The following is a 57,671-nucleotide window of genomic DNA, read 5'->3' as shown; positions in this document are numbered from 1 at the left end:
AAAGCAGGCGGTCTTCGCGATTGGTCGGATCGAGCAACGTGGCGTCTCCGGCCGGAGCGACTTCCGCATCATAGCCGAGCAGCTGCAGGACAGGATACGAGTTGCGAAGCCGCGTGAGCAATCCTTGCGGGTCGCGGCAGCGTCCGGGATTGAACTCGAGAATCATGCGCGGGCGCCAGCGCACGATCGTCTGGCTGAGACCGAGAGTGACGTCCTCTTCGGCGCCCTCTGTATCGATCTTGAGGAAATCCACGCGCGGCGCCTCCGCCAGGATCGCGTCGAGGCTGCGAACGGTTACGAGGTCGCCATCCGTCACGGCACTGTCGACGACGACGGTCGCATTCTTCGGCTCGCCGTCCGGCACCCACAACCGGCCCACGCCCTCTCCAGCGCCGGCGGCGGCCGTGATGACGGTGCTGCGGCTTGCAAACCCATTCAGCTCGAGGGACCGCGTCAGCATCTGCGCTGCCGCCGGGTTGGGCTCCACCGCGACCACGCTGCCCGATGGACCTACGAGATCGGCCATCAGCAGGGAGTAATAGCCAAAATTCGCTCCGACATCGACGACATGCATGCCGGTTTTGAGCGACCGGGCGAAGAACTGGGTGAGCCACATCTCCCAGTAGCCATCGAGCATCAGATGGGCGGCAAAGCCGCGGTCGCGGGGGTCGAGAAAGGCCTTGTATCGTCCCAGGATGCGCGCCAGCACGATGTGATCGCCGAGATAGGCTGTCTGGGTCGCTGCCCGGCAGGCGCGCTCGACATGATAGCGGTCACGATCGCACAGATCTGCAAGCGAGAGGATCGCTCCGGGCAGAATAGGCGTCGAGGCTGGATGCGGGGGCAACGCCATGTTCGTCAGCTTTTCCATAGCTCGAACGCAAATCTCATCGTAAGGCCACTCGGCCTGCAGCTGTTGTTACGGCGAGAACCGACTCTGTGGCGATGCCCCAAGCACGCAACGCTCCAGCACGTGACCGGCGCGTGCATCGGCTTCGGAGGTGGCGTTGTCAAGGACAAGGTCGGGCGTGTCCGCCGTCGGCGTTCTTGAGACCATTTAGGATTCTTGGACAGTGAGCGACGGCCTTGCAGATCAAGCGAGTTCGTCTCCAAGGCGGAGCAAGCCTGAGATTTTTGCTCATGCGTTCAGCACATTCCCTGGTTCGAGGGGTGGCGACCGCTCCGGCGGATGGCTAGTCTTGGTCGCGCAAGAGCAGATTGCCTGAGGCAAATTCAGACCGTGACGCTTCTCATCGAGTTTCTCTCACTCTTTGCCATCGTCGTCGGCGCCATCGTGCTGGTCATGCTGCTGACCGGTCTGTTTTTTGAGATCATGAATGCGCGCCATCCCGAGCGGCGCATTCAGAAGGATCGCGTGAACAATCGCAAATGGCAGGAACTCAAGCAGGCGCCGGTGTCGATATTGACGCTGACAACCTGCTTCGTGTTCGGTCTCTTCGCCCAGCAGCAAGGCTGGACGATTGCGCCGCTCGAGCTCTCCTGGTGGTCGGGTCCGCTGATGCTGCTCGTTTCGGTTGTGCTGTACGATGCCTGGTTCTACTGGGTTCACCGCCTTCTGCACCGCAAGCCCTTCTATCGCTTCCATGCCCTGCACCATAAGAGCGTGGCGCCGACCGTCTGGAGCAATCATCATGAAAGCTTCCTCGAAGCTCTGCTAAACCAGGCCTATTACGCACTCGTCGTCTTCGTTCTGCCGATCCCCTGGCAGATACTGGTCTTGCAAAAGCTCTATGATCAGATCAGCGGCATGCTGGGCCATGCCGGTTACGAACACTTCGCGTCGCCTGCCGGACGCGCGCCCTGGCCGCTCGCGAGCACGGTGTTCCACGACCAGCATCATGGGACGTTCCGGTTCAACTTCGGACATACGTTTTCGTTTTGGGATCGCTGGATGGGCACCTTGCATCCGCGCTACGATGAAACGCTCAAGACCTTCGAGGCGGGGGAGGCGGCTGCGCCCTCGGAGCCTCAGCTGGGGCCGGAACGGCGCTGAGGGCGGCACGCTCGCAAACGTCCAGATGGCGAAATAATCCAAAGGGATCGTCGGCGGCGGTGGAGCTCCGGCTTAGCCTTGCCCTGGTTTAATTTGCCGGCAAATATGATGCTGCCTTCTGATAGCGGCGCGCGACATAGACAACTCCGCCTCCGGCCAGCTCGTTATAGAGGATCGAGCCCTTCGCTCCGGCGAACTCCGCGATGAAGCCCCGCATCAATCGCGCTTTTGCTATGCGCTCGCGCTTGCGCAGATCGGCCGCGTCGAGGGCGGCAACGACGCCGGCCGAAAGGTCCCGGTCTTCCTTCAACGTCAATCCCGATGCCGCGAGCTGGCGATCGAGCTCCGGAAGCGATGCCTTGCCGCGCATATCGGCGAAGGTGAACCAGCCGCCTGGGGAGAGCACCCTCCCGACCTCCTGCGCGAAGGCGGCGACGTTGCCGTAGCAATGCGAGGATTCGATGTTGACGACGATGTCCATCGAGCCGTCGGCGAAGGGCAGCTGCTCGGCGTCGCCCGTCTGGAAGGTGAGCGTCGGCGTGTCCCGGTTAAGCCGTTGCGCAAGGCGCACCGTCGTCGGTGAATAGTCGAGGCCGGTCACCGAGGCGGGCGCGTGATACAGTGCGATATAGCGTGCTCCGCCGCCGCGACCGGAGCCGACCTCGAGGACGCGCGAGCCAGTGACCGGCAGTCCTGAGACGGCCTGGTGATAAAGCCCGATGAAGGGGCGGTCGGGTTCGTCTCCGGGCTCTAGCGGAAACATCGCCTCGGCGGGCAGGAAGCCGTAATTCATGAAGCGCCAGTCGTCGTCCCGCCATGAGCGGGACAGCATGTTGTACAGGCGCCGCCAGAGCCATTTGCGACCCTTGGGGAAGGCGCCCCTGTCCATTGCTTCCAGCATGCCGGAGAATATGCGGCTCGCCATGACGGGCTCTCTCAGACAGCCGGATTTGCAGGCGTAGCCGCGCGCCCCGGCGGCATGTCGTTGGCGAGCCACTCCCGGCCCTTGCGCATGAGTTCGGCGTCGTCGCTGTTGCGCGGATCGAAGCCCGGCAGGTAGTAGCGCAGCACATTCGGCATGCAGCGCCGCCAGTAGCCGGGCGCGACCAGCGTCACCCAGATGAAGCGCAGCCAGAAGCGCAGCCCGGTCTTCACACCATCCGCCTTCGCATAGATCGGGACGTTCCTCAGGAAAAGGACGAGGAAGGGAAACAGAGTGGCGTTCATCCCCAGGACACGCACCAGGTAGCGCTGCCAGCGCGACATGTCGGGCGTAGCGGCTTTGAGGACGTCGAGCGCCACCGCCTTGTGTTCCAGCTCCTCCAGCGCATGCCACATCCACAGCCGCCGATAGGCCGGCGCCGCATTGTCCAGCAATTCCGGATGGCGGAGCGTCAGGCTCGATAGGGTGGCCGTCATGTGTTCGATCGCACAGGTGATCGCCAGCCGATGCAGCGGATTCTTGACCACCTCGAAGCCAAGGCGAATCGGCTTCTCCATCTTTTCCACGTCATAGCCGAGCGCGGTCATGGCCCGGTTGTATTCCTCGTGCTCGCGGGTGTGGAAGGCCTCCTGGATGGCATAGCCGTTGATCTCGGCGGCAAGCTCCCGGTCGGCGATCTTCGGCCCGTAATGTTTCAGCGAGCGGATGAAGAAGCGCTCGCCCTCCGGCAGGAAGATCGACAGGCCGTCGATCAGCACCGTCTTGATGATGTCGCCGTCCAGCCAGTGTCGCTGCGCGTTCTCGAGAATGCCGAAACGGATGTCGCGCGGGATGATGTCATCCGGATTGCCCATATGCGCCGACCCGTGCACGCCCGCCTCCGCCATGACACCTGTCCATCCACTCGAAAAAATGCGTCGTCCCTAACAGCCTCTAGCCCCGCGGGCCAGTCGACTGCGGAGCTTCATTCCGTCGCTCGTCGGGAGACCGCGCCAACATAGCGCCGGCGCAAAGCACGGCAAGCGCAGCATAGATCACGTCGCATTCGGACGGTTTCGTCCGAATGCGACGTGATCGTTTCTAAAAACTTAGAGCATTGCTCTTGCGAAAAACCGGTACCCACTTTTTCGCGCAATGCTCCAGGAACCAACGTTAGGAGGCCCCGAGACGCTGGCCGAGATAGGCCGCGAATTCCGCAACGGTCGGGTAGTCGTGAGTGACGCCCGGATAGAGCTCGATCCCCAGCCTCTGCTCCGTTTCCAGGACGAAATGGACAGCTGCAGCCGAATCCAGGCCCAGGCTGGCGAATGCCGTGGAGGGCAGAATCTCGCTCTCGTCGATGTCGAGCATCTCGGCCAGACATGTTTTGCAGAACTGCTCCGTTTCGGAATCCGATGGCATGAAGATCCTGTCAGCAAATGAATGAGGCCGGGTTCACGATCTCGACTGTGGTGGCCGGCGCGAAACGTCAATGCGAATCCGCCGGCTTATCGGCTGGCTGGTCGGCGCTGCTCCAGGGTTCCAGCTCCTCATCCAGCCAGCGCCGCTTGGTGAGGCTGCGCTGGATCTTGCCGCTGGTCGTCTTTGGCAGCGTTCCTGGTCGGATCAGCACGATCTTGTGCAGGGCGATGTCGTGGTTGTTCACCACGGCCGCCTGCACGGCGGACGTTACCTCGGCCTCCGCCAGCGAGTGCCGCTGCGTGCGCTCGATCTCCTGCACGACGACGATCTGCTCGTTGCCCGCATCATCGAGGATAGCAAAGGCCGCGCCATGGTCCCGCCGTAGCGATGGGTGGCTGGCCGCCACGGTTGCTTCGATGTCCTGCGGATAATGATTGACCCCTCTGATGATCATCACATCCTTCAGGCGCCCGACGACATAGAGTTCGCCATCGGCGTCGAGATGGCCGAGATCTCCGGTGCGCAGCCAGCAACCTGGCTGTGCTGGTGAACGTTCCGAATCCGTCTCGATGCGAGCACGAAAAGTCGCTTCGCTTTCAGCTGGCCGCTCCCAATAGCCGCAGGCGACCGACGAAGCTTGAAGCCAGATCTCGCCGATCTGTCCCGGCGGCAGCCGGCGCCTTGTGTCGGGATCGACGATGGCCAGAGACAAACCGGCCATGGCGGAACCGCAGCTCGCGATCCGGGAGATATCGCCTGGATGTTCGGGCGCTGCGATACAAGCGGCCTTCAAACCGCTGGCGCTGACCTCGCGAATGCGCGCTACGGCTCCGCGGTCCGCTGCGCTGACCAGCAGGGTGGCTTCGGCGAGGCCATAGGCCGGGCGCATGGCGCGAGCGTCGAAACCATAGGGCTCGAAGGTGGCGGCGAAGCGCTCGAGCGTCGCCGCACGCACTGGCTCGGCGCCGTTCAGGGCAATCTTCCAGCCGCTGAGATCGACGCCCTCCATCTGCTCCTGCCGAAAGCGATCGACGCATAAATCATAGGCGAAGTTGGGGGCGGCCGCGACCTCGGCACCATGTTCATGGACGGCCCGCAGCCAGTTCAGCGGCCGGTGCATGAAGCCCGAAGGGGTCATCAGGACGCAAGGCGCGCCGAGATAGATCGGCTGCAGCAGGCTCATGATGAGGCCGAGGTCATGATAGAGCGGAATCCAGCTCACATGCGCCGAATCCGTGTGATTGCCGAGGCGCGCCCGCATCATCTCGAGATTGTCGAGCAGGTTTCGGTGGCTGACCATGACGCCCTTGGGCGTCGCAGTGGAGCCGGAGGTGTATTGCAGGAAGGCGAGCTCCGTGGTGCCGCGCAGCGGTCCTGGAGCAAGGGGCGGGTCCGGCGCCAGAGAGACCGGGAAATGGCGTATGCCGCGCTCGGTCAGGCGCTCCCGTAATGTGCCACGCGGGTCAGGGTCCGCAGCAAGGCTGAGCGCCAGGCGCGGCGTGCAGTCGGCCATGATGGCCGCACTGGCATCGTGATTCGCATTGCGGCGCGGCGGCATCATCGGCACCGCGACCACGCCGGCCATCAGGCAGGCGAAATAGGCGACGACGAATTCCAGGCAGGACGGAAAAATCAGCAAAGCCCGGTCTCCGGGCACGCTCTCGGCGGCCAATTGCTCCGCCAGGCACGCGGCCTGTGCATGGAGCCCGGCGAAGGTCAGGGATGGCCGCTCACCCGGTCGGTCGGAATAGACCGTTACCGCAGCCACATCGGGCCGTTGGACCGCCTGGTGCTGCAGCACCTCGGCAAGGGACGAAAATCCGCGCATCTCACCCAGTCTTGAAAGGAAATATTGTCGGCTGCCGAGGGGGCGGGGTTTTACGATCGGCCTCCGCGGAGCCGTCCAGGATGGCTCGCGGCACGCGATTGGCATGTAAAAGGAGGCTGGTCGAGTGAAGCTTGTCGGGATCGGTGGTCAACATAGACAAGCTTCTGATCGCCCGCTGCATGCGCTTGCAAGTGATGTTAGACGACATGCGGTTGCAGGATCAAATCTGGCGGAACGGGCGATGGGCGTGACGGCGGCAGCCGGAATGACGCAAGAGGCACAGCAGGAATATCGGTCTGCCGATGCACGGCCGCTGCTTCCCTTGATGGAAGTGCGTGAGCCGGCGCGACGCTGGGCCAATGGCACCGTTTCGGTCCTCCTGTTGATACCGGCGCAGGCATTTCTCTATGGCCCGTTCCTGCGGCTTTCGCAGGGGCGGTATCGCATCTCCTTCCGCTGTGGGGTGCGGATGCCGTTGCAGGGTGATCACCCTGCGCTCGGCCTCGAAGTCGTCGCGCAAAACCGGATCTTGCGCGCCTGGCGCGATTTCACCGCAGCGGATCTGCGCAGTGGCGAGCAGAGTGTGACGTTCGACGTGCCGTTGGAGCTGAGCATTGAGGGCGGGGCCGATGCACCCTTCGAATTCCGCTTCACCCATTTCGGAAACGCCTGGTTGACGATGCGCGACGTCACGCTGCACAGCGAGGCGTCGGGCGACCCCGCAGACAGCCTGCCGGCGGCGATCGAGGCTTGGCGGCTGCTGGGGCGGCTGCGCACCTTGCCGCGCTCCGGTGGTGTGAGCCTGTCTCCGGTCTCGATCAGTCGGCTGAAGCTCGGCCGCAGCTCGGGGATATTGCGGCTTCCGGTGGGGACTTATCGCGTCGATCTGGCCTGCGACCTCAAGGGGGCCCGGCGCCAGGCGGACCCGGCTCTCGAAATCGCCGTCAAGACGCGCGACGGCACCTCGCTCGGCCTTGGCAGGTTCAACGCGGACGATCTCGCGAAAGGTCATGTCTCGTTCACGTTCGGCGTGCCGATGGATCTGAGCATGGATGTCGGTGTCCCGCGCACGATCGATTTCCGGATACGGCATTTCCGCAATGCCTCGCTCCTGCTGAGATCGCTCGACCTGCGCAGGCTGTCCCCGCAGGTCGTGGCGCCTTCCATGTCAGAGCGGGATCAGCCGCGGCCCGTGCGCCATCCGACGAGGAAGCGGATCGTCATCTTCGGCAATTGCCAGGGTAACCTGCTGACCGAGGCGCTGCGCAGCCATTCCGGCTTCTCACGCCAGTTCTCGGTGAAACACCACTACATGGAGTTGCCGGCCAATCTGCACGAGCAGGGAAAGCGCGACCTGGAAGAGTGCGACATGCTGCTGATCCAGGACATCAGGGAATGGGAGCAGTATCCGTTGCGCGACCATGTGCCGGAACAGTTGCCGACCTTGCGTTACCCATGCGTTCGCTTTGCCTCGCTCTGGCCCTTCGATGCCTTCAACGGGCCGGACGACAAGCTGGCGCGCAATCGCGATCTCCCGAATTTCGAGTTCACCTATTTCGACGGGTTGCTGGCGCGCCTGCGAAGGGAAATTCCCGATCACGAACGCCGCTTCAAGGCCTATGAGTCGCTGCAGATCGAACGGGTCATCGATTTCAAGCGCCTGCACATGTTCGAGGAGCGCCGCCTGGAGGAAATGGACCGCAAATTCGCCGCCGGCATCGGGGCCTATATCCTCGAGAACTTCAGAAGCAGGCAGGTGTTCTACACGACAGCCCATCCGAATGGCGCGATCATGAAGATGTTGGCGAAGTACGTGACCCGAGAGCTCGGCCTCTCCCTGCATTTCTGGCTGCCGGGGTCGCTCGATTCGCTGCGCCGACTACAGGTTCCGGTCCACCCGAAGGTCGCGGCCGCCCTTGGAGTCAGATGGGCTGATGCCCAGAAGACATACCTTGTCCGCGGCGAGCGGGTTACCTGGGAGGACTATGTCCGGAAGTATATTTCCTATTATGGCTAGCTAGAGCGTTTTCGAGTGAAGTGGACACCGGTTCGCGTGAAGACAACGCGTTAAAACAGAGGCCTAGAGCAATTGAACGATCCGGTTGGATCGGAAACCGCTCTAGCGGCGCGGGCCTTTCGACGTAGTCTCTGCGCCACCGCCTTCCTCCCGAGCAAGCCTGCGAGCGTAGCTCACCAGGAAATAGACAAAGGTAACGAAATAGCCGGCGGTCATCAGGATCACGGTGATGTCACACCACGTCATCGCAATGCCAGCGACCACGAACAGAGGTGCGCCAAAAAAGAAGATCATCGTGTTCATCATGACGATGAGCAGCCGCGTCTCGGTCGGTCCCGTCCCGGCGAGCGAAACGTGGAATTCGCCGGAAACGCAGGCGCGCACGAGCGAGTAGATCGACAAGGCGTGGTAGCCCGCCATCGCGAGCAGCGCTGCGTCCATGCGAACATAGGCCGTCAGCCCCATTCCCACGCAGATCAGGACATTGCCGATCACGTCGACCGTCTGATCGAGAAAATATCCGTATCTCGGCCGCTCGATCTTCCTGAAACGCGCAAGGCTGCCGTCGAGTGAATCGCCGAGCCAGTGAAACACCAGGCCAAGCGAGGCCAACCAGAGAAAGGTGGGGGACCAGGCTGTCAGCGCATAGCCGACGAAGGTCACCAAGGCCCCAAAGATACCAAAGGCCGTCAGGCCGTCAGGGGTGACACGCGCAGGAATGCGCCTGACGAGCCAGGCCAACGCCTGCCGCTCGACACCGCTTACAAGGCTGTTATTGATCCGAATCAATGATGCCTGCTGTGTTGGCGGAAATATCCAAGCCACCTATCCCCGAGCATGGCGGCCGTTTCAAGGGTGTCGTGCTGCGCACGAACCACGACGACTATGCTGCAGCTGACGCCCCCGTTCCTGAGACGCGATCCGCATCGCCCCCGACCCCGCTCTGCCCCCTGTAAGCTAGGACCGCACTGTGCCGATCGCCTATGATGCGACACGATTATTCCTCGGGCCGTTGTCGCTGACCCCCCGCGGGATCGACCGGGTGGAGCTGGCTTATGCACGCCATTTCTTCCAGGATTCGAGCGAAGAGTGCTGCGCTTTGCTTCCGACGGCCTGGGGTGTCCGGGCGTTTCCACGGGAGCGCGTTCTGCGCGGATTGACCCGGCTGGAGGAACTCTGGTCCGAAAACAAGCGGCATGACGAGGACGAAGCCTGGAGGCATCTGAAGCTGCGCCTGCAAGGCCAGGCGGTTCCCTTGCGGCGGCCTCCAGGCAGTTCCCTTGCTCTCGCGCAAAGGATGACGTCGTTGCTGCGGGCGACAGGGTTTGGATGGGGCGACAGCGTCGTCGACGCGCTCAAGCCCGGTACGGTCTATGTCAATGTCGGGCAGATCGGGCTCGCATTTCCGCTCCTGCTGCGCTGGCTGGACCGCCGTCCTGACATTCGGCCGATCTTCATGCTGCATGACGTGATCCCGCTGGAAACGCCGGAATACGTGTCGGCGACCGCGGCGAAGGGGCACTCTGCCATGGTTGACCAAACGGCGCGGCGCGCTGCGGGCGTGATCGTGACGACCCGCACCGCGCAGGTTGCCGTCCAAACGGAGCTGGGCCGCCGGGGAGCGCACGCGCTGCCGACGCTTGCGCTGCCATTGCCTGTGCCGGCGCTGTTCCGCGAGCCGCCTGACCCAGAGCCCGCATTTGCCGGTATTGCTTACTTCGTGGTGTGCGGAGCCATCGAGCCGCGCAAGAACCACGCATTGCTGCTCGAGGTCTGGAAGCGTCTCCATCGCAAGCTTGGACCAGCAACGCCTCATCTGGTCGTTGCAGGGGCCGCTGGCTGGCAGGGACAGCAGATTCGCGACGGAATGCAGCGTTCGGGCGCAGTCAGCGCGCATATTCACATCGTCAGCGGCCTCTCGACGCCAGCGTTAAAGCGCCTGATCAGCGGCGCCCGTGCCTTGCTCATGCCCTCCTTCATCGAGGGATTCGGCCTGCCGGTCGTCGAGGCCGCCTCGCTCGGTACGCCCGTCGTGGCCTCAGACATCCCCGCGCATCGCGAAGTGGCCCATCCCGCGACGGTTTTCGTCGATCCGATCGACGGTCCTGGCTGGGAAAAGGCAGTTCTGCGCTTCCTGGATGACGACGCGGCGCCGATACGCCTCTCCCGGGAGTTTTCTCCTTACACATGGAGCGAGTATTTCGCGTCTCTCTCGTCATTCATTCAAAGGATTGAGAGGGAAGGTCGACCCTAGCTGGCATTGTCGTCCGTGAAGAAAACGACCGGTTGAGAGAGGCCCTTTTTCGCGGATTGTCATTGGCCGATGTTTTGCTTATCGGTCAGTTTAACGGCTGGTCAATGTCGGGACGGGAGCGACCGATCGGTTGCGATTGAGAGAGACGTCAGGACAGCTCGGTAACTTCATGCCTCGTTCAATCCAGTCGCCTGCCGAAGAGGTCGCCATTATCGGCGCCTCCTGTATACTTCCGGGAGCGAAATCTCTCGACCAATTCTGGAAGATATTACTGGCAGAACGTAATGTGATCTCACCGCGTCCCCATGGGCGGTGGAACGTCGAACGCTTCCTGAGACCTGGCAAGCCGACCTCCGGTTTCTCCTATACGTTTGCGGGGGGCTATATCGACGACGCCTTTGCGTTCGATCCCAGCCCTTTTGGTATTTCGCCGCGAGAGGCGCAGCAGATGGATCCGCAGCAGCGCCTGCTGCTCTGCGCGACATGGCGGGCGCTTGAGGATGCCGGTTTGCCGCCCTCGTCCCTGGCTGGCCAGAATGTGGGCGTGTATGTCGGTGCATCGGCCGCCGATTATCAAAGTGTGGGGGCGTTCGATCCGGCGGTGATCGGCAGCCACTTCATGACTGGCAATGCCCTGTCGATCCTCGCAAACAGGGTATCTTATGTCTTCGATCTGAAGGGGCCGAGCTTCACCGTCGATACGGCATGCTCGTCCTCCTTCGTCGCGCTTGCACAGGCGATGGCCGCGCTGCGCGCCGGCGATGTCGAGATGGCGATCGTCGGCGGCGTGAATATGCTGCTTTCGCCGGTGCCGTTCATCGGCTTTTCGCAGGCGCGCATGCTGTCGCCGACCGGGCTCTGCCGGCCGTTTTCCGACGAGGCTGACGGCTATGTTCGCTCAGAGGGTGCGGTTGTTCTGGTTCTGCAGCGCCTGTCCGACGCATCCGTGCCGGGCCGGCGTGTGCGCAGCATCGTCGTGGCGGCCGCGACAAACTCCGATGGTCGTACGAACGGCATTTCGCTGCCCTCGCAGCAATCGCAGCAGCAGCTCATCGAGAATGTCTATGCGGCCGCGCAGATAGACCCTGAAAACCTGGCCTTCGTCGAGGCGCATGGGACCGGAACGAAGATCGGCGACCCCATCGAAGCTGCCGCGATAGGCGAGGCGCTGGGGAAACGGCGTTCTGCCCCCCTGCCGATCGGCTCGGTCAAGTCCAATATCGGCCACCTGGAAGCGGCCTCGGGGCTAGCGGCGCTTTTGAAGGCCAGCATGGCGCTCGAGCACGGCGTGGTGCCACGGTCCTTGTTTGCCGGTAGCCGGCATAGCGCAATCGATTTCGAGGGGCTGAACCTCACGCCGGTCACCGGCGCGCTGCCGGTGTCAGCCCGCGACGGCAGCATTTTCGCTGGCGTCTGCAATTACGGCTTCGGGGGCACCAACGGTCATGCGATCCTTCGTTCGGCCTCTGTGGCGAAGGTCATCGCGGCGCGACCGCTGCCGAAACGCGAGGCCGAAGTGCTACTCGTCTCGGCAAGCACTGCGGAGGGCTTGCAGCTCCGTGCGCACCAGATTGCGGGGGGCCTTGCTTCGGAGCTCAAGGCGCCGCAGGTTGCGACTGCTCTCGCTTATCAGCACGAACTCATGCCGCACCGGCTGGCAATCCCGCTCTCGCCTTTGGGTGACGCGACGCGCGACGCTGCCGACGTCCTTCGCGCCTTCGGCGCGGGGATACTGCAGCAAAGTCGAGCCTCCAGCGCGATCGTCCATGGCATGCCGCGCCGCGCAATCTTCGTCTTCAGCGGCAATGGCGGGCAATACCCGCAGATGGGCAGGCTCGCCTATCAGAGCAACGCGGCCTTCCGGCAGGAGATCGACGAGATCGACCGCCTCTACCAACCCCTTGCAGGCTGGTCGATCGCGGAGCGTCTCCGCGATGGCGTCTCAGTGGAGCAACTCGAGCAGACCTCTGTCGCCCAGCCATTGATTTTCGCCGTCCAGTCGGCCCTGTCGGCCGTTCTCAAGCAGTATGGCGTCGAGTCTCTGGCGGTGATCGGGCACAGCGTCGGAGAGATCGCCGCGGCCGAGTGCTGCGGCTTCGTCTCCAGAGCCGATGCGCTCCGCATCCTGCAGATCAGGAGCGAGCACCAGGAATTCGTGCGCGGCATGGGGCGCATGCTGGTGCTGGCGGCCGATCCGGCTTCGGTTCAGGATCTGATCGACGGGGCAGGCGCATCCGCCGTCGACTTCGCCGCCTATAACAGTGCGGCCTCGGTCACCGTCTCAGGCCCTGCCGATCAGATTGCCGCCATCGCCCGATTGGCGCGACAGCGCCGGGTAGCGAGCGTGCTGCTGAATGTCGACTATCCCTTCCATTCCAGAGCGCTCGACGGCGTGGAGGCGAAAGTCGTCGCGGATCTGTCGGGCTTTGCCGCGTCCGTAGCGAATACACCGCTCTACTCGACCGTGACCGGTCGGTCCCTGGCTCATGACGAGCTCGATGCCCGCTATTGGTGGGACAATATCCGCCGTCCCGTTCGTTTCGTCGAAGCGGTGGAAGCCGCTTTGGCGGCATACCCCGAGGCGGCCGTCATGGAGCTGGCGCCACGCGCAATCCTGCTCGGGCCGATCTCGGATATATTGCGGGCGCGGGACGCGCAGAACCCGCTGTTGCAGACATTGTCGGCGAGCGATCCGGAAGCGCAGGATCCGATCCGGGGGATCGCAGCGCGGATCGCGGCCCATGGGCTGCAGCACGACACGGCGGCCGTCTTCGGCGATGCGCCTCGCGGCATCGAGCCCTTGCTGCCCTATCCTTTCCAGATGGGGGAGTATCGCTTCGAGGCGACTTCGGAGGCCCTGAGCGCCCATGGCCGCCTGATCGCGAGCGAGCCGCTGCATCCGCTCCTCGGCGCTCGCCTGTCGGATGGCTCTCTCGAATGGCGCAACCTGCTTGATCCGATTCTGCTGCCTTACCTCGACGATCACAGGGTCGATGGCGGGGTCGTCCTGCCTGCTGCCGCGCTGATCGAGATGGCGTTGGCTGCCGGCGCCGACATGATGGGATCGGTCCCGCTCGAGCTCGGCGAGTTCGACATCACCAGGGCGATGACCTTTGGCGATGACGAGACCCGCGAGGTTTCGACCCGCTATTTCGGGCATACCGAAACCGTCGAGATCTGGAGCAGGCGGCGCTTCGCAGGCAATGACTGGCTCCTGCACGCCCGCGGAACGCTCCGGCGTGTGCCAGGCTTCGCCGGGACACAGCAGCCTCAGATTCCGAAAGTCGTGGAACCCATCCACAGCGAGGCGGCGGAAATCTATGCGGCGGCCGAGCGCGCTGGCCTGGGTTACGGACCGCGGTTCCGCGTCGTCGCCTCCACGCATCGGGACGAGACCGTCGGCGAAAGCCGCTTGATCGTTCCGGCAGGTGGCGTCGGCGCCTATGACGACCTGCATGTTCTTCATCCGATTTCGCTGGATGGGAGCTTTCACGGCCTGTTCCTGGCGCGTCCTCAGCGGGACGGCGAACGCAAGGCCTATCTGCCGATCCGGTTCCGGCAGATCCGCGTCTGGAAGCCGGGGACGGCGATAACGCATTCGGTGACGAAGCTGCTGCGGGAAACGGAGCGCTTCAAGACCCTCTCGGTGGCTCTGCTCGACACGGACGGCGCCCTCGTCGCCTCCATCGAGGAGGCGGTCTTCCGCTCGGTGCACCTGGTCAAGCCATTCATGGCGGAACGGACCTTTCGGGACGAAAGCATCGCGATCGGCGCGCTTTCGCTGCCTGCGGCCAAGATCGTTGGAGAAGACGAGGGCACGAGCCGGTCGGAAGAAATCCGGCAGGTCGGCCTGCTGCTCAAGGCTTTCTCCGTATCCTTGGCGTGGACGCTCTGCCAGGAGTTGCTGCCGGCCGGCGGGGACAACAGCTTTGAGGGTATAGCGGCCGATCGCACCATAGTGCTGGCGGCTCAGGCTCTCCTTGGAATGGCGCGCGATATTCTGGCGATGGCTGGCGGCCTGGACAGCACGGTCGGCGGAACCCGCCTGTCGCAGGTCTTCGCCATGCCGTCCCCGGAGGTGATCCTCGGCACGCTGCTGCAGCGCTTCCCCCGTGCGAACCGGGAGATACGGCTGGCGGCGCAGGCGCTGAGCGAGGCCGGGGCGTTCCTGCGGACAGGCAAGCCAGGGCCAAGGTCTTCCAGCTTTGCCTACGACCAGTGGAGCCTGTGCACCATCTCGGTCCCGTTGCGTCGCACGGTTGCAGGCGCGCTCGCAGCGTGGACGGCGTCAGCTCCGCGAAAGCTACGGGTTCTCGTGGCTGGCGACTGGAACGGTGGTCTGACCGAAGCCTTGGTCGGGTTGGTGCAGCAGGGCAGGATTTCCGTGACGCTCGCCGTCGCGAACGCAGCAAGGGCCGAAGAGCAACGACACTGGCCCGGAGTTGGCAGTCTCTTCGATATTCTCGTTCTCGACGGTAGCGATAAGAGAGTCTTCGCGGGTTTCGACGCCCTGATCGGCTTCAGCATGCCGCTCTCGCCGTTCCACGCGACGAATGATGCGGCAGTGAGTGGCGCACTCGGCCTTCTGACCGAAGCTGCGCCGATCCTGCTCGCGGAGCCCAGCGACGATGTGTACCTGGCATTCCTGCTTGGTGCCTCGACCCCTGCTGTCTGGCAGGATCGGGAGGGGCCCAGTCGCGCTGCTCCAGATAGGCTTCAGCAGCGTCTCGAGGCGGCCCGGGCCACCGAGATCGTAACGCAGCAGACCGGCGAGGGGGGCCTCAATCTGGCCAGCGCTCGCGCGGGCCGCCGCGAGGCTCCCGAGGCGAAACCAGATCACATCGCGATCGTGGCCGAGCCGGCCAGCGGCGATCTGCGTGCCCGATACGGGTTGGTGACGGCAGAAGTCTTTGACCGGGACCAGCTCGACGCGCTGGGCTCCTGGCTCGTTGCGCTGCCGGCGGGCGAGCCTGCGACGATCGTGGTTGCGCCGGAGGCGCCCGATACGACGCCCTGCGGCAGGCTTGCCGCCCGCATCGAGGCGTTGGCCGCGCTGTTGAAGCTTCTGGGCGGTGTCGAACGCCCCTGCCGAATGATCGTCCTGACCGAGGCCGCACGCGTCGGCACGATGGACCATGCCGGCGAGGATGCCGGCGTCTGGGCGTTCATGCGTGTCGCGATCAATGAGTTTCCGGAGATCGATCTGCGGCTGGTCGATGTCGAAAGCGCCTCAGCGGCCGCGCGCGTTAGCGAGATCCTGTCCTTCGATGACACTGAGCGTGAATTGCGGATTACGACGACCGGTATCGAGGTCAACCGCATCAGGCGCGGCATGGTCAGTGACACGCCCCTTCGCCAGGACGAGCGCGCGGTCCTGCACTTCGCCGACGGCGTGGGGCTGGACGGCTTCGAGTGGCACAGGCGGCCTCGCCTTGCGCCCGCGGACGGTGAGATCGAGGTCGAGGTCGTTGCCGCAGGCCTGAACTACCGCGACGTGATGGTCGGACTGGGCGTTCTGGACGACGATCTGCTCGGCGCCGGATTGACGCGCGCCGCGCTCGGCTTCGAATGCTCGGGGCGGGTCGTGCGGGTCGGGCCCGGAGTGACGCAGCACCGCCCGGGCGATGCGGTGATGGGCTTTGCTGCAGGCGCCTTCGCTTCGCACATCGTCTGCCCGGACTGGCATTTCTTCCCTGTTCCCGACACGCTCGATCTGGAGGCGGCGGCGACGATCCCCGTCGTCTTCGCCACTGCCTGGTACGCCCTTGTGGAGCGGGGCCATATTCGCCCGGGGGACGACGTGCTGGTGCATGGCGCGGCCGGCGGAGTTGGCCTTGCAGCCATCCAGATCGCCAAGCTGCATCAGGCGCGGGTTCTCGGAACGGCAAGCAACGAAGCGCGCCGCGCCATCGCCAAGGCCGCCGGCGCGGATCAGGTTTTTGATTCGCGGCAAGAGCGGTTCGCAGGCGCCATCCGAGAGCATGTCGGCAGCGTCGATGTCGTGCTCAATTCCTTGGCCGGCTCCGCCATGCAGGCCAGCTTCAAGCTGCTGAAGCCGTTCGGCCGCTTTCTCGAACTCGGCAAGCGCGATTTCCTGGACAATACGCAGCTTGCGCTGCGGCCCTTCCTGCGCAACATCGCCTATAGCGGCATCGATCTGGATGAATTGCTCGCCGCCGATCCAGGTCTGGTTCGCGCGATGATGTCGAAGCTTTCCGAGGCGTTCCGAAGCGGCGCCCTGCGGCCGCTCACCTATCGGAGCTTTGAATCCTACGAGGTCGGCGCGGCGTTCCGGAGCATGCAGGCCTCCGAGCATGTCGGCAAGATCGTTATCAGGCCGCCATCCGCGGCGCGCGCCGATATCGCCTCGTTGTCCTATAAGGTCCGCCCGGGCCTCTATGCCGTTGTCGGCGGGACAGCGGGTCTCGGCTTCGCGACGGCGCAATGGCTGGCACGGAAGGGGGCGTCGCATATCGCATTGCTGTCCCGGCGCGGAGTGGTCGAGGAGGCGCTGCTTCCGCTTCTGGCCGAGATGCGCGCGAGCGGCGCACAGGTCGTCGTCGAGGTGCTGGATGTCAGTGATGCCGCAGCGGTGCGAGAGGCCGTCACCCGGTTGACCGAGGCTCACGGCCCGCTCCGCGGCGTCGTTCACGCCGCCGTGCATCTCGATGACGGGCTGATCGCCAATCTCTCGCCCGAGCGCCTCCAGGCTGTGCTGCGCGCCAAGGTGGACGGCATCGTCAATCTCGACGAGGCGACCAGCGATCAGCCGCTCGATGTCTTCGTGGCCTATTCGTCGGCAACGACGCTGGTGGGCAGCCCGGGGCAGGCCGCGTATGTCGCAGCCAACGGTTTCCTCGAAGGCTTCATGCGCCGCCGCCGCGAACTCGGAAAGCCGGCTTTGGCGATAGGCTGGGGCGCGATTTCGGATGTCGGGATCATCGCTCGCGACAAGCAGCTCGGACAGCGCCTGCGCCGGACGACAGGCGTCGTCCCCATGCGCTCCTTCGAGGCGCTCGCGCATCTGGGGCGGCTGCTGAGCCTCGGCAACAGCATCGAGCCGGTGCAATTCCTGGCCGGCATTGCCCAGGGCGGCGGAGCCGAGAAGCTGGCCTTGCTGAGGAGCGCGGCTTTCATCGACCTGGGTTTTCTCGACAGCGAGGCCAGGCGTGGCCAGACGGAGGAGCTGGCTTCCGACCTGCATGGCAAGAGCCGGGAAGAGGCGATCGAGATCGTCACCGGTATCCTGCGGCGAGAGGTGGCGGAGATCCTGCGCATGGCGGAAAGTAAGATCGACCTCGCGCGCCCTCTCGCCGAGCTCGGCCTCGATTCGCTGATGGCGCTGGAACTCCATATGGCGCTCGAGACGGCGATCGGCGTGCAGATTGCGGTGGTCGGGGCCGGCGACCGCAACCTCGGCGACATGGCCGCCGCCATCGTGGGGCAGCTCAATCAGGCCCAGGATGAGGTTGAAGAACCCCAGGGCGAGAGCATGCAGTCGACGATCGTCAGGCTTGCGAGCGTTCATTCGACGATGGAATTGTCGCATGAGGAGGCAAGCCAGCTCGAGCAGATGGTTCGCAAGTCGAGCCGCGGTGTCGCACGATGACCACTGGCGACAGCAATCCATTGTCCGATGATGCGTTGGCGGATCTGCTGGCGCGGATGAGCGAGACCCCGAAGGCTGCCCCAGTGATCCCCGCACGCCCGAGCCGGCCGGAGAAGCAATACAGCGTCGCCTTCGAAGACCACCCGCTCTATCAGCAGATGAAATTCCAGCGCGGCTTCGCAGCCTTCGCCGGATTGCAAAGCCCGTATTATCGACAGCACGATGTTAGGGCCGGCGCGGTCTCCGTCATCGAAGGCAAACCCGTCGTCAACTTCGCCTCCTATGACTATCTGGGCCTCAACGGGCATCCCGAGATCACCCAGGCCATCGCGAAAGCCGCCGACGAGTTCGGCAGTTCGGTGTCCGCTAGCCGGATCAGCGCGGGCGAGCGCAGCGTCCATCGCGAATTGGAGCGGGCGATCGCGCGGAACTACGAGGCGCAGGACAGCATCGCCTTCGTGTCCGGCCATGCCGGGGCGGTCTCGACGATTGCGACCCTGCTCGGGCCGAAGGACCTCCTCGTCCATGATGCCCTCATCCACAATTGCGTCGTGGTCGGCGCGCAGCTCGCCGGCTGCACGCGACGGCTTTTCCCCCACAACGATCTCGACGCGCTCGAAGCGATGCTCGCTGCGGATCGCCGTCGCTTCGAGCGGGTGCTCATCGTCAGCGAGGGGTTGTTTTCGATGGATGGCGACGGGCCTGATCTCGGGCGTCTGATCGCCATCAAGCAGGACTTCTCCGCCTGGCTGATGATCGACGACGCTCATGGGCTCGGTGTCCTCGGGACGCGTGGACGCGGCGTCTTCGAGCATCAGCAGGTGGCGCCGGACGGGGTCGATCTCTGGCTCGGTACGCTCTCAAAGAGCCTCGTCAGCTGCGGCGGCTATGTTGCGGGCTGCGAGGCCGTGGTCGATCTGCTCAAGCATCAGGCGCCCGGCTTCGTTTACAGCGTGGGCATGCCGGCGCCGGCAGCCGTCGCCTCCACTGTGGCGCTTCGGCTGATGGAGCGTGAGCCGGAGCGTGTCGAGCGCCTGCAGCGCCAGTCGCAGCGCTTCCATGCGCGCGCCGTGGCAGCCGGGCTCGACACCGGCGCGAGTTGGGGCTTCGGCGTCATTCCGATCATCATCGGCGAGACGGTTGCGACCCTGGTCCTTGCCGAACGGCTGCTTGCCAAGGGGATCAACGCCTTCCCGATCGTGCCGCCAGGCGTTCCGGAGAAGGCCGCGAGGCTGCGCTTCTTCATCAATGCAACGCATAGCGACCAGCAGATCGACGATGCGGTCGATTATGTGGCGCAGGAAGTCGGCGCTCTCGCTGATGTCTCGCTGAAGGAGATCCTGCGCCGCTAGAGCCGGATGAAACCAGAGGCTTTTGGCTGGCCTCGCGACGGAGGCGAAAGCTCGTCTCTCGGAGTTTGCCGCATTGCCCGATGCAGCAGGCTGCCGTCCTGCGCGCGACGAAGAGTTCTGGACAATTCACCCGACTGCGACGTGATCTAGAGCATTTCCGCGTTTCTCCGAATCGCGAAAATACTCTAACTATTTGTTTTATCGCATTTTCTTCACGCGAACCGGTGTCCACTTCGCTCGAAAATGCTCTAGCGCAAAGAGGCGGCTACCGGTGTCAAAGAACATCCTTCTCGAAGCCCACGCCCTGACCCTGAAGCAGGGCACGGGGATAGCCACCTATGCGCGCAACCTCGCGCATACGGCGAGCGGGCTCGGCCATGATGTCGAGCTGTTGATCGGCATCGACCGCGCTATCAACCGTCGCGACCCTCTGCTGTCGGAAGTCGCTCTGAGCGACGTCGTCGATCCGAAAGCCATCGACCCGCTGCAATGGGCCGGTCGCGCGGTCGACTGGACGATCGGCGTTCCCGGTGGAGCGAAGGCGCAGCGGTTGCCGGCGCCGCGCATCGTCCTGGATCCGAGCTCGGGAACAGCTGCCGAAAGGCGGCATCCGACGCAAGGGGCCGTGCGATTGTGGGAGCGGTCCTATCTGCATTTCAATCGCTTCGGCCGGCGCATGGCGGTGGTGCCCGAGGGGCGCCATGATCTGTTTCACGCGACGCGTCCGACGCCGGCTTTCGTGAAGAATTCGGCCAACGTCTATACCATTCACGATATAGTGCCGCTGAGATTGCCTTATTCGACGCTCGATAATAAGAAATACTTCTACAATATGACCAAGCATATTTTGAGCAAGGCCGACCATATTGTTGCTGTGTCGGAGTTCACGAGGCGGGATGTCTTGGAATTTTTTGACGTTCCGGAGGGCCGTATAACCAATACATGGCAGTCCGTTTCGCTGGACCCGGCCGCATTGTCGATCTCGGATGACGATGCCGCGCGCGATATCGGCAACCGTTATGGGCTGGACTTCAAGGAGTATTTTCTGTTCCTGGGGGCGGTCGAGCCGAAGAAGAACATCTCGCGCATGGTCGAGGCCTTCGCGGCTTCAGGGACGACCCGGCCCCTCGTGCTCGTGGGCGGGCTTGGCTGGCAATATGAGCGTGACCTTGAAGTGATCGAGGACGAGCGCCTGATGAGCTGGCGCTTCGACGGCACGCATATCAAGCCGGAGCGTCGCGTCCAACGCTTGCCCTATGTTCCCCGGGCGTCGCTCCTGTCGCTGGTCCGGGGGGCCCGTGCGGTCCTGTTCCCGTCACTATATGAGGGCTTCGGTCTGCCGGTTCTGGAGGCGATGCTGCTGGGGACACCGACGATCACATCGAACACAAGCTCCCTTCCGGAGGTCGCCGGGGACGCGGCAATGCTGGTCAATCCCTACAAGACCGAGGACATCCGCGATGCCATCAAGGCGATCGATGCGGATGCGGATCTGCGCGCCGAGCTGTCCAGCCGTGGACGGAAACGTGCGGAGTTCTTTTCCCCGGAGCGCTACGCCGAGCGGATGAAGGCGGTCTATGATCGCGTGCTGGGATAGAAGGCGGCCTGCTCCTCCTAGAGCCGGAGCAGGATGCGAAAAACCGGTGCCCACTTTTTCGCATCCTGCTCTGGCGCGCATCGGATCGGAGGAGGATCCGCGCCATCGCAATCAAGTCAGATGCGGAATCGTCTTCTGAAATTGATCAGGTGCTGAATCAGTTCGCCCGAAGGGCGCAGAGCGCGCCCCTTCTGCTCCTCCGCGACCCGGCGGGCGTTCGCAGTCTCGAATTCGAACGCCTTATAGAGGTCGGCGTATCGTTCGAGAAAGATCTCTTGGTCTTCCGAGCTCAGCTCCGTGTATCTCAGCGCCTTGCCTTTGCTGAACTGGCCGATCGTTGTTTTGCTTTTGAATTTATTCAAAACCTTGTCGGCATCGACCTCCGCGCCGATATGGCTCGCGATGCCCGTCACAACCGAGGCGCTGTCGTAGCAGATATCGTTGTATTTGAAGATCTTGACGCCCTTTATGTTCGCCCAGCTCTGGAAAATGCCGATCTGGATATCGAGGGCGTTCAGCGTATCATCGACATGGACGAACTCGGAGAAGCGAGCGCTCTTCCACTGTCGAGAGCGGTGGCCGTGGTCGATCATCGACAACGCGATCTCCCGCGGGTCGCGAATTGATGAACTCGCAAGAACATGCCCGGATGCGACGAGCTCGGCGATCCCAGCCAGTGGCGGTCCGTGTGTTTTCAGGACGATATCGCGTCCTTTCGCGAGATCTTGGATTTCGCTCAGCAGATCGATATTGACGAAATCGAAGTAATTCTCGACGGAATCGCTCGCCCTGTATGGCGATCCAAGTCGCATGATTTTCCGGCCGGCTGCCCGAAAGGTTTCCTCCGTCAATTGATAGAGGAAAGTGCTCGCTGATTTCGTGATGCCATAACAGATATATATCATTCAGGCGCTCATAGACTATTCCGTCGCGATAGGAGCTTTGCCGTGCTCCGGCTAGAGCGTTTTCGAGCGAAGTGGACACCGGTTCGCGTGAAGAAAACGCTTTAAAACAAAGAGTTAGAGAACTTCCGCGATTCGGAGAAACGCGGAAATGCTCTAGCGGCGGTTTATCCGGACGAAGCCCGCTGCAGTCCGAGGCGTTTCAGCAGGCGTCGCTGCTGCCAAGCAAAAAGCGGTCCGTAGAGGCTATGAAACCGGGCCAGGAATGCGATCGGCACCGACAGGGTCAAGACGAACGCGCCCGTCTCCGCGCGGCTGATGATGCCTTCGGCCACCTGTTTGGCCGTCATGACCCCCGCTTTCTCCGAAACCAGGCGTGTCACCGGGGGGCGATTTCGCCTCTCCTGCTCAAGCTGCGGCGTCTCGGTATCGGGCGGGAAGGCGACGCTGACCGCTATGCCCTCAGGCTCGAGCTCCAGGCGCAGGATCTCCGCCAGAGCCCGAACCGCGAATTTGCTCGGCGCATAGGCGCTGTAGCCGGCAATGCCGAGGAAGGCTGCCCCGGACGACACCAGGGTGATCCTGCCGCCCGTCTGTCGCATCAGGGGGGCCACTGCCTGGACCAGATGGAGCGTGCCGAAATAATTGGTCTCCATCTGCGCCCGGTGGGCGGCGAGATCGAGATCGAGAAACATCCCCGGCTCGACGATGCCGGCCGAGGTGATGAGCCAGTCGATGCGCCCATAGCGATGCGTGACGGCCTCGATCGCAGCCAGGCAGGAGGAGGCGTCATCGACATCGGTGGGGATGAGTTCGATGGAGGCCGCGAAATCCGGTCCGAGCTCCGCCCGGGCCATCTGGAGCCTGTCCAGGTCGCGAGCGAGCAGCACCACCTGGTAGCCCCGCGCCAGGAGACCGCGGGCGCAGGCCAGGCCAATTCCGCTCGACCCGCCGGAGATGACGGCGACCTTCACCGCGGGATCTGCAGGCATCGGGCCTCCTCCGGCCGGGCGGGCAAGAGCCATCGGTTATGCGATCGCTCCGATGGAATCATCCAGATAATACCACTGGTCGAGATGCTTCAGGATGGTCGACCCGATCGGGGCATTGAGCCCCGCGACATCGGCGAGCGGGGCGTTGTCCGGGGTGAGCGTGAAGGACATGCCGGCAGATCCCATCGTCACATGAGGCGGTCGGTCGAACGCCGCATCACGCGCGCCGGCAGGCCGCCATTGGGGCGCAGCGTCAGCCGGCAGACCGGCTCGACCTTGTAGCCCTCGCGCGGGGTCACGGTGAAGCGTTGCGCCAGTATGGCCAGGCAGAGCGTGGCTTCGTCCTGGCCGAAATTCATGCCCGGGCAGATCCGCGGGCCGACCGCGAAGGGGATGAAGGCGAAAGGGTTGATACTGGCGCCATTGAGGAACCGCTCCGGCAGGAAATGGTTCGGCTTGTCCCAGAGATCGGCCGCGCGGTGCAGCAGCCAGGGCGCGATCATGATCAGCGCCGATTTCTCGACCTTGATATGGCCGATCCTGTCAGCCTCGAGCGCTTGCCTCGGCAGCAGCGGCACGGGCGGGTAGAGGCGCAAGGTCTCCTGTATGACCGCGCGGCACCAGCCTAGCTGCGGCAGGTCCGACAAGGCCGGCGGCCGGCTGCCGCAAACCGCCTCGATTTCCTCATGGAGCTTTTGCGCCACCCATGGCGCGTTCGCCAGGAGATACCAGGCCCAGGTCAGCGTCGTCGCCGTGGTCTCATGCCCCGCCATGAAGATCGTCGCCGCCTCGTTGCGCAGGGCGGTGACGTCCAGCGGGGCGGCAGCGCTTCGCTGGTTACGGCGGATCAGCAGGTCGACCATCGAGCCCGCATCGCCTTCACCGGCGAGATGGGCGTTGATGACGCTCTCGACTACGCCATGCACCATCGCGATCGCCCGGCGTCGTCTTCTGCCGCCACGCGCGGGCCAGCCCTCATCCGCGCCGAGGAAATAGGCGAGATTGAACGAATCGGCGGCGCGTTGATAAGCGCTGAAGCCGTCGACGACCTGTTGCGCCGCTTCGCGGGCGATGCTCTTGCCGAAGACGGCGCGGGATATGATGGCCGCGGTGAGGCGCCCCATCTCTTCGGTCAGCTCGACTTCCGCCCCCTCCGGCAGGCGGGCCCACTCATCGGCGACGGCGAGGGCAGCATCCTCCATCGTCTGGCCGAATTCCGGCAGGCGGCGCTTGTGGACGATGTCTGCGACGAGGGGGCGGCGCTTCTTCCAGACATCGCCGTCGCTGATGAAGAGGCCATCGCCCAGCAAGGCTTCGAGCGCCCTCCGCATCTGCGGGCTCTTCCGCTCGAAATTGGCGTGCCGCGTGACGAGAACGTATTTGATGTATTCGGGCGAGTTGACGACGACGATCTGCCGGCGCGCGATGCGGAAGCTGTCGATTCCGGAGCGATAATGGTCCGCCATCCACCCGCTGATCAGATTATGGCGCGCGCCGAGCACGATCTGAACGAGATTGGGATCTTTCCGCAACGGCTCCGGATGGCAGGGAACGAACTCGGCGGGGCCGCGCCGCTCGATGATGGGCGCCGGCCGGTAGAGCCACGAGGTGGCCTTGTTCCAGAGTGTGTCCGGCTTCGACGGGGAGCCCGCTGCGGCCAAGCCGCTGGACGAATCGGAGGCAGGGGAACGATCGTGCATGTAAGCCCGACAATTGCAGGGGCGATCCTTGAACGCCAACGATTCCGCGTTAAGTCACGATGCGCGGCCTGTCCACAGGCATGGCGGTGACACCATCCTTCGAGCGTCGCCACCAGCCCATCCGTCCGGGCCGTGACTGCGAACTATGCCTCCTTACCAGCGTCTTGGACCCTCCAGCTTGACCGTCATGCCGAGAACCTCGCCGCCTGGACCATTGACCCGCGGAGCGGAGCGAGCAGGCGCTCTCGGGAGCGGGGAGGTGATGACCCATCTCGACGCGCTGGAAGCCGAATCGATTCACATCATGCGCGAGGTTGCGGCTGAATTCCGCAAGCCGGTGATGCTCTATTCCATCGGCAAGGATTCGTCGGTTATGCTGCATCTCGCGGCGAAGGCCTTCCATCCCTCAAAACCGCCTTTTCCCCTTCTCCACATCGACACCGGCTGGAAGTTCCGCGAGATGATCGCCTTCCGGGACCAGGCGGCGAAGCGTGCGGGCATGGAGCTTCTGGTCGCGCTCAACCGGGAAGGGCACGATGCCAGCGTGACGCCGTTCAGCCACAGCTCGTCCGTCTACACCAACATCATGAAGACCGACGCCCTGAAGCAAGCGCTGACGCAGCATGGTTTCGACGCGGCGTTCGGCGGCGCCCGTCGCGACGAGGAAAAGAGCCGCGCGAAGGAGAGGATCTTCTCGTTCCGCACGCAACATCACGGCTGGGAGCCCAAGAACCAGCGGCCGGAACTCTGGAACCTCTACAATACGCGGATCGACCAGGGCCAATCGATCCGGGTCTTCCCGCTCTCGAACTGGACCGAGCTCGACATCTGGCAATACATCATGCGGGAGAGCATCCCGATCGTGCCGCTCTACTTCGCGGCGGAGCGGCCGGTCGTCGAGCGCGGCGGCCAATTCATTATGGTCGACGACGAGCGCCTGCCGCTGCTGCCGGGCGAGCAGCCTGAGCTTCGCAGCATCCGCTTCCGAACGCTCGGCTGCTATCCGCTGACGGCGGCGATGACGTCCTCTGCCACCACCCTTCCCGAGATCGTGCAGGAGATGCTCGTCGCGCGCACCTCCGAGCGTTCGGGCCGGCTGATCGACCACGACCAGGCCGGATCGATGGAGAAGAAGAAGCGCGAGGGTTATTTCTGATGTTCGCGGCTGATCTCCCAACCGCCAAGACTTCGAGCGTCAAGACGCCGCTGCCCGGCCTGAGCCAGCCCAAGGACCTGCTGCGTTTCCTGACATGCGGCTCGGTCGATGACGGCAAGTCGACGCTGATCGGAAGACTGCTCTACGACACCAAGCTGCTCTTCGACGATCAAGTGGCGACGCTCGAGCGCGAGTCGAAATCCCGTGGTGGCGCGGGACAGGAGATCGATTTCTCCCTGCTCGTCGACGGGCTGGAGGCGGAGCGCGAGCAGGGCATCACGATCGATGTCGCCTACCGCTTCTTTTCGACAGCCAAGCGGAAATTCATCGTGGCGGACACGCCGGGCCATGAGCAATACACGCGCAACATGGCGACCGGCGCATCCAATGCCGATCTTGCGATCATTCTCGTCGATGCCCGAAAGGGCGTGCTGACGCAGACGCGCCGACACTCCTTCATCGCATCCCTGCTCGGGATCCGGCACGTCGTGCTGGCGGTGAACAAGATCGATCTCGTCGGCTATTCCCAGTCGCGGTTTGAGGAGACCGTCGCGGATTACGAGAGGTTCGCCCGCGACCTCTCCTTCGAGACGGTCAAGGCGATCCCGGTCTCGGCCAAGCTCGGCGACAATGTGATCAGCCGAGGCGCCAATCTCGATTGGTATGCCGGCCCGCACCTGCTCGGATATCTCGAGGCCGTCGAGGTCGCACGCGATGCGCGCCATCAGCCGTTCCGCTTGCCCATTCAATGGATCAACCGGCCGAATATGGACTTTCGCGGCTATAGCGGCACGATCGCAAGCGGCAGCGTTGCGGTGGGTGATGAGGTCGTCGCCTCCCTGTCGGGGCGCACATCCACGATCCGCTCGATCTCGACCTATGATGGCGATCTTCAAGACGCCCGGGCCGGCCAGGCTGTGACGGTCACCTTTGACGACGAGATCGACGTGTCGCGCGGCGATGTGCTGAGCGACGCGGATCAGCGGCCTGATGTCGCCGACCAGTTCGCGGCACATGTCATCTGGATGCATGATGACCATCTCATCCCGGGTCGTCCCTATCTGCTGAAGATCGGCACCAAGACCGTCCTCTGCAGCGTCACTGAGATCAAGTACAAGATCGTTGCCGACAACTTCCAGCACCTCGCCGCAAAGGATCTCGGTCTCAACGAGATCGGCATCGTCAACATCTCGACCCGCGAACCGATCGCCTTCGATCCCTACGCCGCGAACCGGACGACCGGCGGCTTCATCCTGATCGACCGCGTCAGCAACCATTCGGTCGGCGCTGGCATGATCGGCTTCGCGCTGCGGCGTGCGACGAATATCCACTGGCAGCCCGTCGACATCGACAAGCGGCGGCGCGCGCAAGCCAAGAGCCAGCGGCCGGTGGTCTTGTGGTTCACCGGCTTGTCGGGTTCAGGCAAGTCGACGATCGCCAACCTGGTCGAGCAGCGCCTCTTCGCGCTGGGCTGCCACACCTATCTCCTCGACGGCGACAATCTCCGCCACGGGCTCAATCGCGATCTCGGCTTCACGGAAGTCGATCGCGTCGAGAATATTCGCCGGGTGGCCGAGACGGCCAAACTCTTCGTCGATGCCGGGCTGATCGTGCTGGCCTCCTTCATCTCGCCCTTCCGCGCCGAACGCCGGATGGCGCGCGAGTGCCTGGAGCCCGGGGAATTCATCGAGATCTTCGTGGACGCACCGCTATCGGTGGCGGAAGCACGCGATCCGAAGGGGCTCTACAAACGGGCCCGCGCCGGGCAGATCAAGAACTTCACCGGGATCGACAGCCCCTATGAACCGCCGGAGGCCCCCGAAATCCACCTCGATACGGACAAGGTCGCAATCGAGCGATCGGCAGACCGGATCATCGATTTCCTGAAGAAGGGTCGCTACCTCAAACCGGGCTGACGAGATGTCGCGCTGGTTGGCGCAAAGGCTACCGTTCCACGGGCCAGGCGGCTATCGAGAGCGGAGCGCGGCGCGGACGCGCCCGACACCGCGCAGCACGCGAATATGGAAGGCCATGGTGGCGAGCTTCCGCCTGACTTCCGGCGTCGTTGGTTTGTCCGATAGTGAACGCAGTGTCCGCAAGGCTCCATCATAGTCTCCGCTGTCCTGCTGCGCCGCGGCGAAGCGCAGTTGAACCGCCGCGACATTGGGAGCCAGCTCCGCCGCCTTGTGGTGAGCCGCCAGCGCCTCCCCGTGCTTTTGCAGCTTCGAGAGCAGATAGCCGAGGGAATGCCAGCCAAGATTCCTGTCGGGGGCGATTTCAGCGGCTCTCCGCGCGATTGCCAATGCAACCTCATCTCGTTTCGCTCGGTGCGCCGCATGGGAGAGCGCAATCAGGTAATGTTGAGATTGCTTCCGCCTTGTCCGCGCACGGCGTCCGAGGGCTGTCAGGTCGGCTGAGCCCCGTATGACCTCAAGGACCAGGTCCGAAAGAAGCCCGCATTCCGATAGATGGGCAGCCATGGCATGCCCCGCATGAGGCAATGCCAGCCTCTCCACGACCATTTCACTCGCGATGCGTTCTGCATGCAGTCGTTCCGATGTCATGGCGGGATCGTAGGCCAGCACGACGGGCACTTTCGCGGACAGGGGGCCTGATAATTCGGGCAGCCACTTTCCTCGCCTCTGCCCGGGCCAGCGATCTTCGAACGGAGCCTTGCGAGGGTCGCGGCTATATTGCGGGGAGAGAGCCAGCGCGGTCGATGCACCGACATGATCTGCGAAGCGCAGCGCGGCATAGGCCCCCATGCTCGAGCCATAGGTGACGAGGCGAGCATAGCCGGACGCGGCCTTGCGCACCGCGTCGATCGCCTCCCTCCAGTCGGGCTCGTGATACCAGCGGTTCCGGCCGTTCACGACATGGATGGCCGAGATCCGGTTTTGGGCGAAGAACGCTTCGCCGAAGGCACGGCGATCAAGGTCGTTCGTGTCGGCATAGGAGTCGAACGTCACGACGCAGGCCGCGCTCGCACGATGCGCGACCTTCACCAACAGGTGCCGTGAGCGATAGACGACTGATAGCAATTTCAGCCCTTGTGCGACGTTCCAGTCCGGGATCGCACGACCCTCGCGACGAAGGGAGCGGCCGCAGTGCGGCTGTCTTTTGAATGCTAGAGCATTTTCGAGCGAAGTGGCCACCGGTTCGCGTGAAGAAAATGCGATAAAACAAGGAGGTAGAGCAATTTCGCGATTCGGAGAAACGCGGAAATACTCTAGCGGATGGAGGGTTGGGGCGCGAGCAGCGCCAGCGCAGAATCGGCGACGACATGTGAACTGTCGGCGCGTCCAGCGTCCGAAACGCGCCGATTGTGTTGAAAAAGTCCGGCCGGCGTGAAAATCGAGCGGCGTCGGCACTTGGCGGAGAAAAATACTCCTCTTCACAGCAGTAAAACGCCCCTCAAGGCGGGCCACGCCGTCCGTCGAAAGACAAAATTTCCGCACTCGAACCAGTCGAACTCGCCCGAAGTATTGCGGCGGACTTTTTCAACACAATCCGCCAGAAGCGAACTCTGGCTCCTTGCCCGAAAGCGCACCTAGCCGCGGAGTATCTCGAAGGCGAAATCGACCTAGGACGGACATTGAAGCACTGCCCGAAAGCTGACACTCAGCACTGCAAGGCGGATTAGCAGCATCCGACTCAAGTGGCGCGCTGGGCCGATTAGGGATTAGGGCCCTCGCAGCGGCAAATGCTGAAGTCGAGGCGCCGCACGGAAGTAGACGTTGTCGGGTCGGGCGTGGGCGTCGATCCACAACTCTCGTACGTGCCAGAAGTCGAGCTATCTTTCCACACGCGAACGATCGGAATATACCCAGTTTAACGTGAGAAGCCTTCATCCATCGATTCCGTCTCAGCGGTTTTTGGATGAGGTCATGAGGTCTGGTCGCAAGAATGTTCAGAAGACCTCTACTGCTAGTCCATTCGGCTTTCCGAGCGATCCGGAAAATCAAGATGCCATTATCTCGCGAAGTTTTTGCCAGGATTTACAATAGGCGACTTGCGATAGTAAATCTGATACTGGCGATTTTTCTGGTTATATCACCGGGGCCGACTATATTTAATTATGTATCTCTTTTTATAAGCAGCGGAGCTGCATCGATTTATGAATCCGCTTATAAAAGCAGCTTGATCCATTTCCCAAGCTTGACTAAGTGGTTATACGGCGACATAAACTATCAATTGTTTATAATCAGTGTCGTAGCCGCTTTTGTTGCATCAATGCAGTCAAAAGCTAAAGATATGTTTTTTGCACTTATTTTCTCTATAGTATTTATATTGGTTTGTGCGGATCTGTTGTACTTGTTCGTCTTCGATCGAGCGAACGGCGATCGGGCCATCGGTATCGCCATGGCCGATTGCGCGGGAGGCTTCGTCGCAGCAGCCCTGATCGTATCGATCATGCTATTGGCGGATACGGTATACCGGCATCTGCCATTTCAAACTTGGAGGCGTTCCGCGGCGGCGACCTTGACGGTGGTGGTCTTCGGACTTGCAATCAATGTCTCGACCTACGTCCTGGTCGAGGCTCTCTATCGGCCGACGCCTGTCAGGTTCGATGCCGTGGTCTCCAACCCGGCGGATGGGATGTTCGTCGCGGCCAAGCCAACCGAAGGGCGGCCGCAGTCGGAATTCAGGATGATACCGGGCGAGGCCAGTCAGGCTTCCATCAATTGGCTCCACCCCAAGGGTAACCTGAGATCAGAATGGAAATCGCAACGGGCCGGCGCGTTCAGCGCTTCGGTCGAGTTCTACGATGGTTGCACGGCCGAAGAGGCGGTGACCTACAAGGGCCGCAACGCAGAGGGCTTTTCCCTCGGCCGGGTTTCTAAGGTCAATCTCGCCTTCGATGAGGGGTATTCCAACCTCACCGTCCCGAGCCTTTCGACGCCGTTCGGGCGTACCGAATTGAAGGCCGATACGCCGATACTCTTCTATCTGTCCGGAAGTGACGACAGCGCGGCTTCCACTCAAACAGTAACTCAGTTCGTCGGGGCCGAAACCAAACTCAGCATCTCCCGAAAGGTGGCGGACCATGCCTACTATCTGTCCGCCATCTTGATCGATGGTTCGGAAGACCGGCCGAAGCTGTCGGGGCAACGGCTCCGGCTTAGCGTCGACGATAAGCCCTTGGATATCGACATCGCCGCGCCGACGAGGACCACCGAGACGAAGCGGTCGGCCTGCAGACCGATCCCTATCCGACAACTGATGCGATCGGAAAAAAGGGTGCTCAGGAATCCCCCCCTCGATCCGGGCGTTCTTCTTCGGTTGACGCGCAATCTCGTCCCTGGCGATGCAACGATCGACGACGATATTTCGCTATCGGTGGATGGCGACGGCGGATGGATCCGCTTGTCCTATGGCGACGACAAGAGCTCGCGGATCGGTCGGGATGGCAAGTTGGAGATCATTCAGCTCCGCGGAAACTTCGCTCGCTTCGAGGTCGACGGGGTGGCGCAGACCCCCAATCCGATCGATTCCTACGTTCTGATCGGCGATATCGATGGGAGCTTCCCGGGCGGCAACCAGGTGCGCTTCGTCGGAACGGCGAACGCCTTCTGGAAAGATCAGGTCAGACAAAACCCGACGAGGTGGGAGCGTCTTGCTCTTGAGCTGAAGATCGCAATCCTGGGTGCACTGCTGTCCTTGCTCACGATCGTTAGTCGAACGGTCCTGAAGGAGATCTGGGACGATCGCGACCTACTGATGCTTCGCCCGTCCCCGTGAACCGGCCGAGCGCGATGACCGTGCGCGACCGTTGAGAACAAGACGTTGCATGCTTCCGCCGGAAACCAATAGCCTGTTCAACCGCGTGCAAAGCCCGATTGGTGTCCAGTTCGTGTTGCCTGTCCAGACCGCCCGCGGCGTCATTGTACGAAGGGCTCGTGTAACCATGTTAGGTAAGCGCGAACCCTTTCGTGGTTGGGGATCGAGAATGGATGTCGTGAAGAGTGGCTCGGGTGGGGACGAAGCGCATCGTGCGTCCGAGGGATCGATCCAGCCACCGGATAAGGCGCTCGATCACGCATGGCGGTATTTCGCTCTGCACGCGCAGCAGCGCATCTCAGTTTTCAACTATTTCATCGCGTTCTCAGGCATCATGGCGGCAGGGATCGGCGCCACGATTAAGACGATGCCGTCCGCTGCTGCCGTGATCGCTCTCATCCTGGCGGCTTTGTCATTCGTCTTCTACAAGCTCGATGCGCGTGCTTCGGAGCTGGTGAAGATTTCGGAGAAGGCGTTGATCGATGGCGAGCGGCTGAGCATGCCGCCGTACGCGCAGGTGGTCGCCACCGAGGCTGGAGGGCGCGCGACCAACCTCCAGAGCGACTCCTCGGCGACCTGGACCTTCGGACAGTGCTTCCGCTTCATTTTTGGCTTGGTCGGCATGACGGCCACGGTAGGTGGACTATTCTCCGTTTATTTGGCGTTGAAATGATGCAGGTAGCCCTGACGGCGCCGCCGGGGGCTCAGGGTCTTCGGCGATTTCAAAGGGCCGGAGCTGCGGAGGGATCGATCCGGCTACTTCGCCAGTCCCTGCAATTTGGCGCGAAGGGCGACGTAGTCGACCTTCGACCTGTGACGCTTGTCGAGGGGGATCTCGTCCATCCCGACCACGCAGACCTCTCCGATCTGGGCAGCGGCTCGCGTCCAGCTCGGCATCTTGTCCTGATCGCCCTCGACCGCGAGCTGCGCCCGTCCGCCGATCTCCACCAGCGCGCTGCGGCGCACGCCCGGCCAGAAGCGTGACGCCGCCTCGATGCCGAAGGGAAGAAGCTGCCCGGCCCGGCCGTCGAGCCGGCCACCGAGCCAAAGGCGGCCTTCAGCATCGATACGGCCGGAATCGCCGGTCCGATGCCAAGTCAGGCCGGCGCGCTCCAGCTTGGTCGAGGCATCGTCGGCAGGGTCGAGATAGCCCTTGTTGACGTGATCGCCGGTGACCACGATCTCATCATCCAGGATCGCGACCTGGATGCTGTCGACCGGGCGCCCCGCGAGCAGGCCTGCGCCCGATTTCATCGCGCTCCAATCGTCATGGTCGATATCGCGGTGGTGCAGATGGGCGATGGGTTCGGCCTCGGTCGAGCCGTAGACCGCCACGATCTCGGCTTCGGGAATTTTTGCCGAGAGGCGCTCCAGGAGGTCTGGAAACACGGGGCCGCCCCCGGTGAAGATCGCGTCCAGCCTCAGCGGCGCCTCAGTGCGCGCCAGCGTTTCGCAGATCGACGGCGGCAGCAGGGCGCGCGTCACCCGCTGGAGTGAGATCTGCTTGGCAATGAGGCCGGCTTCAGCGTGGTCTTGGCGGCGCAGGTCCCAGCTCGGGAGCACCGAGGTCACGCCGAGGCCGAGATTGGCGACGACGAAGACCGGGAAGGCGACGAGGTCGGTCTCGTCCTCGCGCCTGGGCGCCAGCAGATCGGCCAGCACGGCGCTCTGCGCCGCAAGGAAGCCATGGCTGCGCTGGATCGCCTTGGGGCGGCCGGTCGAGCCGCTGGTGAACGAGATCAGGGCGGGATGTTCGGGCGTCAGCGCTTCCAGCGGTTCGCCCGAAACGCTTGCATCGTCGGGCGTCAGCATGAGCCTGATCGGCCAGAGCTCCGGCACGAGATATCGCAGCGCGCGAAACCAGCCGGCGCTGAGATAGGCTTTTGGGGCGGACGCGCGCGCGGCGTGACGCAGGCCTTTGAGGCCAAGCGCCGGTTCCGGCAGTACCGCGACCGCGCCGATCCGCCAGAGCGCGGCCAGGCCTGCATAGAGCGAAGGTCCAAGCGGCATGGCGATCAGGACGCGATCGCCCCGGCCAATGCCGGCGCGGTGCCAGGCCGAGGCCAATGTCGACGATGCCGTGATGAGGTCGGCGAAGCTGGTCCGCTCGCCGCTTCCTGCAATGATCGCGGTGCGGTCGCCGTGCCGCTCTGCACTCCGCAGGAAAGGGTCGAGCAGGTTCATGCGCTCAGGCGTCCAACCGGCGGCCGAGCAAAGCGTAGCGGCGGAAGATCGTTCCGGCATGCCGGGCGCTGCGCTGCAGCGAGATATTATCGACATGCATCAGCGCATGGATGGCGTGTGTGAAGCCAGCGTCCCGCGCCGTGCGGTGGAAATGGTCGGCCAGGAGATGGCCGACGCCGCGCTGGGCGCTGGCATAGGTCTTCAGGATGACGGTCCGGGGGGCTGCGCCCTCGAGCCGGTCCGGCATGCCGAACAGAAAGCCTACCAGCGCATCGGCCTCGTTGCGTGCAAACAGCACGAAGCGCGGATCGACCAGCGGCATGACGGGCTCGTAGAGCTTGAGGAAACCCTGCTCGTCGAGCGGCTTGAAGAACGCGTTGTTGCGGAAGGCCGCGGCCGACATGGCGTAAAGCTGGCGGACGAGCCCGGCAGCGTCGCTGCCGTCCCAAGCTCTCACCGAAACGTCTCCCTTCACCGAAACGCCCGCGATCGAAACCGCTTCGGGCGCAATCGCCGCATCGAGCGTCGTGCGCGTCGAGACATAGCTCGACAATGGCGCGAAGCCGGCGGCCGTGAAGGCCTCCGTGTCGAAGGTGCCGCTTACCGGCTCCATCAGGAAGGGCGGCGAGCCGTCGCTTTCCGTCACCAGCCGATAGCTGTGCCAGGTGTCGCCATCCATGGGGCCGATCAGCGCCTCAAAGCGCTCGGTCACCAGATCAGCCGCGACACGGGCGAGCAGATCGCGGCCGGCCGTGGCGCTGTCACAGCGGAAACGCCCAACGCTGGCCGTGCGGCGCGCCTCCCAGGAGGGAGCATCCCTGAAGATCAGGCAGGAGGCGCCCTCGATCGCGCATTCCATGGGGGTTTCCGTCATAGCGTCGGCGTCCTCGTCGCAAGCTTGGCCAGGAACAGGGTCAGCGGGACGGCAAGCGAGAGCGCCATCACGCGTGCGGCGCGGTAGCGGTCGAACCGGGCCGGCATGATCGCGATTGTGATGAAGCACAGCGCCATCGACCCCAGTGCCCAGGGCCAGAGCGGGCCGTGCCATTGGCTGTGGGCCGGATTGGCCGAGGCGACGAGGAACAGGATTGCGCCGATCACCGGGACGCAGAGCGCGGTCAGCAGCATCAGCCGGCGCGGCAACAGCGCCAAAAACCCGATCGCCGCGCCCGCGAAGCCGAGATTATAGACGTTGAGCGCGTTCTGGCCGGTATAATCGCCCAGGAACAGCCAGAACAGCGCCGTGCCGCTCATCGCGGCGATGAGGTCGAGGTCGGGATAGGGCGATCGGCATGGCCGCGTGTTGCGGGCGAGGATATGCGTGAAGACGGTTGCGACGGGCAGGATCGCGTTGTGCGGCGCCGTCACGGCGCAGATCAGGAAGACCAGCACCGCATAGGCCCGCGCGGCATGGTTGGTCAGGCCGAGCAGCGGCGCGAAGGCCAGCATGAAGACAAGCGTGGCGAGGAAAGCCAGGACGAGCAGGCCGAGCGCCAGCGGCTCGGTGCCGAGATTATTGGCGAGCAGGAGATGGATGCCGATCGGCACGAAGAGATTGTCGAAGCCGCGCCAGGAATCGGCCTCCACCAGCGCCCCAAAAGCCGCGATCATGACCGAGAACAGCACGACCTTGGATCGGTCCATCTCCGTCATCAGCAGGAGCAGGATCAGCGCCAGGATCCAGGTGATCAGGAAGAACATGGTGACGCCCTCCCAGGTCTTGGTGCCGGCCTCGACCTGGAAATGCTTGCGGCCATAGCGCGTGCCGGTGAGGGCGGCGGCCGCATCCGAAAGCGTCAGCACGAGGATAGGCAGCGCGTAGAGCACCGGCTGCCCCTGCGAGGCGAAGAACAGGAAGCCGACACTGAGCGCCAGGAACAGCTCGCCATAGGATTTCCGGGCGACGCCATGGACGGCCGAGCTGATGCCGTCGCCGGCGAAGCGGCGCAGGCGCAAGCCGAGCAGGACGATGAGCGACAGGCTGATCAGCAGGACGGCCGGCCAGCGCTCGGAGAAGGTGAGCGGCAGGGTCAGCGCATAGAGCCCGGTGCCGATATGCACGCATTTGCGTTGCAGCTCGACCGATAGGCCATGGCGGCGGCCGAGCCATTTCGTCCCGGCCAGGAGGCCAAGCATGGCGGAGATCGAGCCAGCGACCAGCAGCAGGTTCACCGCCACGCTCACGCCCGGACCTCCTCGACGACGAAGTCGGAGTAGAAGAACGCCTTGTCGGCGGCCTTGCCCGGCGCCTCGAGATCCTGCCGGCGCAGCATGCGCTCGGCATGGACTGGGGGCAGGCGGCGCGGCGCCATCATGTTCCAGTAGACCAGCCTTGCGCCTGGATGGGCAGCAGTGACGACGCTGCCATAGACGGCAGCGAAGGTCTGCGGATTCATGTACTCGAAAATATCCGAGAGGTTGAATCCATCGGCTTTTTCGCCGGTCGAGACGAAGGCCTCGAGCGAGCCCTGGCGGATGTCGAGCCGGTCGAGCCGACCGCGGATCGTCTCGTAATGCTCCGCGCGCCAGGCCATCGGCAGCGCCTCGCCATGGCTGCCGGTCAGGATCCAGCGCAGATAGGGGTTCAGGGCCGGGTCGAGATCGACGGCGGCATGGCGGATGCGGCGCGCGACATGGTCGGCGACGCTGCCCTCGACATGGTCGAAGAAGGCAGGGTCGCGGCCGAGCCGCCCCATGGTGAAGCGCGAGAAGAAGAAGCGCAGCAGCAGGGTCCAGCGCCAGCTGTTCCAGCGCGTATCGAGGAAACGTTCGCGCTCCTGCCGGCTCTTGCCCGGCTGAAAGATCGCCGCGATCGTTTCCTGGGAATGGACGAGCGGCAGCAGGTAGCGCTGCATCACCCGGAAATAGCGTTCGAATTTGCCGACGCCGCCGAGCCCGTGGGCGATGATGTCCTGCCGCCTTGCAGCCCAGAAGGCGCGCTCGGCCTCCGGCAGGTCCTGTATGACGCGGTCCAGCAGGCTGCCGCGCTGCTCGCTCGGGCGGGAGCCCATCAGTTCCAGAAACGCGGCATGATCCAGCCTGCGATAGGCCGCGATGCGGATGCGCAGGCAGGCGATCTGCGCCGGCGACAGATCGACGACCACGACGCGCGCAGGGTCGAGCGTCAGCATGGCGAGCGCATTGTCGCCGGCGGAGCAGATCGAGACCAGCGTGGCGCCAGGCGCCGTGCCGAGCGCGGCGGTCAGCACATCGGCATCCTCCCAGAGCTGGGCATAGCGGATCGCCTCGAACGAGGCCTTGCCGGCGATTTCGCTCTCAGCCATCGGCTTTCCCTACCTCGCCCGAAGCGCCGTCGACGCTGATCATCTCGCCATCGATGATCCAGTCGAGCGCGCCCTTGAGCCCGACCACGCAGGGGATGCCCATCTCGCGCGCCACGATCGCCGAATGCGACAGCAGGCTGCCGCGCTCGACGACGATGGCCGAGGCATTGCTGAACACCGCGATCCAGCCGGGATCGGTATGCCTCGCCACCAGGATCTCGCCCTGGACCAGCGCCTCCCGGCGCGGGTCGCGGATCAGCCGTGCCCTGGCGCGCACTGTGCCGGCCGAACAGCCCGTGCCCTTGCGAACGGTCTCCGACGCATCGCTGCGTATCGGCTCCGAGGCGGCCATGCTTTCCGATCTGAGGCCGGCGGGGCCCGTCACGGTGACACGCTCCGGCGGATCGCGTCGTTCGGCCGCTCGCGCCATCTCAGCCTTGCGGATCGTGACGAGACCCTTGAGGTCGGCCGTCGTGCCGAAGCCTTCGATCGCGCCGAGCAGTTCGGGGACGGTCAGCAGGAAGACGTCGCGCGGAGCATCGATCGCATCCAGCGCGGCGAGCTGTTGCCCCATGGCGACCAGAACGCGCCTGGCATGGCCGAAGATGCGGGTACGCTCGAAGCGCAGATTTTCGCGATCGCGGACCCGGTCGCGGGCCCAGCCCAGCATCAGGCGCGCGATCCTGCGCCGGATCGGGCGATCCCCGAGGATGCGCTCCAGCGCCGCCATCCCATCCCCGCTCTGGGCATGGGCTGCGCGCGGCGTCAGGGCGGCAGCGGCGATCGCGGCGAGCAGCGGCGCGGGGTCTTGGTCGAGCGTGATGCTCTCCAGCTTCAGCTCTTCCGTGCAACGGTCGCAGAATTTGGCGAGATAGGCATCGATCTCGCGCCCTAGCGCAGCATCGGCCTTGCTGGCCGCCAGATCGCCACGCTGCAAGGCCGCGATCAATTGCGGCTTGCCTGCAGCCAGCGCACCCATCGTCGCGATGCGCCGGGCCGGTTCAGCCGAGACGATGTCGCCCTGTCCGATCATCACCGCGTTGTGGATCTCGACGCCATCGGGCCCGCACCAGCGCTCCAGCAGTTTTCGCGAGGCCCCGAAGGCGATCATGCAGAGGAAGTCGTTGACCAGCGGCGCGTCCCAGCGGTCGAGCAGCCGGGCCTCGATCGTGCGATACTCTGTCGCCAGCGCCGAGAGCGGCATGGCGGCGATGGCCTCGGGCCTGACCCGCAGCGCGCCGTTGAGCCTGGTATAGAAGCCCCGGATCGTCCGTTTCAGCCGCAGCGCCTCGAAGAGGAGGCCGAAGCCGGCGCGGCCCATCCGGGCGTATTCGATCGCTTTGGTGAAGCCGCGCGCCGGCCCCGGTCCGATGCTGGCGCTGATCGCGGCCGGCAACGGCTCGCTGACGCCCATCATCGTCTCCATATGGGCGCGGTTGAGGCTGAAGCCCGGCAGCAATGCCAGCGCCCGATACCAGTTGACGAGGTTGTAATAGACCCGCCCGTCGACGCGTCCGAGCATGTTGTCGAAGATCGGCGCGCTCTCGGCTATGCGGACAGGCGCGACGCCGAGCAGCGCGACGAAGCGGCGGTAGACGCGGGCATAGGCGTATTGCGCGAAGCTGTAGGTCAAAGGCGAGACGAGGCCGGGATAGCTCTCGACGATGTTCGAGTTGTCGAAGATCGTCACAGTTGGGTCCGGCCAGGCCGGGTCGCGCAGCTGGGTCGTGATCGGGCGCGCCTGCAGCAGGAAGAGCCGCTCGCCCTCGAACGCCCATTCGATGTCCTGGGCCGAGCCCCTCGCGGCGGCGACCTGTGCGATCAACCCAGTGAGCGCGGCGATGTCCGTGGCGCCGAGCACACCGTCCGGGGGGCCTTCCAGCGTGGCGCCCGTTGCGGCATCGACCACATAGTCGTCGCCATCCACCTCGCCGCCGACGAGCTTGTCGCCGAGGCCGGCGATGGCGGAGATGACGAAGCGATCGCGACGGCCGCCGACCGGATCGGCCGAGAAGGCGACGCCCGCCGCGCGCGCCTTGACCAGGCGCTGCACGATGATGGCAGGCGCCCCGCTGGCCGGATCGAGGCCGCGCGAGGCGCGATAAGCTTTCAGGCTGTCAGTGCTGCCCGAGCGCCAGACCTTCAGCGCGGCGGCAGCCACTTCGGGCTCGGCGATGTCGAGCAGGGAGAGGAACTGCCCGGCATGGGAATGGCTCGCACCATCCTCCTCGCGCCCGGACGAGCGAACGGCGAACGGGCCGGGTCCAATACCCGGCAATGCGGCCTGGAGGCTCCCACGTGTCTCCGCCTTGAGCCCGCGCGCGGACACACCCTCGGGCAGGATGACCAGGAAGGGCGGAACGTCAAAACCCGCTTGCGTCAGCGCCGAAAGCGCTGCGGCCTTGCCGCCGGCGGCAGCCGGGTCGCCTGCCTCATGCGCTTGAAGGATGAAGCTGCTCACATCGTGCCTCCGGCCAGCAGCGGCGCGAAGCCTGCCGCGCCATAGCAGACCAGCACCCAAAGGCCGGCCATCGCATCCACCGTCTTCTGTGTGCCGCCAACGGGGTTGCGGGCATAGCGAAGGGCGCAGGTCAGTGTCGCTGCCAGTGCGACCGTCCCGATGATGGCGACCGGCAGAAAGGCCTGGACCGCAGCGCCGACGCCGAGCAAGAGGCCATAGGCCAGGAGAGCGCAGGCGCTCCAGGCCAGGGCGGCGCGTCCCGGCCCCAGCAGGGCGGAATAGGTCTCCACGCCCGGTCGCTCATTCTCGCGGCCGTAAAGCTTGCGCCCGATCTCCAGGACGCAGCCATTGACGAAGCTGAGCGCCAGGAAGAGCCAGAGCCCCGGCGGCGGCGCGCCTGCACGTGGCAGCCATTCGCAGGCGGTCACGAACAGGTCGATCAGCGGCATGATCGCCATATGCGAGACGAGATAGAGGAAGGGCCGTGCCTTCAGCCAGGCTGGCGCGAAGAACTCGAAACTCATCATCGCAAGCCAGGTCCAGACCAGAGCCAGCGGCCAGATCAGCCCCGGTGCAAACAGCACCGTCACCAACGCCGCGACGGGGACACCGGCGATGCCGAGATTGACGATCAGGCGCAAGCTGACGAGGCCGCGCGGCACCGGGCGTTCCGGCCTGAAGCGTTGGTCATCCTCGGCATCCTTGACCTCGTCGCAGGCGCGCAGCTGGAAGAAGATGATCAGCGTCACCAGAAAGGCCGTCGCGAAGGCAGGCCACGCAGGCAGCGTGCGGCCGCCGAGATGGGCCGAGACACTGATGCTCGCCGCGGTGAAGACCACGAGCAAGGTCGACGTCCTCGCCAGCGGGAAGCGTTCGGCCTGGTAGATCCAGAGCCGGCGCAGCAAGGGCAGCGTCTGCTCACCCGGCATGTCGGCCGTCACCTGCGCCTCGCAAGCTTGTCATGGGCGGACGCGAAATGCCCGGCAGTGATCGCACCCATGATAGAGATTTCCCCGCACAGGCACAGGGCCGCAGCGACCTCAGCCAGCGCCGCGCCATGGCCGGTGCCCTTCAGCCCCAATAGCGAGAGCGCCGCCGACTGGCTCGGCAAGCCGGTGCCGCCGCCGACCGAACCGACCAGGATGTTGGGCAGCGTCACGGAGATGAAGAGATCTGCGCCGCGCCGCTCCATCCGGGTGAAGCCGACCGCCGACTCGGAGACGCATGCGGCGTCCTGCCCCGTCGCGATGTAGAAGGCTGCCAGCCCGTTGGCATAGTGTCCCTGCGCGCCGAGTTGCCCGCTGAGCAGGGCGCCGAGATTGGCCATCTCGCCATAGGCCATCATCCGATCGACGCTGACATGCAGGTGCTTCTCGACGAGCGGGCCTGGAATGATGACGCTGGCGCTGACCTTCCGCCCGCGGCCGGTGAGCAGGCCGAGATAGGAGGCCTTCTTGTCACCGGAGAAATTGGCCTCGATGAACCAGTGAAGCGGCTTGATAGGGCAGGTGTCCTCGATCCGGCGGCAGAGCGCGTCGGTCGCGATCGTCACCATGTTCTGGCCGGCGGCATCGCCGGTGGTGTAGCGGCAGAGAAGGAAGACGATGTCGTTGTCGATCACCGGCTCGAGCGAGATGAGCTTGCCGTGACGCGTCGTCGCCTCTGCCGCCGCCTGGAGATCGTCGACATTGCGCGTCACCCATTCCACGAAGAGGCCGGCATCAATGAGACCAGCGAATTTGAAGCCGGGGCTGCGCAGGACGCCCTCGTTCAGCAGAGCCGTCGTCACGCCGCCCGACTTTGTCGCGACTGCCGCGCCGCGCGCATAGGACGCAACCAGCGCCGCTTCCGTGGTGGCCAGCGGCAGGTAGTAGGCGCCGTTGGCGTTGAGGCCATTGATCACGAGCGGACCGATGACACCGACGGGCAGTTTCAACGTCCCGATCATCGCCTCGATATTCGCGCTGTAACGCGCGGCGTCAGACAGCGTCTGCGTGTCTGCTAGAACGGGCTCAGTGGCTTCGGTCGCGACACCGGCCGCCTGCAGCTGCCGCCAGAGCGAGGCGATGCTGGCAGCATCCGTCTCACGCGCTGAGCGCAGGGAACGCTGGGGGGCGAGATCTGCCCTATGGCTCATCCGGCTGCGCGCTTGCTCGGCCGTATAGGAGGCGCGCAGGCGGTCGAGCAGACGTAAGACCGAAGATGGGATGATCGACATGCCGGCAGCCTGGCTGGAGATGTATTCTTGTCGGCCATAGCGCGCAGGTTGTAAATTTCTGGCCTGTCGCTGCGGCAGGATGACGGCATGCTGAAGAATTCCTCAACCGCAAGCCCGTGTCGCGACGCATGGCGCCATGCGGCGGCTGTGACCAATCCGTTCTCCGGCCGTGTCGCCGGCCGATTGATGAAGCTGCGGTGACGGCGGATCAGAGCTGTCAATTCAACAGCAATCGCGGAAGAACAGCTGGTTCATGCCTCGAGGCAGACCATTACCTCGGCCGCAGATCTTGCGTGACAAAGAGCCCATTAGGGCCGCGCAGATTCATACGATAGATGATCGGGACCAACCGGCCATAGCTGAGCGGCGGGCTATCCAGCTTGATGCAGCGAAGCGTATCCGACGTCTCGAACCGGTACAGAAACACGCCTTCGGGATCGGCGCGGGAGTCGAACGGGCTGCCGTCTTTTGCCAGCGCTTGTGCGAGGTTCATGACCATTTGGTTTGATCCCTGGCAACCACTCGACCCGGTCTTGTATTAACGGGGTCGAGTCATTTTTTCGTCCCGTCAGATCGGTGTCCTTCCCACAGGATTGGTAATCTAGTCGAATCGCCAAAGAACATATTTGAAGGCATCGTAATTTTACGTTCACGTGCGGTTGCGCTTTGCATTAGATGGACAAATGTTTTTTCATTAAGTTGCTCCGTGATGAGCATGCACTCCATGCTGGATTTCTTCATCCATTCTTGCCAGCGCTGAAAACTGGTATGCTTCGATCGCTTGTGTTCAAATTCGCCTGCAATTGCTATCTCTTCTGCAAATGGAGCAAGAGAATTTCCGGAAAATTCATGAATGAATAATTGAAATTCGTGGTCGTCCAAAAATAGCTCGGATAATTCTGCTAATGAGTTTGTGTCATAGTGATTCGTCGACGCGTTTCTTAGCCGGATTGCGACTTGATAGTGAGCGTTATTGCAAATTGAATCTTTAAATTCCCGGATCTTGCTTATAAATCTGTCTGGTGGATCGTTCTTGACCAATTCAAGAAAATCGCGTGTCGAATCAATTTGTTCGACGATTGCGGACGATAACAGTCTGGTAATCATAAGAGTGTTGACGACAAGGAGCCGTTTGGCCACGTCGTGAAGTAAGTTTTTTTCGTAGTTAAGAAGTACGTGAAGGCGCCAGTACAAACAAATATTGTTGGCGGCGAGATTGTTTGCGATCAGGGCGCCTCTATACGATTTCGGAATGCGTTTTAATTCTGCTGCTTTGAACGGTATTTCATGGAATATTTCCGCTCGCTCGACCATGGTCCAGTGCTGCCTATTACCATTCGAAAGTGCTTCCCGCGATAACCATAGGGCAGGGAGCCTCGCATCGCACGACCTTATCCCGGTTGTCCGCAGTTAGCTTAACCCCTCTGCAGATGCTCAGCTCGAATGGTGGGCGCGTTGGTTCATCAAGAGCGAAGCACGATTCCAGCGTGTCAAAAACGCGCCGCAATAGGCGCGTTTTTCAGCAAGCTTCTGCATCTGATCGCTTGGCGTGGGGGGGGTGCCACGCGGGAAAATTCTAATTTAACTTCAATGAGTTTGCTGGTGCTGCGAGAGAGCGTTTCGACTATTGAACTATGACTCTAACATGTTGATAGTACTGAATTCAATTGATCGGTCGAAATACGTTGTATCACCAGTTGTTCTACCTAAAGGCCCCGTGTACCGCAAGGCGAAGTCCCTACGCTCGCGCTTGCTGAGAAAGGCAAGCCCTCGGCAGCCATAGGGTACCGCACAGCTTGGTATCTGTGGCCCGCGGTCTATAAAATTGGCCTGCGATGCGGCCCCTTCGTGGGTGCCGGTCATGCGAGGGTGGGGGCTCATTTTGCTAAAAGAACGAGGCTGGTTCTGGTGGGCCGATGAAAAGATTCCAGAAGGAAAAGTTGCTCCCGAAAATTACGTTGCGGGCCTGCTTAGCATCAGCCCAGAAGGGCGGATTAGCATCGATCTTGATGGCGTCCTCCCATCGGATAGGGACGCAATTTTTCGAGGTGAAGATCAGGAGTTGGCGCCAGATTTAAAGATCGCTGGGATTCTCCGCGATAAGACGCGGTATCTACTTGCTGAGGACGTTCAGCGAAGCAGTGGCACTACATATAATAGCCGCGGGATAAGTTATGATACCTTCTCTGCGTTGAGATGCGTTATATCTAACAGAAGCGTGCCGGCCGTTCTGAATATCAAAAGCATCCATTTTCCTTTGGAAGGATACGAAGAATGGCTTGTTAGCGGGCCTTTTTTTGAGGGACGATTCAAAGGTAAGCCTAAATTTATCTATAAGAGACAATCTCCGCGAATCTATTCAGGTTCAAGTGGCACGGTAAAGATATCTCGGCATCTTGAGATGGAAGGGCGAGGAAATCTGAGCATGCGCGGAACTGATCTGCGAGAAATAGCTGAACTTAGCTATAGGATACGCAGGTTCGTCGATTTTGAAGGGGCGATAAGGATATACGGCCTCATTCAAGACATCATGATACTGTTGACGTCATCAGAATATCAAGCGGGCTGGCCAGATTTAACGCTTACGAACGGTCAGAGGTGCACAGCATATTGCTATCGTACATATGCAGAAAATCCACCTCCCAATTATTATGATTGCATCGCGTCATTCCGAGATATCGATGAGCAGTTCGGAAACATCTTCTTCGCATGGCTGCAAAAGCGGGAATCGCTAGGTCCCGGCATATATTTGTATCTTTCTACTCGACGAGGTGTTCGTTCATATAATGAGCAGCGATTTTTTAGCCTTATATCAGGACTTGAGGCCCTGCACCGCAACCTTTATCCGCTGAAAGCAAATCAAGCTTATAGCGATAAGATACAGCGCATTTTGGCCTGTATTACGAAACCAGAAGACCGAAATTGGCTGAATAAGCGTATGAGGAATTTTTCTGAGCCCAGCCTGTCGGAACGGCTCAAAGAGACGTTAGATAAAATCCCGTCTGGCGTCGCGAAATCTAGCTTAGATGAATTCGCCACTAAATGTGCGGCTATTCGAAATTCACTGTCTCATCATGGCAAGATCGATAATCCTAAGATTGCGACAGATGCACTTCGGTCTTTGGCCGTTAAAAACGAGATTCTATCACATCTGTATCATGCAAAGATTCTTATTGAGATAGGATTGCCACATTCTATTGTCGAGCGATGGCTGACAAAAGGGACGTCTGCTTACAAATTTCGATGGTTCGCAAGGCGAGAAGGACTCAAGCCTCAAGTGGAAGACCGGGTTCCCGTTTAGGCCGACGCTGTCCTGTTAGGCGGGTCGCTTCCAATAGGGCGGCGCTTCCGTGGCTACGAACTGTCAGACCTCCTCGATCCATGGAGGCCTTCTGCTCCTCTCCTAGAGCCTGCCTCTCAGGAAGCCCTTGGAACTCGCTGCATCGCCGTCGAGCGCCATAATGGCCGAGTCCCGTCGACAGCATGCGGATGGCCTCTCGTGAGTCCCCCTTGGCCTCGTAGAGCGCGACGTCATATGAGCCTCTGTGACCGCCATAGAGTCCTCATTGAAGCCCTCAGGAGCCTTTGGGGCCGCGTTGTTCAATGGCCTGCCCCCATCGTCGGTTCAAGGTCAGCCGGCAGCTCTTTGGGCGGGTTGTTCATCCTCAATCTGTGTGATCTGGTCGGGCGCTGAAGGTGAGGATGCTCAATGAATCGAGAAAAACGCTTCGGGGAACTCTATAAGGTTCCACCTCTCGCAGCGCTCGATCATCGGCTTTTTCTAAATTCCAAGGGGGAAGATGAGCGCCTACAAAAGATACCCCGTCACATTCGCCGGAAGATGAAGGTCGAAGGGCAACGAATAGGTAAAAAATATATCAATATTATGAACTCTATTAAAAACAGCGGCGTAGGATATCAAGTCGACGCTTTGATACGTCAATTCTCTATTGAATATACGCACCGATACGCATCATCGGGCCTATTGACTCAACCGGCAAGTTTTAATTACTTTGAGCCATTTTGTTCGATTAAATTGATAGAAAGATCCACGGCTCCTTATATTGAGCCCTTGGCTGAAATTGATCATTTGTTTAGCGTTTCGGATTTTTTTGATTATTTGACATCTAAAGATACGCCGCAATTTACAATCTCTGATTTGGCTGTTTTGCCGGAAGGGGTCATTTATAACTTCACGCAGAATGGAGCTCTTACTGACTTTACATACATGACGCCAGAAGGCAGGGAGTTTGTCATATCGGGTTTCTCAATGGTTCGACATGGTAATTCGATCCATTGGTTTGTCCTCGGCGGCGAAATACTTTCTGAAAGCGAGTGGAATGAGCGCGTAAACGATGAATTCATCCTCGATCCTTCGGGGGTGCCCCCTGAAAAGCGCAAGTTCATTGATGAGATAGCACAGCGGCAAAATGGGCGTTCAGGTGCGCCGCTTGCGCTTGAAGGCACTCAAACTGCAATAAGGACTATTGTCGCAGGCGAAACTGATCTGATAACATTCAAGCACGTAGCGCGCTGCCATATGCAGGAAAGCGAGAATACATTTCACCTTTATTGTGACGACCCTGAGGTTTTCTCGGGCATATCGGATGTTTCTGAGCGCGAAGAGATCCTGAATACGATGAGAGATAGGATCGAAAGCGCTTCCGTTATGTGGAATATGGCCGAGGGATTCTTGCAATTATTTTCATACTTTAGATTTAAACTTACAATTCCGTTGAGTTCTTTCGCCCCTGACATGAAGGCCATGCCTAAGGGAGCAAAAGGCGGTCAAGGAATAGGGGCTCGATTTAAGCACGTCACGTCGATCGAGGTTTCCGATATTAATCAAAGCGTCCTCCGGTCCTATACCTCGCCTCATCTTGACGTAGAGACCGAAGGGCATTGGCGAAGAATTGCTCCCGAAAGCTATGGTCGCGACCGAGACGGCAACCAAATTAAAGGCCGAACGTGGGTTAAAGTCACGAACAAATGGCGAGCGCGAGCTGATCATCCAAAATCAGTCTACATCAAATCTTCCGTAGCCGCAGCGAAAATACAAATTTCTGACTATATTCGAGCTTCTCACGAACCAGATCTTAGTGAAAATCGGAAACAGAACGCAAGCGTTCTTTACGTTATGCGCTGCGCAGCTATGAAAGAAGAAATTTATAAGGTCGGCTGGACATCAAACAGTGCTGAGCAGCGGGCGCGTGAGCTTTCTTTAGCCACAGGAGTGCCGCTATCCTTCGTTGTGGTTGATGCTTGGCAGCACCCCGACCCGGCCGCACTGGAGAAAGGTGTTCACGCCCTACTAACCCCGTATCGCCTTAATGACAGTCGGGAGTTTTTTAGCCTTAAGTACCCACAACTAAAGGGCATTATCGAGACAGAGATCAAAAGGACTGAGCGTTACAGAGGTCGATAGGTCGCTTTCGTGGATTGTGTGGTTATCGAAGTTGAATGGTGCCCCCCCCCCCCAATATCCGGTAACGGTAGAGCGGCTGCACGCTTGAGGGCAACACGGTCATCGTTGGTCTTGAGGCTCTCAACTCGGAAGCGCTTTTTGCCGAAGTGACCCCGCACGTCCTCAGGAATATGACGATAGTAGTAGATTCGGCCAGATGGCCGTCGTTGAAGGTAGCTTGCGGACACCTTGAGGAACCCGAGGTCGAGTACGATTTTCACCACTGCGTATGACCTCATGTATCACCATGGGCGCCACAGCACCAGTCGCAAGCCCCTGTCTAAGCGCAGGAATTCGCTTGGGGCGATGGTGCTGCGAGAGAGGATTGAACTCTCGACCTCTCCATTACCAATGGAGTGCTCTACCACTGAGCTACCGCAGCAGGATCGATCGGCCTTGATGCGTCTGGCAAGTCGCGAGAAGCGATTGCCAGAGCGGGCGTCGTTCCGAAGCGGCGTCCTGATGCCACAAGCTCCCGGCCTATGCAACCCGGGAAGCTCAATCAGCTAACAGCAACCGCTCATCAATGCGGAAGAGCCGGCCGTCGCCGAGCAGATGGGCGCTCAGGCCCTCCAGGAACAACGGCCGGAAGGCGGCGTCGCGCAGGTTCAGGCCGCCGGCATAGGCGCCCATCGCCGGCATGATGCAGCGATGCGGCGACAAGGCGAAGCAACGCCGCCGCAAGGCGCGCCCGCGCATCCTGACTTTTGCGGCCGGGTGGAGATGGCCGGCGATCTCGAAACCGGCCTCGCTGGCGTCGGGCTCGTGACGCAGGGTGACGCCGGAGATCTCGATGCCGGCCGCCGTCTCGCCGCCCATGGCTGGGCCGATCTCGCGATCATGATTGCCGGTGATCCAGAGCCAGTCGCGGCCCTGCTGGAGCTGGCGCAATGTCGCGAGGTTGGCGGGCGCGATGCGGCTTTCGGCGTGGATATCGTGAAAGCTGTCGCCGAGCGCGATCACGCGGGCCGGCGCATGGCGCAGGATCGCGGCCGCGAGCGCAGCCAGCGTCGCAGCCGAATCATAGGGCGGCAGGAAGACGCCGCGCGCCGCATAGGCCGAGCCCTTCTCCAGATGCAGGTCGGCGACGACAAGCGTGCGCTCGTCGGGCAGCCAGAGCGCGCCTGACAGATCGGGCATGAGCGCCAATCGCCCCAGCATGAAGGCCGGAGTCGATCCTTGCGTCTGGTCCGCCCAAGATCGTGCAACCCAAGATCGTGCCTGCAGGGTCACGCCATCGCCTCCTCGATCAGCATCGCTTCGGCTTCCGCCAATATCTCGTCGGCTGCTTCGCCATAGACCGCCTCGCGCCCGATCTCGAGCATCACGGAGACCGAGAGCGGCGAAACATGGTCCAGCGGCTGATGCACGATATGGCCGCTGATTCGTGTCAGCATCTGACCAAGCCGCTGGATGTCGAGCAAGCCCGTGGCGGCGTCGGCGCGCGCGGCCTTGAGCAGCACATGCTCAGGCTCGTGCCGGCGCAGCACATCATAGACCAGGTCGGTCGACATCGTGACCTGGCGGCCGCTTTTTTCCTGGCCGGGAAAACGCCGCTCGATCAGGCCCGCAATGACGGCGCAGCTACGGAAGGTGCGCTTCATCAAGGCCGATTCGGCCAGCCACGCCTCCAGATCGTCGCCGAGCATGTCCTGCGCGAAGAGCTCGTCGAGGCTGAGCGCCCCGCGCGCGATCGCGGCCGTCATGTCGCCGAGCCCCCAGACCGCGATGCCGTAATCATTGCAGACGAAGCCGAGCGGCCGCATCCGCGCCCGCTCCAGCCGCCGCGTCAGCAGCATGCCGAGCGTCTGATGGGCGAGGCGGCCCTCGAAGGGGTAGGCGACGAGGTAGAACTTGCCGCCGCGCGGAAAGGTCTCGACCAGGAGTTCGCCGGGCTTGGGCAGGCGCGATTTCAAGCGCTGTGCATGCAGCCAGGACGAGACCTCCTCTGGCAGCGCGGTCCATTCCTTGGGGTTCGCCAGCATGGCGCGGACCCGGGCGGCCAGAAAGGTCGAGAGCGGGAATTTTCCGCCATTATAGGACGGGATCTTCGGGTCGGTGCCGGGCGGGGCGCGCGAGCAGATCGCCTCATTGCCATTGATGCCCTCGAAGCGCAGCACCTCGCCGGCGAAGATGAAGGTGTCACTGGGCGTCATCGTCTCCGCAAAATACTCCTCGATTTCGCCCAGCATCCGGCCGCCGCTGGTGATCCGGGAGGGCTGGCCGGGCTTAGCCGCTCGCGCCCGCCCGAGCCGGACCTTGAGCATGGTCGATTCGACGATGGTGCCGACATTCATGCGGTATTGCTGGATCACGCGGGCATCGCTCGCGCGCCAAAGCCCGGCCTTGTCCTGCCGCAGCTTGGCGAAGCGCTCATAGGACCGCAGCGCATAGCCGCCGGTTGCGACGAAATTCACCACCGCGTCGAAATCGGCCCGCGTCAGCCCGGCATAGGGCGAGGCGGTGCGGACTTCCTCATAGAGCGCCTCGGCCTCGAACCCATCGGAGCAGGCGACGCCGAGGACATGCTGGGCCAGCACGTCGAGCGCCCCGATGCGCGGCTCGGCCGTGTCCTGGGCAGCCTCCGCCACGGCATCGAGCGCGGCCTTGCACTCCAGCAGCTCGAAGCGGTTGGAGGGCACCAGTAGGGCTTGCGAAGGCTCGTCCATGCGGTGGTTGGAGCGGCCGATGCGCTGCATCAACCGGCTTGCCCCCTTGGGTGCGCCGATATTGACGACGAGATCGACATCGCCCCAATCGATGCCGAGATCGAGCGTCGCGGTGCAGACCACGGCCTTGAGCTTGCCTGCTGCCATCGCCGCCTCGACCTTGCGGCGCTGCGCGACATCGAGTGAGCCGTGATGCAGCGCGATCGGCAGGTTGTCGTCATTGATGCTCCACAGCGCCTGGAAGGCGAATTCCGCCTGCATGCGCGTGTTGACGAAGACCAGCGTCAGCTTGTGCGCGCCGATCGCCTTGTAGATCTCGCCCATGGCGTGGCCGGTGGTGTGGCCGGCCAGCGGCAGGCGGCTTGCGGTCTGCAGGATGCCGATGCGCGCCTTCGCCCCGCCGGTGACGGTGACGAGGCCGGCCGGGGTCTGCGTCCCCCCGAGGAAGCGCTGCAGGTCGGCGGGCTCGCGCACCGTTGCGGAGAGGCCGACGGCGCTGACCTGCGGTGTGAGCGTCCGCAGCCGGGCGAGGTCGAGCGAGAGCAGGTCGCCGCGCTTCGAGGTGACGAGCGCGTGCAGTTCGTCGAGCACGATGCGGCGCAAACTTGCGAAGAAAGGTTTTGCATCGCGATGCGAGACCAGCAGCGCCAATTGCTCGGGCGTCGTCAGTAGGATGTCGGGCGGCCGCTCCATCTGGCGCGTGCGCTTGGCCGCCGAGGTGTCGCCGGTGCGGGTCTCGACCTTGATGGGCAGGCCCATCTCCGCGATCGGCATTTCCAGATTGCGCGCGATATCGACGGCGAGCGCCTTCAGCGGCGAGATATAGAGCGTGTGCAGCCCCTCGCGCTCGCGGCCAGGCTCGGTGAGCTCGACCAGCGATGGCAGGAAACCGGCGAGCGTCTTGCCGGCGCCGGTTGGCGCGACGAGCAGGGTCGAGCGCCCGGCGCGGGCCTCCTCCAGCAGGGCAAGCTGATGTGGCCGCGCGCTCCAGCCGCGGCTGGCGAACCAGGCGGAGAAGGCGGGCGGGAGCGGGGAGGGGGCGGCCATGCGCTCCAGAGATAGAGCTTGGAGCAGGAGAACGAAAGGGGAATGGCGGACGTCAAGACTGCTCGGTCTTGAACTCGGCTGCGATATCGCGATGGCGTTCGAGGATATTGACGATCCCGACTGTGTCTTCGACATACCGGAAGAGGATGACATAGCCCTTGAAGGCAAAGCTTCGAAGGTCCGACCGAAGTTCGGAGCGAGTCCGCCCAATCGTTCCCGGCAACGCAGCGATCTTCTCGCACTGAATTCGTAAGCCGCTTACGAATGAACGCGCAATTTCGCTGTTGCCGCTGCTCAGGCGAATATATCGCGCTATCGCGAGAAGGTCATCTCGCGCTGCGTCATTATAGCGAAGCCGCCGCATCAGCGGCTCGGAGCAGCCATGTCGATCTCGTCAAGGGCCGCTTCGATGGCCGCAGCGACCTCTTCACTTGTATGCGAGCCGCCGCGCGCGATGGATTCCTCGACCATTTGACGCAGCACCAGAAGCCGCTCCTCGCGCTCCTGCACGAGGCGCAGCCCCTCGGTGACGACGTCGCTGGCCGAGACATAGCGGCCGGTCTCGACCGCAGCTGCGACGAAAGATTGCCAGCGCTCTCCGATTGGGACGTCCATCCGGCAGCCTCCTTCATTCATCCGCATAATAGCGCAAAATCTGGCGATGCTACCAGCCTCGTCCGCGTTCAGCCCCGCTGCGCCACCACGATCAGCCCGGGCACGGCCACGCCGCGATCCTGCCTTGTGCTGGCGGCTTCGAGCAGAACCGGCTTCAGTCTCGCCTCAGCCAGCCTGTCGCGCAGCCAGCCTTCCGCATGGGCGAAGCGCCGGTCGGCTCCGACGATCACGCCCTCGGCCTCATGGCTCTGCACGGTGAAGGCCAATAAGCCGCCCGGTTTCAGCACGCGCGCGCTCTGCGCGAAAACCGCTCCCAACTCGCCGAGATAAACGAAGACATCCGCCGCGATGACGAGGTCGGTCGAGGTGTCCGGCCGGCTCACCAGGAAGCTGGTCAGGCCGGCGACAGCGAGCTTGTCGTAGAGCGGCGTGCTGTCGCCCTGCAGCTTCGCCCGCGCGCGCTCGATCATGCGCGGCGAGAGATCGCAGCCGGCGAGGAAACCGGTTTCCGCCCGGATCGCCTCGCCCATCAGCCCGGTGCCGCAGCCGAGATCGTAGACGGTCTCGAAGCGGAAGGGTTTGCCGGTCTCCTGACAGATGCGGGCCAGCGCCTGCTGCAGAAGGGCAGGAGCGTTGTAGCGGAGGGTCTCGACCAGATGGCTGTCGAAGCGCTCGGCATAGCCGTCGAAGAGAACGCCGGAGAAATTCTCCGAGGTCGCCTGTTCGGCCGACAGCGCGCCGATGCGGGCGAGGTCGAGCCTTGCGCCGAAATGGTCGTTGGGGTCGAGCGTCAGGCATTGCCGCCAGGCGGTGGCGGCGTCCTCATTGCGGCCGAGCGCCTCCTGCGCCAGCCCGTAGAGATGCCAGGCGGCGGTGAAGTGGTAGGCTTGCGCCAAGGTCTGGTCGAGGATCTCGACGCAGGCCGCGGCATCGCCATCCTTGAGCGCGGCCTCGGCCCAGGCATAGCGGCGATCCAGCGTCGGATCGCCCGAACTGGCGGAATGCGTGGCGGAACCCTTTTCGATCATGCGCGTCGGTCTATCTGAGGAGAATGACACTGGCCAGACAGCGCTCCCAGAACCTGCGCCCTTCGGAGCTGCTGATCCCGACGCCGGCTGGGCTCTATTGCCCGCTGGCCGACATCCATATCGATCCCGTGCGCCCGGTGGCGCGGGCGCTGATCACGCATGGCCATTCCGACCATGCGCGCGCCGGCCATGGCGCGGTGCTGGCGACGCGCGAGACGCTCGCCATCATGGCGTTGCGCTATGGCGAAGGCTTTGCGGGCGAGCGGCAAGAGGCCGTTCCCGGCGTGGTGACGCGCATCGGCGCGGTCGATTTCCGCTTCGTGCCGGCCGGGCATGTGCTGGGCTCGGCCCAGATCGTGGTCGAGGCCAAGGGCCTGCGCATCGTCGTCTCCGGCGACTACAAGCGCGAGCGCGACCCGACCTGCGCCGGTTTCGAGCCGGTGCCATGCGATATCTTCATCACCGAGGCGACCTTCGGCCTGCCGGTGTTCCGGCATCCGCCGGCGCATCTGGAGGTGGCGAAATTGCTGGAATCCGTCCGGCTCTTTCCGGAGCGCACGCATATCGTCGGGGCTTATTCGCTGGGCAAGGCGCAGCGCGTCATGGCGCTGATCCGCGAAGCCGGTTTCGAGCGGCCGCTCTACATCCATGGCGCGATGGAGACGCTGACGGAGTTTTACCTGTCGGAAGGGGCTGCTTTGGGCGAGATCCGCAAGGTCGCCACGACCGACAGGAAATTGTTGGGCGGCGAGATCGTGATCTGCCCGCCGAGCGCGATCCAGGATCTCTGGGCTCGCAAATTCCCCGATCCCGTCACCGCCTTCGCCTCGGGCTGGATGCGGATCAGGGCGCGCGCTCGGCAGAGGGGCGTCGAACTGCCCCTGATCATTTCCGACCATGCCGATTGGGACGATCTCCAGGCGACGATCCGCGAGGTCGAAGCCGGAGAGATCTGGGTCACGCATGGCGAGGCCGATGCGCTGGTGCATTGGTGCGGTACGGTTGGCCTGAAGGCCAAGCCGCTGCATCTGGTCGGCTATGGCGACGAAGGCGAGGCCGAGCCGGTGGTGGAGGCGGACAATGCCGTCACCAGCTGAGATCAGGTTATCGGGTCTGCGCCATCACGGCGCGCGAGGGCGCGGTCATGCCGACGAGCGCGGTCGCCATGTCGCGGGCGAGGCAGTCATAGCCGGCATCGCTCATGTGGAAGCCGTCGGAGGACAGCGCACTGGTGAAGGCCTGAGCGTCGTCGCGATACCATTCCCGCATGGCGTCGTAGCGGGTGAACACCGGCACGTTCTGGCCGCGCGCGGTGTTGGCGATGGCCGCGACGAAATCGCGATAGCGCTCCGGCTCGCGGACGCCGGGGAAGAATTGCGGATCGAGGATGGCAAGGCTCACCCCCGCCTGTTTCACCATGGCGATGCCGTCGCCGACCATGGTCTTGAAGGCGTCGAGATCGCCGCCATTGACGGCGTCATTGGTGCCGACCTGCCAGATCACCAGGTCGTAATGGCGCGCACTGAGCGCAGCCTTCAGGCGCGTGAGCGTCTGCGGAGCGGTCTCGCCGCCGATGCCGGAATTGACGATCTCGATCGGGAGATTGGGCCAGGCCTTGCCGAGCAGCGCCTTGAGCCGGGCCGGATAGGTCTTGTCCTTGGCGGAGGCGCCGATGCCCTCGGTCGAGGAGGAGCCGATCGCCAGGATGGTGAGCGAAGGACCCTGCGCGACCCGCGCGGAGAGGGCCGAGAGCGAGGCGACAGGCTGCACGATCGGCGTTTCGCGGCAGGAGAAGGTGCCCGCCTGTGCGGTGGCCCCTGCCAACATCGTCGCTGCGAAGAGATTCAAGGCAAGGAACCGCATCGCGGCGCGCATCGGCATCATCCCCCCAAATATGCCTTCATCGGTAAGGTCTCCTTCATGAATGGTGGCTGAACGATGCAGCGCAACATCTGGACACATGCCGGCCGTGGCGGGAGTGCCACGCGATGAACCGCTTCGCCTGGCTGCTCGACCGCCTGGCCTATGAGCCGCGCCGCAACGCCAAGCTCGCCTTGATCGCCGATTACCTGCGCACGACGCCCGATCCCGATCGCGGCCTGGCGCTGGCGGCGATGACGGGCGGGCTGGTCTTCCGCAACGCCAAGGCGGGCCTGATTCGCGCGCTGATCGCGGAGCGAGCCGATCCGGTCCTGTTTGCGCTGTCCTATGACTATGTCGGCGATCTCTCGGAGACGGTCGCATTGATGTGGCCGGCCAGGCACGGCGCCAATGATGTGCCGCATCTGCCTGATGTCGTCGCCGGCCTGCGCAATGCCGGCAAGATCGATCTTCCTCGCCTCGTCGCCGGCTGGCTCGACGCGCTCGACGAGACCGGGCGCTGGGCCCTGCTCAAGCTCATCACCGGCGCGCTGCGCATCGGCGTCTCGGCGCGCCTCGCCAAGACCGCTGCCGCCAGCCTCGGTGGCGCGGCGCCCGACGAGGTCGAGCAGGTCTGGCATGGGCTGGAGCCGCCCTATACCGCGCTCTTCGCCTGGCTGGAGGGCAGGGCGCCGCGACCGGCAGCGAGCGATCCCGCGCCGTTTCGCCCGGTGATGCTGTCGCATCCGGTCGAGGCGGGCGATTTCGACAAGCTCGATCCGGCTGAGTTCAGCGCGGAATGGAAATGGGACGGCATCCGCGTCCAGGCCGTCAGCGGCACGAGGCCGGACGGCTCGCGCCTGACGCGGCTCTATTCCCGCACCGGCGAGGATATTGCCGGCGCCTTTCCCGACCTCGTCGAGGCGCTGACGCGCGATGGCGCGCTCGATGGCGAGTTGCTGGTGATGCGCGATGGCGCGGTCCAGAGCTTCAACACCTTGCAGCAGCGGCTGAACCGCAAGACGGTGACGGCGAAGATGTTGGCGGAATTCCCCGCCCATATCCGCGTCTACGACCTGCTGGTCGATGGCGACGAGGATATCCGCGAGCTGCCGCTGGTCGAGCGCCGCAACCGGCTGGAGGCTTTTCTCGGCAGGCTCGGCAGCGAGCGCTTCGATCTCTCGCGGGTCATTCCCTTCGAGAGCTGGGACGATCTCGCCGCCGCCCGCGCCGACCCTGCTGCTGCTGGCGCCGGCACTGACGCGGAAGCCGTCGAAGGCTGCATGATCAAGCGCAGCGATTCGCCCTATCTGCCTGGTCGGCCCAAGGGCTACTGGTGGAAATGGAAGCGCGAGGCGCGGCTGGTCGATTGCGTGCTGATGTATGCCCAGCGCGGCCACGGCAAGCGCTCCTCATTTTATTCCGACTACACCTTCGGCGTCTGGCGCGAGAGCCCTGAGGGGCAGGAGCTGGTGCCGGTCGGCAAGGCTTATTTCGGTTTCACCGATGAGGAACTGGTCGAGATCGACCGCTATGTGCGCAAGAACACGCTGAACCGCTTCGGCCCGGTGCGGGAGGTCACGCATGATGCCAAAAGCGGCCTCGTCTTCGAGGTCGCCTTCGAGGGGTTGCAGCGCTCGACCCGACACAAGTCGGGGCTCGCCATGCGTTTTCCCCGCATTAATCGCATTCGCTGGGACAAGCCGCCTGGAGAGGCTGACCGGATCGAGGCGCTGGAACGGCTCCTGCCGGCCGAAGCCTGAGCCGAGCCCGGCAGGGCTACGCCGAAAGGCCGTCTCCTGATTGCATTGCAACATGCACCGATCTGGTTCAGAGCCTTTATGATCGCGCGCCGGCCTTGCGACAGCAGCAGGCGGGTGTGCTTGAGATCGCGGTCGCGACTGGGGCAGTATGCGCGACCGGCAGACGAACAAGGATATGCGCGATGACGAAGCAGCCTTCGACGCGGATCGTGATCGCGGACGACCATCCCTTGTTTCGGGGCGCTCTGCGGCAGGCGGTGTCGCACGCGCTAGAGGGCGCCGATGTCAGCGAGGTCGGTTCGCTGGAGTCACTGACCGAGGCCTTGTCGCAAGGGGCTGACGCCGATCTCGTCCTGCTCGACCTGACGATGCCGGGCGTGCAGGGCTTCTCTGGCCTGCTCTTCCTGCGCGCCGACCATCCCGAAGTGCCGGTCATCGTGGTCTCCGCCAATGACGAGCCGACCGTGATCCGCCGCTGCATCGAGTTCGGAGCGCTCGGTTTCCTGCCGAAGACGGCCGATGTCGAGCAGATGGGCGAGGCGATCCGCGCCGTGCTCGCCGGCAGTGTCTGGACGCCGCCGGGCGTCGATCTGTCCTCGCCGGTCGATGTCGAGGTCGCCGACATGGTGCGCCGGCTCTCGACGCTGACGCCGCAGCAGGTGCGCGTGCTGATGATGCTGTCGGAGGGGCTGCTCAACAAGCAGATCGCCTATGAGCTCGGCGTCTCCGAAGCGACCGTGAAGGCGCATGTCTCCGCGATCCTGACCAAGCTCAATGTCGACAGCCGTACGCAGGCCGTGATCGCCGCCTCCAAGATCGCCGGCACGGCCTGGGCGACGGCAGGCGCATCCGCGACCATATGATTGTGGGGTGAAAGCGGGCCGCGTCGCCATTCAGCCCCGGTTCAACCGGGCGATGGTCTGGTCGCTTCGTGTTTTTGGGGATTTTTCGCAATGGCGAATGGCAATATCGAAGGCTTTCTCGGCGGCTCCGTGCTCAGCGTTCTGGTCCGATTGATCTTCATCTCGCTCTTGGTGGGCGCGGCGATGGCGTTTCTCGGCTTGTCGCCGCGCGGGCTTTACGAGGTCGTGGCGCGCTTCATCCGCTCGCTGGGGGATCTCGGCTTCGGGGCCGTCCGCGAGGTCGGGCAATGGGTCATCGCCGGCGCGCTGATCGTGGTGCCGCTCTGGCTGCTCTCGCGCCTGTTCGCCTCCCGGCGCTAGAGCCGGATGATCTGACTCGGAAACACCACCGTCATTCCGGGGCGATCCGAAGGATCGAGCCCGGAACCCAGAGCCGATGCGGGTTCTCGATCATGTGCGCGCATGGCGAGCCTCAAAGGTCGAGGGCATCGGTTCTGGGTTCCAGGCTCAGGCCTGCGGCCTGCCTCGGAATGACGGCGTGGTTCAGGCCATAGTCATCAGACTTCCAGTGCGGGATGCGAAAAACCGGTTCCCACTTTTTCGCACCCTGCTCTAGCTTGGGAGCGTTTCGCCGCGCGCGATCGCGGCAGCATCGCGCCCGACAAGGGC

Annotated in this window: 43 protein-coding genes and 1 tRNA gene (2 of these 44 only partly in view); 16 read left to right on the top strand and 28 right to left on the bottom strand. The window is 63.0% G+C overall.

Annotated elements, in window-relative coordinates:
* On the bottom strand, window positions 1-709 hold the 5' portion of the coding sequence (locus tag BMZ97_RS13825; protein ID WP_175525557.1) for an FkbM family methyltransferase. The gene continues 26 nt to the left of window position 1, outside the view; 709 of the gene's 735 nt are visible here — the first part of the coding sequence; its start codon is at window positions 707-709; its stop codon lies off the left edge, out of view.
* Window positions 710-1,240: 531 nt separating this feature from the next.
* Between BMZ97_RS13825 and BMZ97_RS13820 the strand changes: the two genes are divergently transcribed.
* Window positions 1,241-2,014, top strand: a complete 774-nt coding sequence (locus BMZ97_RS13820; protein ID WP_175525556.1) for a sterol desaturase family protein — start codon at window positions 1,241-1,243, stop codon at window positions 2,012-2,014.
* 88 nt (window positions 2,015-2,102) lie between these two features.
* On the opposite strand, the gene BMZ97_RS13815 is transcribed toward BMZ97_RS13820, so the two are convergent.
* The 4 genes from BMZ97_RS13815 to BMZ97_RS13800 form a co-directional block, all read right to left on the bottom strand.
* Window positions 2,103-2,939 (bottom strand): class I SAM-dependent methyltransferase, encoded by an 837-nt coding sequence (locus tag BMZ97_RS13815; protein ID WP_092170221.1) that lies wholly within the window; start codon window positions 2,937-2,939, stop codon window positions 2,103-2,105.
* A gap of 11 nt (window positions 2,940-2,950) precedes the next feature.
* Window positions 2,951-3,844, bottom strand: coding sequence for a metal-dependent hydrolase (locus BMZ97_RS13810; protein WP_092170219.1), 894 nt, complete (start codon window positions 3,842-3,844; stop codon window positions 2,951-2,953).
* A 265-nt stretch (window positions 3,845-4,109) separates the two neighbouring features.
* Window positions 4,110-4,358, bottom strand: a complete 249-nt coding sequence (locus tag BMZ97_RS13805; protein ID WP_092170216.1) for an acyl carrier protein — start codon at window positions 4,356-4,358, stop codon at window positions 4,110-4,112.
* Between the two features lie 67 nt (window positions 4,359-4,425).
* Window positions 4,426-6,186 carry a fatty acyl-AMP ligase gene (locus tag BMZ97_RS13800; RefSeq protein ID WP_092170213.1) on the bottom strand — a complete coding sequence of 587 codons (1,761 nt, stop codon included), beginning with the start codon at window positions 6,184-6,186 and terminating at the stop codon, window positions 4,426-4,428.
* 241 nt (window positions 6,187-6,427) lie between these two features.
* On the opposite strand from BMZ97_RS13800, the gene BMZ97_RS13795 reads away from it, so the two are divergent.
* The gene (locus BMZ97_RS13795; RefSeq protein WP_092170210.1) at window positions 6,428-8,203 is read left to right on the top strand and encodes a WcbI family polysaccharide biosynthesis putative acetyltransferase; all 1,776 of its coding nucleotides are present in this window, start codon (window positions 6,428-6,430) and stop codon (window positions 8,201-8,203) included.
* Between the two features lie 102 nt (window positions 8,204-8,305).
* Here BMZ97_RS13795 and BMZ97_RS13790 read toward each other — a convergent pair whose 3' ends face one another.
* Window positions 8,306-8,944: a CDP-alcohol phosphatidyltransferase family protein gene (locus tag BMZ97_RS13790; RefSeq protein ID WP_175525555.1), complete on the bottom strand. Its 639-nt coding sequence runs from the start codon at window positions 8,942-8,944 to the stop codon at window positions 8,306-8,308.
* 229 nt (window positions 8,945-9,173) lie between these two features.
* Between BMZ97_RS13790 and BMZ97_RS13785 the strand changes: the two genes are divergently transcribed.
* The 4 genes from BMZ97_RS13785 to BMZ97_RS13770 all read left to right on the top strand — a co-directional run bounded on the left by BMZ97_RS13785 (window position 9,174) and on the right by BMZ97_RS13770 (window position 21,015).
* On the top strand, window positions 9,174-10,457 hold the full coding sequence (locus tag BMZ97_RS13785; RefSeq protein WP_092170204.1) for a glycosyltransferase family 4 protein: 1,284 nt from the start codon (window positions 9,174-9,176) through the stop codon (window positions 10,455-10,457).
* Between the two features lie 169 nt (window positions 10,458-10,626).
* Entirely contained in the window at window positions 10,627-18,066 is a 7,440-nt protein-coding gene (locus tag BMZ97_RS13780; RefSeq protein WP_092170201.1) for a type I polyketide synthase, read from the top strand.
* The gene (locus BMZ97_RS13775) at window positions 18,063-19,418 is read left to right on the top strand and encodes an aminotransferase class I/II-fold pyridoxal phosphate-dependent enzyme (protein ID WP_092170199.1); all 1,356 of its coding nucleotides are present in this window, start codon (window positions 18,063-18,065) and stop codon (window positions 19,416-19,418) included. Before BMZ97_RS13780 ends, BMZ97_RS13775 begins: the two co-directional genes overlap by 4 nt.
* Before the next feature lie 193 nt (window positions 19,419-19,611).
* The gene (locus tag BMZ97_RS13770) at window positions 19,612-21,015 is read left to right on the top strand and encodes a glycosyltransferase family 4 protein (RefSeq protein ID WP_092170196.1); all 1,404 of its coding nucleotides are present in this window, start codon (window positions 19,612-19,614) and stop codon (window positions 21,013-21,015) included.
* 116 nt (window positions 21,016-21,131) lie between these two features.
* On the opposite strand, the gene BMZ97_RS13765 is transcribed toward BMZ97_RS13770, so the two are convergent.
* From BMZ97_RS13765 to BMZ97_RS13755, 4 genes are all read right to left on the bottom strand, one after another.
* The gene (locus tag BMZ97_RS13765) at window positions 21,132-21,920 is read right to left on the bottom strand and encodes a hypothetical protein (RefSeq protein WP_092170193.1); all 789 of its coding nucleotides are present in this window, start codon (window positions 21,918-21,920) and stop codon (window positions 21,132-21,134) included.
* 164 nt (window positions 21,921-22,084) lie between these two features.
* Window positions 22,085-22,909: an SDR family oxidoreductase gene (locus BMZ97_RS13760; RefSeq protein ID WP_175525554.1), complete on the bottom strand. Its 825-nt coding sequence runs from the start codon at window positions 22,907-22,909 to the stop codon at window positions 22,085-22,087.
* A gap of 36 nt (window positions 22,910-22,945) precedes the next feature.
* A complete protein-coding gene (locus tag BMZ97_RS31730) occupies window positions 22,946-23,080 on the bottom strand; it encodes a hypothetical protein (RefSeq protein WP_280141742.1) in 135 nt (44 codons plus the stop codon).
* A gap of 17 nt (window positions 23,081-23,097) precedes the next feature.
* Complete coding sequence (locus tag BMZ97_RS13755; RefSeq protein ID WP_210188252.1) at window positions 23,098-24,609, bottom strand: cytochrome P450; 1,512 nt, start codon at window positions 24,607-24,609, stop codon at window positions 23,098-23,100.
* A 214-nt stretch (window positions 24,610-24,823) separates the two neighbouring features.
* Between BMZ97_RS13755 and cysD the strand changes: the two genes are divergently transcribed.
* Window positions 24,824-25,765, top strand: a complete 942-nt coding sequence (gene cysD, locus BMZ97_RS13750) for a sulfate adenylyltransferase subunit CysD (RefSeq protein ID WP_280141750.1) — start codon at window positions 24,824-24,826, stop codon at window positions 25,763-25,765.
* Window positions 25,765-27,681, top strand: coding sequence for a sulfate adenylyltransferase subunit CysN (gene cysN / locus BMZ97_RS13745; protein WP_092170188.1), 1,917 nt, complete (start codon window positions 25,765-25,767; stop codon window positions 27,679-27,681). The genes cysD and cysN overlap by 1 nt, the downstream gene beginning before the upstream one ends.
* A 51-nt stretch (window positions 27,682-27,732) precedes the next feature.
* Here the strand turns inward: cysN and BMZ97_RS13740 are convergent, their stop codons facing one another.
* Window positions 27,733-29,193, bottom strand: coding sequence for a tetratricopeptide repeat protein (locus BMZ97_RS13740; protein WP_139221222.1), 1,461 nt, complete (start codon window positions 29,191-29,193; stop codon window positions 27,733-27,735).
* A gap of 886 nt (window positions 29,194-30,079) precedes the next feature.
* On the opposite strand from BMZ97_RS13740, the gene BMZ97_RS13735 reads away from it, so the two are divergent.
* On the top strand, window positions 30,080-31,507 hold the full coding sequence (locus BMZ97_RS13735) for a hypothetical protein (RefSeq protein ID WP_139221221.1): 1,428 nt from the start codon (window positions 30,080-30,082) through the stop codon (window positions 31,505-31,507).
* 49 nt (window positions 31,508-31,556) lie between these two features.
* Window positions 31,557-32,219, top strand: coding sequence for a hypothetical protein (locus BMZ97_RS13730; protein WP_139221220.1), 663 nt, complete (start codon window positions 31,557-31,559; stop codon window positions 32,217-32,219).
* Between the two features lie 83 nt (window positions 32,220-32,302).
* Here BMZ97_RS13730 and BMZ97_RS13725 read toward each other — a convergent pair whose 3' ends face one another.
* The 9 genes from BMZ97_RS13725 to BMZ97_RS30740 all read right to left on the bottom strand — a co-directional run bounded on the left by BMZ97_RS13725 (window position 32,303) and on the right by BMZ97_RS30740 (window position 43,007).
* The gene (locus tag BMZ97_RS13725) at window positions 32,303-33,730 is read right to left on the bottom strand and encodes an AMP-binding protein (RefSeq protein ID WP_175525553.1); all 1,428 of its coding nucleotides are present in this window, start codon (window positions 33,728-33,730) and stop codon (window positions 32,303-32,305) included.
* A 4-nt stretch (window positions 33,731-33,734) separates the two neighbouring features.
* Window positions 33,735-34,604, bottom strand: a complete 870-nt coding sequence (locus tag BMZ97_RS30745) for a hypothetical protein (protein WP_139221219.1) — start codon at window positions 34,602-34,604, stop codon at window positions 33,735-33,737.
* A complete protein-coding gene (locus BMZ97_RS13715; protein WP_092170172.1) occupies window positions 34,601-35,914 on the bottom strand; it encodes a diacylglycerol/polyprenol kinase family protein in 1,314 nt (437 codons plus the stop codon). Before BMZ97_RS13715 ends, BMZ97_RS30745 begins: the two co-directional genes overlap by 4 nt.
* Complete coding sequence (locus tag BMZ97_RS13710; protein ID WP_092170169.1) at window positions 35,911-37,014, bottom strand: BtaA family protein; 1,104 nt, start codon at window positions 37,012-37,014, stop codon at window positions 35,911-35,913. The genes BMZ97_RS13715 and BMZ97_RS13710 overlap by 4 nt, the downstream gene beginning before the upstream one ends.
* The gene (locus BMZ97_RS13705) at window positions 37,007-39,475 is read right to left on the bottom strand and encodes a PEP/pyruvate-binding domain-containing protein (RefSeq protein ID WP_175525552.1); all 2,469 of its coding nucleotides are present in this window, start codon (window positions 39,473-39,475) and stop codon (window positions 37,007-37,009) included. Before BMZ97_RS13705 ends, BMZ97_RS13710 begins: the two co-directional genes overlap by 8 nt.
* Window positions 39,472-40,416: a UbiA family prenyltransferase gene (locus tag BMZ97_RS13700; protein WP_210188251.1), complete on the bottom strand. Its 945-nt coding sequence runs from the start codon at window positions 40,414-40,416 to the stop codon at window positions 39,472-39,474. Before BMZ97_RS13700 ends, BMZ97_RS13705 begins: the two co-directional genes overlap by 4 nt.
* Complete coding sequence (locus tag BMZ97_RS13695; RefSeq protein ID WP_092170164.1) at window positions 40,413-41,693, bottom strand: hydroxymethylglutaryl-CoA reductase; 1,281 nt, start codon at window positions 41,691-41,693, stop codon at window positions 40,413-40,415. The genes BMZ97_RS13700 and BMZ97_RS13695 overlap by 4 nt, the downstream gene beginning before the upstream one ends.
* Window positions 41,694-41,964: 271 nt before the next feature.
* On the bottom strand, window positions 41,965-42,192 hold the full coding sequence (locus tag BMZ97_RS13690; protein ID WP_092170161.1) for a hypothetical protein: 228 nt from the start codon (window positions 42,190-42,192) through the stop codon (window positions 41,965-41,967).
* A gap of 53 nt (window positions 42,193-42,245) precedes the next feature.
* Window positions 42,246-43,007, bottom strand: coding sequence for a hypothetical protein (locus BMZ97_RS30740; RefSeq protein ID WP_139221218.1), 762 nt, complete (start codon window positions 43,005-43,007; stop codon window positions 42,246-42,248).
* A 547-nt stretch (window positions 43,008-43,554) separates the two neighbouring features.
* Between BMZ97_RS30740 and BMZ97_RS30735 the strand changes: the two genes are divergently transcribed.
* Entirely contained in the window at window positions 43,555-44,994 is a 1,440-nt protein-coding gene (locus tag BMZ97_RS30735) for a HEPN domain-containing protein (protein ID WP_139221217.1), read from the top strand.
* A 408-nt stretch (window positions 44,995-45,402) separates the two neighbouring features.
* On the top strand, window positions 45,403-47,118 hold the full coding sequence (locus BMZ97_RS13685) for a GIY-YIG nuclease family protein (RefSeq protein ID WP_092170159.1): 1,716 nt from the start codon (window positions 45,403-45,405) through the stop codon (window positions 47,116-47,118).
* Between the two features lie 346 nt (window positions 47,119-47,464).
* On the opposite strand, the gene BMZ97_RS13680 is transcribed toward BMZ97_RS13685, so the two are convergent.
* From BMZ97_RS13680 to BMZ97_RS13655, 6 genes are all read right to left on the bottom strand, one after another.
* A tRNA-Thr gene (locus tag BMZ97_RS13680) sits at window positions 47,465-47,539 on the bottom strand.
* Between the two features lie 116 nt (window positions 47,540-47,655).
* Window positions 47,656-48,297, bottom strand: coding sequence for a ligase-associated DNA damage response endonuclease PdeM (gene pdeM / locus BMZ97_RS13675; protein ID WP_244546401.1), 642 nt, complete (start codon window positions 48,295-48,297; stop codon window positions 47,656-47,658).
* Window positions 48,298-48,386: 89 nt separating this feature from the next.
* Window positions 48,387-50,873: a ligase-associated DNA damage response DEXH box helicase gene (locus BMZ97_RS13670; RefSeq protein WP_092170153.1), complete on the bottom strand. Its 2,487-nt coding sequence runs from the start codon at window positions 50,871-50,873 to the stop codon at window positions 48,387-48,389.
* 52 nt (window positions 50,874-50,925) lie between these two features.
* Entirely contained in the window at window positions 50,926-51,237 is a 312-nt protein-coding gene (locus BMZ97_RS13665; protein ID WP_092170151.1) for a type II toxin-antitoxin system RelE/ParE family toxin, read from the bottom strand.
* Window positions 51,237-51,488: a type II toxin-antitoxin system ParD family antitoxin gene (locus tag BMZ97_RS13660; protein ID WP_092170148.1), complete on the bottom strand. Its 252-nt coding sequence runs from the start codon at window positions 51,486-51,488 to the stop codon at window positions 51,237-51,239. Before BMZ97_RS13660 ends, BMZ97_RS13665 begins: the two co-directional genes overlap by 1 nt.
* A gap of 68 nt (window positions 51,489-51,556) precedes the next feature.
* Window positions 51,557-52,516, bottom strand: a complete 960-nt coding sequence (locus tag BMZ97_RS13655; protein WP_092170145.1) for a class I SAM-dependent DNA methyltransferase — start codon at window positions 52,514-52,516, stop codon at window positions 51,557-51,559.
* A gap of 23 nt (window positions 52,517-52,539) precedes the next feature.
* Here BMZ97_RS13655 and BMZ97_RS13650 point away from each other — a divergent pair, with 23 nt between their 5' ends.
* Entirely contained in the window at window positions 52,540-53,613 is a 1,074-nt protein-coding gene (locus tag BMZ97_RS13650) for a ligase-associated DNA damage response exonuclease (protein WP_092170142.1), read from the top strand.
* A 7-nt stretch (window positions 53,614-53,620) separates the two neighbouring features.
* Here the strand turns inward: BMZ97_RS13650 and BMZ97_RS13645 are convergent, their stop codons facing one another.
* Window positions 53,621-54,391: an SGNH/GDSL hydrolase family protein gene (locus BMZ97_RS13645; protein WP_175525551.1), complete on the bottom strand. Its 771-nt coding sequence runs from the start codon at window positions 54,389-54,391 to the stop codon at window positions 53,621-53,623.
* 113 nt (window positions 54,392-54,504) lie between these two features.
* Between BMZ97_RS13645 and BMZ97_RS13640 the strand changes: the two genes are divergently transcribed.
* The 3 genes from BMZ97_RS13640 (at window position 54,505) to BMZ97_RS13630 (ending at window position 57,362) form a co-directional block, all read left to right on the top strand.
* Complete coding sequence (locus BMZ97_RS13640; protein WP_092170137.1) at window positions 54,505-56,139, top strand: cisplatin damage response ATP-dependent DNA ligase; 1,635 nt, start codon at window positions 54,505-54,507, stop codon at window positions 56,137-56,139.
* A 182-nt stretch (window positions 56,140-56,321) separates the two neighbouring features.
* Window positions 56,322-57,002, top strand: a complete 681-nt coding sequence (locus tag BMZ97_RS13635; protein ID WP_092170134.1) for a response regulator — start codon at window positions 56,322-56,324, stop codon at window positions 57,000-57,002.
* 90 nt (window positions 57,003-57,092) lie between these two features.
* Entirely contained in the window at window positions 57,093-57,362 is a 270-nt protein-coding gene (locus BMZ97_RS13630) for a DUF6460 domain-containing protein (protein WP_092170131.1), read from the top strand.
* A 252-nt stretch (window positions 57,363-57,614) separates the two neighbouring features.
* Here BMZ97_RS13630 and BMZ97_RS13625 read toward each other — a convergent pair whose 3' ends face one another.
* Window positions 57,615-57,671: the 3' end of a quinone-dependent dihydroorotate dehydrogenase gene (locus BMZ97_RS13625; RefSeq protein ID WP_092170129.1), read on the bottom strand. 1,041 nt of this gene lie beyond the right edge of the window; only the last 57 of its 1,098 coding nucleotides appear in the window; its start codon lies off the right edge, out of view; its stop codon occupies window positions 57,615-57,617.

Origin of the sequence: Allobosea sp. OK403 (assembly GCF_900113835.1) — a bacterium.
GTDB lineage: Bacteria > Pseudomonadota > Alphaproteobacteria > Rhizobiales > Beijerinckiaceae > Allobosea.
Note: the sequence above shows the minus strand (reverse complement) of the source record. Positions and strands in the feature narration are given on the sequence as shown.

Excerpts from the sequence above, each read along its gene's own strand:
- BMZ97_RS13815 (WP_092170221.1), bottom strand. The coding sequence starts at position 2,939 with ATGGCGAGCCGCATATTCTCCGGCATGCTGGAAGCAATGGACAGGGGC.
- BMZ97_RS13810 (WP_092170219.1), bottom strand. The coding sequence starts at position 3,844 with ATGGCGGAGGCGGGCGTGCACGGGTCGGCGCATATGGGCAATCCGGAT.
- BMZ97_RS13805 (WP_092170216.1), bottom strand. The coding sequence starts at position 4,358 with ATGCCATCGGATTCCGAAACGGAGCAGTTCTGCAAAACATGTCTGGCC.
- BMZ97_RS13800 (WP_092170213.1), bottom strand. The coding sequence starts at position 6,186 with ATGCGCGGATTTTCGTCCCTTGCCGAGGTGCTGCAGCACCAGGCGGTC.
- BMZ97_RS13795 (WP_092170210.1), top strand. The coding sequence starts at position 6,428 with ATGGGCGTGACGGCGGCAGCCGGAATGACGCAAGAGGCACAGCAGGAA.
- BMZ97_RS13780 (WP_092170201.1), top strand. The coding sequence starts at position 10,627 with ATGCCTCGTTCAATCCAGTCGCCTGCCGAAGAGGTCGCCATTATCGGC.
- BMZ97_RS13775 (WP_092170199.1), top strand. The coding sequence starts at position 18,063 with ATGACCACTGGCGACAGCAATCCATTGTCCGATGATGCGTTGGCGGAT.
- BMZ97_RS13765 (WP_092170193.1), bottom strand. The coding sequence starts at position 21,920 with ATGATATATATCTGTTATGGCATCACGAAATCAGCGAGCACTTTCCTC.
- BMZ97_RS13760 (WP_175525554.1), bottom strand. The coding sequence starts at position 22,909 with ATGCCTGCAGATCCCGCGGTGAAGGTCGCCGTCATCTCCGGCGGGTCG.
- BMZ97_RS31730 (WP_280141742.1), bottom strand. The coding sequence starts at position 23,080 with ATGTCCTTCACGCTCACCCCGGACAACGCCCCGCTCGCCGATGTCGCG.
- BMZ97_RS13755 (WP_210188252.1), bottom strand. The coding sequence starts at position 24,609 with ATGCACGATCGTTCCCCTGCCTCCGATTCGTCCAGCGGCTTGGCCGCA.
- cysN (WP_092170188.1), top strand. The coding sequence starts at position 25,765 with ATGTTCGCGGCTGATCTCCCAACCGCCAAGACTTCGAGCGTCAAGACG.
- BMZ97_RS13730 (WP_139221220.1), top strand. The coding sequence starts at position 31,557 with ATGCTTCCGCCGGAAACCAATAGCCTGTTCAACCGCGTGCAAAGCCCG.
- BMZ97_RS13725 (WP_175525553.1), bottom strand. The coding sequence starts at position 33,730 with ATGAACCTGCTCGACCCTTTCCTGCGGAGTGCAGAGCGGCACGGCGAC.
- BMZ97_RS30745 (WP_139221219.1), bottom strand. The coding sequence starts at position 34,604 with ATGACGGAAACCCCCATGGAATGCGCGATCGAGGGCGCCTCCTGCCTG.
- BMZ97_RS13710 (WP_092170169.1), bottom strand. The coding sequence starts at position 37,014 with ATGGCTGAGAGCGAAATCGCCGGCAAGGCCTCGTTCGAGGCGATCCGC.
- BMZ97_RS13695 (WP_092170164.1), bottom strand. The coding sequence starts at position 41,693 with ATGTCGATCATCCCATCTTCGGTCTTACGTCTGCTCGACCGCCTGCGC.
- BMZ97_RS13690 (WP_092170161.1), bottom strand. The coding sequence starts at position 42,192 with ATGGTCATGAACCTCGCACAAGCGCTGGCAAAAGACGGCAGCCCGTTC.
- BMZ97_RS30740 (WP_139221218.1), bottom strand. The coding sequence starts at position 43,007 with ATGGTCGAGCGAGCGGAAATATTCCATGAAATACCGTTCAAAGCAGCA.
- BMZ97_RS30735 (WP_139221217.1), top strand. The coding sequence starts at position 43,555 with ATGCGAGGGTGGGGGCTCATTTTGCTAAAAGAACGAGGCTGGTTCTGG.
- BMZ97_RS13685 (WP_092170159.1), top strand. The coding sequence starts at position 45,403 with ATGAATCGAGAAAAACGCTTCGGGGAACTCTATAAGGTTCCACCTCTC.
- pdeM (WP_244546401.1), bottom strand. The coding sequence starts at position 48,297 with ATGCCCGATCTGTCAGGCGCGCTCTGGCTGCCCGACGAGCGCACGCTT.
- BMZ97_RS13670 (WP_092170153.1), bottom strand. The coding sequence starts at position 50,873 with ATGGCCGCCCCCTCCCCGCTCCCGCCCGCCTTCTCCGCCTGGTTCGCC.
- BMZ97_RS13665 (WP_092170151.1), bottom strand. The coding sequence starts at position 51,237 with ATGCGGCGGCTTCGCTATAATGACGCAGCGCGAGATGACCTTCTCGCG.
- BMZ97_RS13660 (WP_092170148.1), bottom strand. The coding sequence starts at position 51,488 with ATGGACGTCCCAATCGGAGAGCGCTGGCAATCTTTCGTCGCAGCTGCG.
- BMZ97_RS13655 (WP_092170145.1), bottom strand. The coding sequence starts at position 52,516 with ATGATCGAAAAGGGTTCCGCCACGCATTCCGCCAGTTCGGGCGATCCG.
- BMZ97_RS13650 (WP_092170142.1), top strand. The coding sequence starts at position 52,540 with ATGACACTGGCCAGACAGCGCTCCCAGAACCTGCGCCCTTCGGAGCTG.
- BMZ97_RS13645 (WP_175525551.1), bottom strand. The coding sequence starts at position 54,391 with ATGCGCGCCGCGATGCGGTTCCTTGCCTTGAATCTCTTCGCAGCGACG.
- BMZ97_RS13640 (WP_092170137.1), top strand. The coding sequence starts at position 54,505 with ATGAACCGCTTCGCCTGGCTGCTCGACCGCCTGGCCTATGAGCCGCGC.
- BMZ97_RS13635 (WP_092170134.1), top strand. The coding sequence starts at position 56,322 with ATGACGAAGCAGCCTTCGACGCGGATCGTGATCGCGGACGACCATCCC.
- BMZ97_RS13630 (WP_092170131.1), top strand. The coding sequence starts at position 57,093 with ATGGCGAATGGCAATATCGAAGGCTTTCTCGGCGGCTCCGTGCTCAGC.